This window comes from Candidatus Mycolicibacterium alkanivorans, from assembly GCF_022760805.1.
GTDB lineage: Bacteria > Actinomycetota > Actinomycetes > Mycobacteriales > Mycobacteriaceae > Mycobacterium > Mycobacterium alkanivorans.
The window spans coordinates 739,707-796,814 of the sequence record NZ_JAIVFL010000001.1 but is presented as its reverse complement, the minus strand read 5'-3'; the positions used below and the strand labels follow the sequence as shown (position 1 = coordinate 796,814).

Below are 57,108 nucleotides of genomic sequence, written 5' to 3'. Positions count from 1 at the left end.
CTTCACCGGTTGCCCGTTTGCGGTGTATCGGATCCGTCCCAGGTCGGTAATACCGGTGCTGGACCAACGCCCCACACGCGGACGAGCCTGTCGCATCGAGGACAACGCGAGATACGGTGGCATGCCTGGCCGCCGGTGCGACGCCTAACGCCTTATCCAACAGTGTGTTTCACGCCCCCCGTACGCGGGCAATGTCGGTCGCCCGGATGGCGCCGTCCGGGGGACTTGTGAAGCGATATCGACCGGCTCTGGCTGCCGTCGAGTTGGCCCTCGGCACGGCAGCGGATCGACAACGACTACTGGCCGTTGTGATGACTTTTGTCACTATTCGCGCTGCGCCAAAGACGAAACCATAAATCCATCACCAGCAAGGAAGTTGGCCCGTGAGAAGCGATCCATCGGCCGATCGGCGCCCGGGCGTCACATCCGCCGGCAATGGCGAGGCATCACGGCCGAACTTGCAGCTGCCGGGTTGGCGTCGTCGTCACCAACCGCCACACGCACCGCATTTCGTGATCCAACATCACGCAGCAACCAGCGATCACTACGATTTTCGGCTTGCCGTCGGTGATGTGCTGGTGTCTGGGGCAGTGCCCAAGGGGCCCTCGACGAATCCGAAGGACAAGCGCATGGCCCGCCGCACCGAGGATCATCCGCTCGACTACGAGTGGTTCGAGGGCACCATCCCCGAGGGCCAGTACGGTGCCGGGCGTGTCATCGTCTGGGACCGCGGCACGTACATCAATGAGAGCCGCTACGACATGTCGGAGGGCCTCCAGCGCGGGCACCTGTCGTTTTGGCTGGACGGCCAAAAGTTGCGCGGCGGTTATGCGCTCGCCCGCATCCGCGATGGTGCGGACGAGACGTGGCTGCTCGTCAAAAAGTCCGATGAATACGCCGACGCGCGCAGCAGCCCGGTGCGCAGCCAACCGGAATCCGTCCTGTCGGGACGCGCCCTGGCTGATCTATCGTGATCGAGCGTCTACCGGACGAGGTGCGCGCTCTGTTGCGCCCGGAGACCGTGCCCGCTTGGCGGCCTCCCATGTTGGCCACGCTGACCGGCAAACGGTTCTCCGACCCACGTTGGATCTTCGAACTCAAATTCGACGGACAGCGATGTCTGGCGTTGCGCGACGGCGACCCGGTACAGCTGTTGTCGCGCAACCGTCAGCCCCTCAACGGCACCTACCCCGAATCCCGGTGTCCTACTGTCTTTTCGATCTATTGCACCTCGACGGCTACAGCACCACCAGGTTGCCGCTGATCTGGCGTAAACGCCTGCTGCACGACACAGCCCCGGTGGGGCGATCTGTTGCGCTATACGACGCACCGCTGGACGGACGGCCAGGACGCCTACCGAGAGGCCTGCGAGCACGGCGACGAGGGCGTGATCGCCAAGCTGGCCGATTCCAGATACGAGAAGGGCCGTCGTTCACGGAACTGGCTGAAATTCAAATGCACGCTCGATGAGGAGTTCGTGATCGGTGGCTACACCGCCCCGAAGGGCAGCCGAATCGGGCTCGGTGCGCTGCTGGTCGGATACTACGAGGGGCGCGACCTGGTCTACGCCGGGAAGGTGGGCACCGGCTTCGATGACGCCACGCTACGTAGTCTTCACCAGCGTCTATCCGGCATCGAGCAAGACACCTCCCCCTTCACTCGCGGCCCGATACACGCGGCCGACACCCACTGGGCACGTCCACAATTCGTGGCCGAGGTCGGTTTTTCCGAATGGACACGCGACGGCAAACTGCGCCATCCCCGCTACATCGGCCTCCGCACCGACAAGGACCCCACCGACGTGGTGCAGGAGATGCCCTGATCCCCCTCGCGCCCGCTCGAGACCACCTCCCCGCACAGGCGGGACCCGCTTGCTACCTCATCGAGCACGCCAAACACCGACGCCAGGAGACCGTGCAACGCGCACACCAGGCACTGGCCGAACTCGCCGAGACCGGCCAGTCGGTAACCGTCGCTGAACTGGCCACCAGGGCCGGCGTTTCACGGTCATGGACTTACACCCAGCCCGAGCTGCTCGACCAGATTCAACAACAGCAGCGTTCGCGCCGTCGAACACGGCTGCTGGATCATCGAAGTGGAGCTCACCTGCTCCGACCAAGACGAACACAGACGTCGCGTCGAGGGCAGTTCATCCGACATGCCCGGCCTGGTGTTACCCACCTGGCAACAAGTGCGCGAGCGGCACTATGCGCCCTGGGACCGCGACCACCTCGTCATCGACACCGGCAGCACGAGCGTTGATGACGCTGTCCAGCGCATCCACGAACACGCCAGCAACACCAGGCACCCGAGATAGCAGTCCACCCATCGGAGCTCGCTCGCCCCCAACACGTCGAAGACAACCGTCTAGAGTGCCACCAGGGTGGCATCACGCGGTGTGCCGCGACGTTCCAGTGCCCGCAATAATACCGAGCATCAGGCTCCGGCTGTCATTTCGGCTTGTCCTCCGGAGCCGGAGGTTCCGGTTCATGCTTTTCGGTCTCCCTGCGTGAACGGAAATACGTCTCCGCGCTGAGCAGGCGCTTGAGGGCTTCGAGGTAGCGGTTGGTGGTCATGTCAGCCCGGCCTTCCCACTGTCGTCGTGCCCGGGATCGATTGAGTCCACCGCGCCAGCGCGGCATGGCCCATCTGGGCGTGATTCTCAGCAGTATACGTAACGATGACGATGGTGGATAACGAGCGCTGAGCGAGCGGGCAAGGTGACGCTGTGCCATCGGCGCTTCGAGGCGAACCGACTGATCCGGTGTCGCGAACGATGCAGCGCGAACGATCCGAATGTGGCCATTAGCGACGGCGAAAACGCTAGGCCGCAGTCGTCACGTCGACGCTCAGGTCCTCGCCAATGGCATGTGCGGCGGGCCAGTCGCCGGTGCGCACGGCCCGTTCAACATCGGCGACCAGTGGGCTGTGGGCGCCTAACCTCGATTTTGCGTGCGAATTGGTCGGAGTGCGGTTCGGGGTCGGCTGGGGCTGTTCGGGCGCGGTTTCGGTGGGTGGGTGTGACGGTTTGGCCGGTGTCGCTCGGTGTGGCGGGCTTTCCAGGGCCGGTGGGTCTTTCGGGTCGTGGTGGACGTGTGGTGCGGTGGTCAACCGAAGGCGGTGCGCAGACGCTGCCATGCGGTGGCGATGGCGTGGGCCCAGCGCCATGTGGCGTCGATGCGCAGGTGGGTGCGTCGGGCGGCGCGGGTGATGCGGGCGGCGACGTGCAGGACGCGGTAGCGGAAGGTGTCGATCTCGCAGCCGGCGATGTCGGGCTGGTCGGCGAAGCCGATGAGTTTGGTCCAGGCCACGAGATCGGTTGCGGTGAGGATGATTTCGAGCCAGGCAGCGTTGGCATCGAAGCCGTGGCAGGGCAGGTTGCGCAGCCCGGTGGTTTTGGCCTCGCGGATGCGGTCCTCGACGCGGGCGTGTTGGCGATGCCGCAGCTCCAGGCCGGCGAGTTGCCCGTCGACGACGCCGTTGGGTGTGTCGGTGATGAAGGCGGTGACCCGCATCCCGTCGGCGTCGGTGAACCGCAGCTGCGCGCCGGGGTGGGGGCGTTCCCTGCGCAGGATCAGCCGGGTGCCCTCGGGCCAGCTGCTCATCTCGACCAGGCCGGTGGCCTCGGCGACCCAGGCGCCGTCGCGGATCGCGCCGCTGGAGTCGATCGCCGGATACCAGGCCTCGGCGAGGTTGAGGGTGTCGACCGCGTCGCGCACGCGGGCGTCGACGGCGAACCCGAACGAGAACCCCACCCCTTGCCTGCGGCATTCGGCGGCGAACTTGTGCGTGGCACCGGCGGAATCCGACCGCACCAGGATCTTGTGGGCGGTGGGATCGTGCGGGTCGGGTCGGTAGGCGGCCGGCAGCGATTCCAGCGCCCAGCCCAACACGGTGATGTGATCGGCGGCGGTGTTGCTGCCGGCGTTGCCCGCTCGCAGCAGCCCGGCCAGCGCTTCGCCGCCGGCGACCTCGGGGCGGTCCAGGAACGCCAGCAGCGGGTGGTGACCGTAGGTCTTCTTCCAGGTCGCGGCCGCGTTCTCCTTGTTGTCGGAATGGTCGATGGTGATGGTGGCGTCGAGGTCGATGTGCAGCCACCTGCCAGCGGCCGGCGCAGCCCCGGCAGCCCACGCCGCCGCCCGCGCATCGCAGCGCGCCGCCCGGATCGCCGGCAGGTGCGCGGCGTCGATCCGCTCGTCGACCAGCCGCCACATCGTGGTCGTCGAGGCGGCCGGACCGAACACGTGCTCACGGTCCCCGCACAACTGCCCGACCCCGTCGATGCAGGTCGCGCCGTCAGCGACCGCCGCGGCGAGATCGGCGAACACCGCCCCCGGCGGGTAGATCCACGGGCCCCGATAGGTGTCGGCCAACGCCGCGGTGACCCCCGCCGACAGCCCGGACAGATCCGCCAGTTCCCGCAGCATCCCCACCCCGGCGTGAGACACGACGCCATGACCATCCGCGGACACTTTCACTCGGGAAACCGCTGCGCTACTCTCCACCTGCGAAGTGCCTTCCAGCCAGGCTAATGGAACCGTTAAGAAGTCCTATTATTCCTTGCAGGACAGGCACTTTCGCGTATCAACACACTCCACCCGGGGCATTGCGCGAAAAATCGAGGCTAACTCCGCCAACCATGCGGAGACGGTGAGACCGATGCCATTGGCCGGCACGCGGACTGTGCGTGCTGAGTGCAACCGGTCGGATATCTGATACAGGGTCGCCGATGTCACTGCTGCACAGGTTCGGGGGTTCTAAGGACGCCACAGCGACCAGAGGTGCACGTCGGCTTCGGTATGACGAACCCACTGTGGCCACCTCCTTGAGCACAACCCTGTCGATTCGATTCGACTCGTCCCGGGCTTCGGCGAGCAGGGTTCAAAGGCACTGGCCTGGCGGGACCTGGGCGGTATATGAATCCTGGCCGAAGTCCCAAGGCGCCCGAGACCTTCGTCCCTGCCGTGACTGGCCAACGTCCCCAGGGTCCCTGGGGCAAACCATTGCGCACCATGAGCGGAACTCGCCCTCGCCCACGCACGTTCATCGCCGATTCGGTCCTCCCGACAGGTGGCGCGCCATGGTTGCAGCAGCAAGGGGGTTGTCGCGAATATGAGCACTTCACATGGCCGGGCCGCACCCAACCATGCCGACCAGTGCAACGGCCAGCTGGCATCAAGGATTCCGTGTACGGCCTTGGTGCCCATAGACTTTGACGGTGACACGCAAGATTGCCGATAACCAGAACGTGGCCCACGCGACACCATGCGTTCTCTTGATCGATCTCCTGACCGCGGTCGGGTCATGGTACCCGCTGCTGTCATCGGCGGCGGTGGCGATGCGTGCCTGTCAGCTTTCAACACGGCGGCGCTGTGGCGAGTTCCGATGGTCCCTGCGCTGTTGGGTCTTTGGTCCCTATGTATCTCGCCTCGGTGGGTTGATTCTTGGGGTGTCTGGACACCGAGATGGGAGGGAGCAGCAGACATGTATGCGTTCGGGATGATCGCCTTGCTTGGGCTGGCGGTTCTGGTTGTGTGTGGGATCGTGGCCCGGTATCTGGGGATGGCACGGGAGTTGACGGCGGCGGCACTGGTGGTGCTCGGTATCGCCGCGGTCTGGATCGCTGACTTCGATCTATTCGGGGCGTGGGGACTCAATGTCCGCAACCACGCGCTCGGATTGGTATTCACCGGCCTAGTGGTGGCGGGCGCGGCATACTTCTGGCAGCCGCTACTGGCGTCGTTTGAGGCATACGCCCGCAGGCAGAGCGACGAGGCCCAGACGCTGGAGAAGACGCAGAACCTGCGTCGGGTCGCGTAGCCGTCTTTCGTGCCGGGCCGGTCGGGAGCTCGCCTCCTGACTGGCCGAGTGCATTCGTGTCGTTCTGCGTTGTCACGCTTGGTCATTGACGGCGTTCGATGCTCGCACAGACGGCCGGACCATGGGTCAAAGGGTCACGCGATGAAGGGACTTTCGCCACTCGCGCGGTGGGTCGTGACGGCCATAGCCTCGGCGAGGTCATCATCGGTTGTGCGGGTTTGCTTGTGCGAGCGCCAACCAACACCTCGACAGAATGGGGAGTTCGATCATGCCTGAGACAGCACAGAAGAGCGCGCCGGCATGGGACGAATTGTCCGACGACGTACTCGAATCGGTCGAAACGGGACGCAAGGGCGCCATCGAGGCCGTGCGCAAGTTCGCCGATGAAGTGACTCCCGTGCTCGCCGATCAGTCGCGGCGCAGGACCGTCATCGACGCCGCCTTGGACATGGCCGAGGAGCTCCTTACGGCACGGATCGAGTTCCCGCGCAGCGTCGTACGAAGTGCAGGCCAGACGCTGAGCAAAGAGTGAGCGTTGCCAGCGAAGAACGCGCCAACCTCATCCTCGAACTGGTACGGGCGCTAACCGCCGAGGTCCACCCGCACGCATCGCGGCGCCCGGTAACCCTCGACAGCCCGTTCGACGAACTGGGCATCGGCAGCCTCGAGCTGGCCGAGCTGCTGCTTCGAGTCCAACATGCGTTTGGGGTGGCGTTGCCCTCGCACCTGCTGGCCGACGCGGAGACGCCGCGTGATCTCCTGCAGGCTGTCATGCGCCACCATGGGCCGGCCGGCGAAGACGTCGGCCTCGCGCTTCAGGCCGCGAGGGCGGGCGGCACGGCACGGGTGTCGCTGCCCGGGGTGCGGCGCCTGTCCCCTCCGATAGCCGCGTCGACGTTGATCGACGCCCTCGACTGGCACGTCGGCGCGGCCCCGCATCGGATGCACATCCGCATCCTCGACGAGTCGGGCAGCCCGATAGAGGTGAGCTATGAGGCGCTGCGCCGGGACGCCACCGCCGTGGCTGCGGGGTTGCTGGCCCACGATGTCACGCCCGGCGACACGGTCGCCATCATGTTGCCGACCACCCGCGCGTACTTCGTCACGTTCACCGGCGTGCTCCTCGCTGGTGCCGTGCCGGTACCCATCTACCCGCCGGCCCGGCCGTCGCAGCTGGCCGATCACCTGCGCCGTCACACCGGCATCCTCGCCAATGCCCGAGCCGCGCTGCTCGTCACCGTGCCCGACGCCCTCTCCCTGGGCCAGCTGCTGCGTTCCAACGTCGAGGGCCTGCGCCATGTCGTCGTCCCCGAATCCCTCACGGGTGTGACCGACGTTGCGCTTCCTCGGCCCCGGGCAAGCGACCTCGCGCTGGTGCAATACACCTCGGGCAGCACCGGCCAGCCCAAAGGCGTTGCGCTCACCCACGACAACCTATTGGCCAACATCCGGGCGATGGGCCAGGCCGCGGCGGTATCGGGTGCGGACACCTTCGTCAGCTGGCTGCCGCTCTATCACGATATGGGTCTGATCGGCGCGTGGCTGTCATGCCTGTATTTCGGCATCCCGCTGGTGGTGATGGCACCGCAGGCGTTCTTGACCCGCCCGTCGCGCTGGCTGTGGGCGATCCACGCCAACCACGGCACGATCTCGGCCGGCCCGAACTTCGCCTACGAGCTGTGCCTGGCCAAGATCGACGACACCGAAATCGACGGACTCGACCTGAGCTCGTGGCGGTTGGCCTTCAATGGCGCCGAGCCGGTCAGCCCGTCGACGATCGAGCGGTTCATCGAGCGCTTCGCCCGCTACGGGTTGCGGCCGGAGGTGATCACGCCGGTGTACGGGCTGGCTGAATCTGCGGTCGGGCTGGCGTTCCCACCGCTGGGCCGCGGGCCGCTCATCGACCGCATCGACCGCGACAGGTTCGGGCGTTCGGGGCGCGCCGATCCGGCCAAGCCCGACGAGGCCGACCCGCTTCGGTTCGTCGCCTGCGGCCAGCCCCTGCCCGGGCACGAGATCCGGGTCGTCGACGCCACCGGCAACGAGCTGGGCGATCGCCGGCAGGGCCGCATCGAGTTCCGCGGCCCCTCGGCCACCGCCGGCTACTTTCGCAACGCCGCCGCAACGCGGCGGCTGTTTCACGACGACTGGCTCGACACCGGCGATCTGGGCTACCTGGCTGACGCGGACCTCTACGTCACCGGCCGCATCAAGGATGTGATCATCCGGGCAGGCCGCAACCTGCACCCCACCGAACTCGAGGAAGCCGTCGGCAACGTGGCCGGGGTCCGCAAGGGGTGTGTGGCCGTATTCGCCTGCCCCGATCGGACCGGGGGCGCAGAACGGCTCGTGGTGATGGCCGAGACCCGGGCGACCGACGACGAGACGACCGCCGCGTTGCGCTCCGAGATCATCACGACGGCGGTAGATCTGCTCGGCGCGGCCCCCGACGACGTGGTGCTGGCGCCCCCGCGCACCGTCCCGAAGACCTCCAGCGGCAAGATCCGCCGCGCCGCGGCCCGTGAGCTCTACCAAAGCGGAAGGGTCGGTGCCCGACCGCGGCCGCTGTGGTGGGAGCTGGCCCGTTTCCGTCTGCGCGGAGCTGTGCCATCGGTGCGCCGCGCACGTCAGACGGCGGCCGCCCTCGCGTTCGCCGCCTACGCGTGGGCGCTCTTCATCGTCCTCGGGGCGTCGGTAATCGCTGTGCTACCGCTGCTACCCCGGATCCGGTGGCGTCGGCGGTTGGCTGTTGGCGCCGTCCGAGTGTTGGCGCGGCTCACCGCGACGCCGGTCACCGTGCACGGCCTGGCCGGTCTGCCTCGCGGGCCCTCGATCGTCGTGGCCAACCATCCGAGCTGGCTGGACGGGCCGGGACTCGCCATGGTGCTACCCCATGCTTTCCGGTTCGTTGCCGGCGAAGTACTAGAGCACGAGGCGCTGACCGGATTCGTGCTCAGTCGGCTGGGCACCGAGTTCGTCGAACGCTACGAGCGTGAGCATGGCGTGGCCGACACCGACCGGGTTGTCACCCTCGTCCGGGGTGGGCAGTCAATTGTGGTCTTTCCCGAGGGGCATCTGGCCCGCGCCCCTGGGTTGCGGCCCTTCCACATGGGCGCGTTCGTCGCCGCCGCCCAGGCCGGAGTGCCGGTCGTGCCCGTCGCCATCCGCGGGACCCGGGAAGTGCTTCGGCCCGAGCACCGCTTCCCGCGGCGCGGGGCAGTCGACATCATGATCGGTGCGCCGATCCAGCCTCTAGGCACCGACTGGTCAGCGGCGGTCGCATTGCAGCGCGCCGCGCGAGATGCTGTCCTTCGTCTCTCGGGTGAGCCCGACGTCGAATAATCCAGGGAGGGAAGACGAGATGACCATCGGAGTTCTTCGCATTGTCGCCGGCAGCGCCAATCCGGGCCTCGCCAGCGCGGTCGCCAACCATCTGGGCGTCGAATCTGACGGCGCCAACCTGGCACGGTTTCCCGATGGCGAACTTCGCCCGACGATCGAAAACGTCTGCGGCGCTGATGTTTATGTCATTCAGCCAACGGCGCCACCGGTCAACGAGCACATCATCGAATTGTTGTTGCTGCTGGATGCCTGCCGCCGGTCGCGCGCCGCGCGGGTGACCGCGGTCGTGCCGTACTTCGGCTACGCCCGCCAGGACCGCCGCACCGCCGCAGGGCAGGCCCTTGGCTCGGCGGTGGTCACCGACGCGATCGCCGCCGCAGGCGCGGACCGGCTCGTGGTTGTCGACCCGCACACGCCCTCCCTGGAGGCGCAGTGCCGAATCCCGGTCGAAACGCTCACCGCCGTGCCCACCCTGGCAGGTGAGCTCGTTGCCGAGGTGTCGGTGGGCGCCGTGGTGGTCGCCCCCGACCTGGGTGCGGTCAAACTGGCCGAGCGGTATGCCGAAGTCCTGCGTGGACCGGTGGCGGTCGTGCGCAAGCACCGCGAGAGCGGGGCCGCGGTCAGCGCATTGGACATCGCCGGCGATGTGGGAGGCCGTCCCGCCGTGGTCATCGACGACATGATCACCACGGGCGCGACGATCGAAGCCGCGGTCGAGTTACTGCGTGCGCATGGCGCGGCGCCCGACGTCGTTGTGGCCGCGACCCACGGGCTTTTCGTCCACGCCGCCGTCAACCGTCTGCGTGACCTCGATTTGGGGCGCGTGCTCGTCACCGACACCGTGACCCCCAAAGACGCAGGCCCAGCGATCGAGGTGTGCTCGATCGCACCGACGTTGGCGATGGCCATTGCCTGCCTGCACAACGACGAGGCGCTGCACCAAACACGCACGCCCGCGCGATAATCGGCCATGACATTGCGCCAGCACCTCTCCGCGCTGTTCACCGACCTCTACGAAGTCACGATGGCGCAGGCCTATTGGGCCCAACGGATGTCGGGCACCGCGGTCTTCGAAACCTTCTTTCGCAAACTTCCACGTGGCCGGTCGTATGTGATGGCGGCCGGCTTGGCCGATGTGCTCGACTTCCTCGAGGGGCTCCGATTCGACGAGGCGGACCTGCACTACCTGCGCGGGTTGGGTCTGTTCTCCGATGAATTCGTCCAATGGCTCGCCGGGGTGCGTTTCACCGGAGATGTCTGGGCCGTTCCGGAGGGCACCGTCGTCTTTCCGAACGAGCCGATCGTGCAGGTCATCGCGCCGATCGTCGAAGCCCAGCTCGTCGAGACGTTGGTCCTGAACCAGATTCACTGTCAGAGCGTGCTCGCGAGTAAGGCGGCACGCGTGGTCGACGCCGCGCGCGGTCGGGTGGTGGTGGACTTCGGGGCGCGGCGAGCGCACGGCATTGACGCGGCGCTGACAGTCGCGCGGACAAGCTATCTCGCGGGCGCCACCGGCACGTCAAACGTGCTCGCGGCGCGCGAGTACGGGATTCCGGCGTTCGGCACGATGGCGCACAGCTTCATCCAAGCCTTCGGCACCGAAATCGATGCCTTCGAGGCGTTCGCTCGGCTCTATCCGGGCACGACTTTGCTCGTCGATACCTACGACACGCTGCGCGGGGTCGATCGCGTCATCGAGTTGGCCAAGCGCCTGGGGCAGCGCTTCGATGTGCGCGCGATCCGCCTCGATTCCGGCGATCTCGGTGCGCTATCGAAGGCGGCGCGGGCACGGCTGGATACCGCGGGTTTGCACCGGGTCGGGATCTTCGCTTCGTCGGGTCTTGACGAGTACCGGGTTGCGGCGCTTCTGGACGACGGCGCTCCCATCGACGGGTTCGGTGTGGGCACGCGGCTGTGCGTCGCAGAGGATGCGCCCGCACTGGACATGGCGTACAAGCTGGTCGAGTACGCCGGAGTCGGGCGCACGAAATTCTCCAGCGACAAGGTGATTTACCCGGGCCGCAAACAAGTGTTCCGCAGGATCGAGGACGGAACTTTCGCGGGCGATACGATCGGCGAGCCCGGCGAAGGCCTGGCCGATGAGCAGTTGTTGGTGCCCGTCATGAAGGACGGTCGACGCATCACCGGGTATGACGCCGGCCTCGAGGCGGCGCGCGCCCACGCACGGCAGCAAGTCGACGCGCTTCCCCCACAGCTACATTCGCTTGAGGATGCTCGTTGGTCCTACCCCATAGCCGTCAGCGCCGGGGTTGCGACTGAGCTCGAAACGTTACGCCACCAACAGCGATTGGTCGCCGAGGAGAAGAGGTGAGCAGCGCTCACCAGTAGCTACAGCAGGCCCTCGACGTCGGCGGTCGCCAGGAGCGGGCGCTTCGTCCGACTAGGACCTTGTGTGACCCCAGCAGGACATGTGCCCCAGCGGCGCGTTATCACAGTGCAGCATACCATTTCTGCCGCTACAGGCTCGAAAACCCTTCTCCCGCACGATCCTTGGTTTGTTCGAAGTTGGCAAGTGGCACGATCAGTTTCAGTGCCCGACCCGCGGGTGTGGAGACGCGAGCCGGTACACGTCGATCAGTCGGCTCAGATCGCTTGCGGTGACAATGCCGGCCAGCTGGCCGCCGCTGACGACGAGGGCGCGGTTACCGCAACCCGGCCCCAGACGCTGCAGCAGCGCAGTGAGCGGTTCGTGCGGTGCCGCCGTGGGCACCTGGGGTAGGGGGATCGCGACCTCACGCACCAAGGTGGCAGCGCGCTGGCTCGGTGCGACGCCGCGCAGTTGCGCCAGGGTAATCAGCCCGATGATCGATCCGTCGCGGTCGGCGACCGGGTACGCCGAGTGGCGGTCGCCCAGCAGGTAGCGCTGGATGAAATCCTCGATGGTGATGTCGGCGGGGGCAGTGTGGGGCTGGGCGGTCATGACGTCGGCGACCCGGACACCGGCGATGGCTTGCTGGGTGGTCACCTGCGCCTCCTCTTCACGGGAAGCGGCGAAGATGAACCACCCGAGAAACGCCAACCACACGCCACCGACCAGGACCCCCGCCAGAAACTCCACCAGCCCGAGCGCGATCAGAATGAACGCGAGGACGCGCCCGGCGCGCGCCGCGCCGACGGCGGCGCGCACGGGATCGCCGTAGCGGCGCCACAAGTAAGCCTTCAGGACCCGCCCGCCGTCCAACGGAGCGCCGGGTAGCAGGTTGAACAGGCCAAGCAGCAGGTTGATCCCGGCCAGCCACCACGCGACGCCGAGGACGATGTGTGCGACCCCCAGCGCGCCGAGTCCATAAGCCGCACCGGCGAAGACCACCGCGAGCGCCAGGCTCATCAGCGGACCCGACACCGCGATCCGAAACGCCCCCTGAGGTGTCTTGGCTTCGCCGCCGAGCCGGGTGACGCCCCCGAACAGCCACAGCGTCACGTCGAACACCTCCACGCCGGCGCGGCGCGCGAGGATCGCGTGCGTCAGTTCGTGGGCCAGCAGCGACCCCAGCAATATCAGCGCACCGCACACCCCCGCCAGCCAGTACGCCCACGTCGAGTAGCCCGGCACTGTGCCGGGCAACGTGGAGGCCAGACTCCAGGTGAACAACCAGAGGATCACCAGCACGCTCCAGTTGACGCTGACCGGAAATCCGGCGATCCGTCCTATCGGGATGCTGCCCATGTTAATTAACCTCCAAAGATGGTGCCGGACAACGCATTAGTGGCGGGCGACGATCACCGGGTCGCGGGCTGCATGCACCACGGCGGTGCTGACCGAGCCGAGCAGGGCCCGCTGTACCGCGTCCTGCCCGCGGCAGCCGGTGGAGCTCAGCAGGGATCGGCACGGCGGGCCAGACGGCCAGCGGGCTCAAGCCGTGCACGACGGTCAGTCCGGCGTTGCGCATCGTTGCCTCGCGTGCGGCCCACCGCACGGCCATTATCGAGGACGGAGACCCATCGACACCGACCACGACTGCCGGCTGTGTGCTGCGATCAGACATTTCACCGTCTTTCGTGTTTGGACACGGGTGCGCCAGGGTGCGATGTCGCAGACGGTAGATGGTCGCCGATCAGCGGTCAGGAGGCCTTGGTCCCGATGGAAGTGGCCATACGGCCCTTCGACGCATCGACCCATCGCGCCACACTCGAGGGATGAAGCCCTTCGATGCCGGTCGTCAGCGGGCTGAACGGCTGAAATCGCCTGCGCGTACCGGAAAGTGAGTACAATGGATCTCAGGTATCATGCCCGTCGTGCGCAGCGGTTATGAAGCACGCCTGCGCCGTATGGCAGGACGGGTGGACCTGCGTCTCAAGAAGTCCAGAGCTAGACACCCCGAGTCGCCGACGAGGGGCACCTATCGGCTGGTCGAGGGGCTGCCGTCAGACAGCGCTAGCGGGCGCAGCCGTGTGCTCGTGGCCGGTGAACGACCACGGGGTACGGCCTGACACTCGATGACGTCCACTCGTTCCTCATCGAGCGCGGCAAACACGACAACTAAACTAAATTCCTCGCGGACGCGAAAGCCCGGCTCCATCGAGCCATTCCTAGGGATCGCCGCAACACGGCTTGATTTGGGGCGGGTGTTCTACGGCACCCACCTCTGAGTCAACCCGCCTTGGGCCCGGTCAGGAACACCAAACGGAACTTGTCGATCTGGATCTCGTCGCCGTTGCCTAACGCCGCGGATTGCACCGGTTTGCGGTTGAGATAGGTTCCGTTGAGGCTGATGCAGCTGGAACCGGGAACCCGCGTTGGGCCCGCGCTTGACGACGAGAGCGGCCGAGCCGCTCGGCAACCCTTCGACTCCCCACACCCCCGCCTCGGCAGCGGCGCTAGAGCCGCGGCGTCGAGTTCGCCCAAAGGATCAGCGCGGATCGCGGCGGTCGTGTCCCCGGCGGGTTGATCAGGTGATTGCTCGTTGTTTTCTCTTGGCTCACTGGCTGTTCCTTGTCGGCCGTTCTGGCGGGTATGGCAGGCCCGTCAGCTCGCCGGTGTGCTTTCAGACGTTACCGCGGGGTCCCGCTGATGGTGGTGGCCGTGCTGGCTCGACCTTGCCTTGATGGTTTCGGCCGTCAGGTTCGCACCCGCAGTGTGCATCTGCCCGTTATCGACAACCACCGGTTGGTGGGCGCTTGTCAGGGAAGCCGACATCGTACGGCGTCTTGCCCAATACGCCATCGCCGGATTCGTCAAGGCCATCTGTTCACAGCAGGCCACTACCAGCCGTCGATTCATGCACACTGCCGACCTCGTGCACGCAATGGCCGAAGGCGATGACAATGGTTCCGATCAGTCGTGGGTGGCTCGATGCGCCAGCAATTCGTCCTCCCACACCGCCACTTGCGACGCCGATTCCTTGTCGGCGATGGTGTCATCTAACCAGCGGGAAAAGTCCGCGCGTTCGAGGTGGTACTGCAGCGCTCGTGGATCGAGATGTCTTATCGCGGTGCGGAAATCGCCCATGGTGCCTGCTGCGGCGATGACTTGGCCGTCGGCTGGCCGGAAGTAGAACCGCCGTTCCCTGGGCAAGGAGACGTCGGCATATTTGTGGCGATGCCGCACGTGGGTAGCCCCGCGCTCTGCGATGGTGAACGAACGCGGCGGCCCGGCGCCAAAACGCACACAGGCCCGCCGCCTCGTTCGGGAGACGACATCTTCTGCGGTGTTGGCGTCGTCGAGTGTGAGCAGGACGTCGGTGTCGTCGACCTCGTTGGCGGGCAGTGACGCCGGCGCGAATGATGACAACACGCAGCCGCCACGATGTGTCCAGTGGGCTTCCGGGTGATGGCCGAGCAGGTGGGCCCCGTCGTAGATCGTCCAGTGTGGGAATCCGCGCGCTTCGCGGTGCACGCTGGCCGCCGACCGCAATCGATGCAGGTAGTCGACCTTGTGTGGGCTGGTGAGCCCGGACAGATCCACCACGATGCTGATGTGCGGATGCAGCGTGTCGACCAACTCGTGCGGCTCGGGCAGGTGGTGGCGGGCATCAACAACCTGCACCCGGGCGAGCTCCCCAAATTCCACGTGGTCGCCCTCGGGGTCAAGGACAAGCACACAGTAGCCACTCTCGATCCATCGCTCCGCCAGCAGGCCGACCAGGTAACTCTTGCCTGACCCGGCGGGTCCGGTGACCAACATCCGCGCCTGGCTGCCCGGTATCTTCACCGGTGTTCCGTCGTCGAAGGTGCCGATCTCGACCCACCAGCGTGGCGGACACCAGCGTCGGACTCCGCTGAGGTACGCGCCGGTGAGCAGCTCGGCGACCCCGGCTCCGTTGTCTTTGTCGAGGACGAGGTCGGCATGGTCACGCACAGAGGGGGACGGCGTTGGCCACGGCGGCTCCGATCTCAGCCATCCCGAACAGCGACTGATGGCGCACGCCCACAAGGGTGACGGCCCGCGCCGAGGCGACCTGCTCAGCTACCTGTACTTCGATCCCGAATTCATCAATGCCTCTGTCGAACTGGGCCAGCGCGACGCGAACGCATTATTCGACGGCGCGCCCGACACCGAAGTGCCCTGGCGGACCAACTGATTCGGGCGATCCCTAGTAGATCGCGGCCTGGCGCTACTGAGCGGCGCCGATCATTGCCAATTGAGATCTTCGTCCAGCTGCTGAACGTGACCGTCACGTTGGTCTGCGGAACGGGTATCAACCGTGATCTGTTGCCAATACGCCGGACTGTAAAGGTGAATATCCTTGCCGCAGTTGACCCTTAGCACACCGCTTGCGAGCACTTGATAGGTCGCGCCGCCGGAGAATTCGACATCCTCATCGCGGTCGCTGACTTGTATCCACATTTTCATAACGGAAGGTATCCTGCACATCGTCCGATCGGGATTCTTGACGCTACCGGCGGCACGGCTGGCTGCACGGAGCCGGAAGTCCCGTCAATGTGTGGTCGGAAGTCCCCAAAGCGAGGTCTTTGGGCTGCTGGCAGACAGGCATGATCGGACCATTCTGTCCCTTGTGCGTTCGAATGACACTGCAGCCGAGGCGCTGCAGGAGCTGGCCGATCTGATCGCAATCTCGGGCGGCGATCCGTACCGGGTGCGTTCATACGAGAAGGCGGCCCGTGCGGTCGCCGGTTGGCCTGCTGATCTCGACAGTCTCGACCGCAACGGCTTGATAGCCATCCCGGCCGTCGGTGCGCACACCGCCGACAAGCTGCTTGAGCTCCGGAAAACCGGCCACATCGCCGCTCTCGAGGAGCTCCACGCACAGGTGCCAGCAGGCCTGCGCGCACTACTGGGCATCCCCGGGCTCGGACCGAAACGGGCCCACCAGGTCTATGTCGAGTTGGGCATTTCGTCGATGCCGCAGCTGCTGGCCGCGCTGCACGACGAACAGCTGCGCCACCTCAAAGGATGGGGCCAGATCAGCGAGCGCAACCTGGCCCGCGCGATTCGCCAGATGCAGGAAGTCGGGGGGCGCATGCCGCTGGCGGTCGCCCTCGACATCGCCGAGGATCTGGTCGCCCAGCTCGCAGCACTGCCGCAGGTGACTCGCATCGACTACGCGGGATCGCTGCGGCGCATGCGTGACACCATCGGCGACATCGACCTGCTGGCGGCCGCAGACGAGGACCCGGGATCGGTCATGGAGCACTTCTGCACCATGCCGTTGGTGGATCGCGTATTGGCCCACGGCCCGACCAAGTCCTCCGTGGTGACAACCAAGGGTGTCCAGGTGGACCTGCGGGTCGTGCCCGCGGCGGTGTGGGGCGCGGCCCTGCAATACTTCACCGGCTCGAAGGCACACAACATCCGCATCCGCGAATTGGCCGTGCATGCCGGGTTGAAGTTGTCCGAGTACGGGCTGTTCCGCGTCGACGACGGCCAATTGCTGGCGTCGGCAGACGAAGCCGATATCTACGCCAGACTCGGGCTGCCCTGGATCCCCCCGACATTGCGCGAAGACCGCGGCGAAGTCGAAGCCGCACTGGATGACCAGCTTCCCGATCTGGTCGAGGTCACCGACATCGCCGGCGACCTTCATATGCATACCGATCTCACCGACGGCCTCGCCGGCCTGGATGACATGGTCGCCGCCGCGGCCCGCCATGGATACCGCTACTGCGCCATCACCGACCACGCCCCGATGATGGCCATGCAGCGGATGACCCGCGACAAGGCCCTCCACCAGCGAAGCAAGCTACCCGAACTGACGCGCCGACACGGCATCACGGTGTTGCACGGCTCCGAACTCAACATCGGCGCCGACGGCTCCCTGGACTGGGATGACCAATTCCTCGCGAGTTTCGATGTCCTCGTCGCTTCGGTGCACTCCGATTTCGATCAGAGCCGCGAGGAGATGACCAAGCGCCTGCTCGCCGCCATCGAGCACCCCTACGTCAACATCATCGGCCATCCGACCACCCGACTTCTCGGCCGTCGTCCCCCCATCGATTTCGATGTTGATGCCGTGTTCAAAGCGGCCGCGCGCACCCATACCGCCCTGGAAATCAACGCCTTCCCCGACCGGCTGGATATCAACGACGATCTCGTGCGTCGTGCCCGCGATCATGGCGTCGTCTTCGCGATCGACACCGATTCCCACGCCGTCGGCCACCTCGACTACATCCGCTACGGCGTCGCCGTCGCCCAGCGAGGCTGGGTAGCAGCCGACGAGGTGATCAACACCTGGCCACTGAAGCGGCTGCGCCGGTTCCTCGCAAAACGACGCCACTGCCCTCCCACACACTGACGATCTACCCTCGGCGGCGGTCATCATCGATGTCGCGGGTCGGCATCTGGGTCCCGTTGGGCTGCTGGTGAATTCGCCACCGAAATGGTCACGCGGTTATTTCGTGTTGTCGTCGACGATGCGAACGCCGGTGACGATCTCGGGGTTGATGGCGATCACGGTGTCCATGGCCATGTTCACCCACGGCTGCAGCAGTTGTTGGTAGCGGTGGCGCCGGCGGGCACTATGTCGCGTGCAGTGGTCATGACTTCCTGGCGGGTCGGTGATCAGCCCTGCCCGCGGTCCCGCCGTGACCACGCCGGTTTCGACTTTGACGGTCTTTCCCGTTGCGGCCACCGCCGCCTGGGCGGCGCGCAACATCGGTTCGGCGTGGGTGAGGTGTCGCCCGAAACACTCGCCCGGCCCGGACGGAACTGCCGCGACGTCGGCGGCGTGGATCAGCCGCAGCGGCACATCCCGGGCAACAGCCTCCTCGGCGGCCCACCGCGCCGCGGCGACGGCGGCGTCAGACCCATCGATGCCCACGACGATCGGCGACGGCGCATGCGGACGGGTCATATCGGCTCTCCATGGCGGCGGATCTCGGCCATCGCAACCCTTCGTGGTTGATCTTCGGTGGCGCCACCGGGACGCGTTCCACCCACTTCGGCTCCCTCCATCGCGCTGTGATGTCATCGTCATGGCTGCGCCATGTCCCGACACCGTTATCCGCTCACCGATAGACCGCACGAGGCTGTTGGCTCGAGTTCAGCCCTGCCCAACTCTGGTCACCGGCCGGCTGACCAAGCGAGGGGCCGAAAGTCCTCGATCACACCTGGGCCGCCGCCAACTGTTGCAGTGTGCCGATCGGCAGCCCGACGTGCAGCGGCAGCGCCATCCACGCCGTCAGCAGGCTGTCGCGGCCAAACAGGGTCATGAACCACGGCGCGCCAGCCGCGACGAACGCCCGGCCGCGACCGCCGAGGTTGGAAAGCGTTACGGTCTCCCGCCGGCCATCAGCCACCAACCGCTCGCGCACCACCAACAGCGTGCTGTCGACCAACCCGGCGTGCGGCGCCCGGCGCAGAATGCATTGTGCGGCAAAGGCTTCCGACGACTCGACCGACACTGATTCCGCGACCTGGCCGTCGACGCGCAGTTCCCATCGCGACAGCACCCGTGCATGGCGGAAGAACAGCCCCTGCGAGCCGCCCGCCACCGTGTCGCCGTGGCGGTCTGACAGACAAGACGTCGCGCCTTCGACCAGCGTGACCGTGTCGCTGCCCGCCCCGATGCGAGCCGGTTCGCCGCTGTTCAGCGCGGCCGGTACCGTCATGCGCTGGCCCGCCGATTGATCCGGTCAACGCATCATGGTTTCCGACCGGCTCCTCCCACGGCACCCGCAATAGCAGACAACGTGCATCTGCTACCAGTTTGCGCTTGCTAGGCCTCTGCGCGCCCGCACAGAGAAGGGCGTTTAGCCGTCGCTCGCGCCGACCTCAAGACTGCGGTGTCGGTAGTGCACCGCACTGATAGCAGCGGAGAAGAAACGTCGGACGTGTGTTCGCAAGTGCCGCGGTCGCCGGTGTTGCTGACGTCGCCTCCAAGGGAGGTCATGCGGCGCCCAGGTGCTCGATTGCGCCGGTCGTCTTCGGTCGGATTCTGCGGGTTTGCTTGGCGGAGCGGGTAATTCGCTTCTGCAGTGTGTCGGCTGCCAGAACCGCGGGGGCGGCGAGCGCGGCGGCGAGAACGCCGGCGCCGCTGGGGGGCGACTGGCCGAGCAGATGTGCGAGGGGCGCGATGTAGAGGAACGCGGCGAGCATGGCCAGCTCTGCTGCGACGGCCCCGATCAGCAGCCGGTTGCTACGCAACGGGATCTGCCAGGCGAATCGGACGGTGCTGCGGCAGGCGAACGCATTGCTCACCTGGCCGAAGACGATGGCGGTGAAAGTGGCGCCCGAGGCCGCGAGCAGCGCTGCCCCGGTCGGGAAGGGTTCGCCCAACCACCAGCCCGCGGCGAGGAAGGAGACGACGAATGCGCCAAGCCCGATGATGGCTTCGACCGAGCCGAGGATGGCGAATGCACGGGCGAACAGGCTGCGGTCGATCAGATGTCCGCGCGTCGGCGGACGGTCGAGCACGTGCCGGGCGGGTGGTTCGGCACCGAGTGCCAGCGCGGGCAGCACGTCGGTTCCGATGTCGAGGGCGAGCACCTGCAATACACCGATGGCCAGCGGGAAAGCCCCGCCCGAGAGCGCCCACATGATAAACGGGGCGAGTTCGGCGACGTTGTCGGTGAGGTGGTAGGTCAGGAACCGGCGGATGTTGGCGAACGTCGACCGGCCCTGCTCCACAGCCGCGACGATGGTGGAAAAGTCGTCGTCGAGCAGGACAAGGTCGGCCGCCTCGCGTGCGACGTCGGTGCCGGAGCGGCCCATGGCGACGCCGATCGCGGCCTCCTGCAGGGCGGGGGCGTCGTTGACCCCGTCACCGGTCATCGCGACGACGTGCCCACGGGCCCCCAGGGCTTCGGCGATACGCAGTTTGTCCTCCGGGGTCACCCTGGCCACGACGGTGCCGTCGCGATCCAACAGCTCCCCCAACTGGGCCCGGTCGGCGGGCAGCTCATGCCCGACGAGGACCCGGTCGCTGCTGCCGGCGAGCCCGACCTCGCGTGCGATCGCGCCCGCTGTGTCGGGGTGGTCGCCGGTGATCATGGCGACCCTGATGCCCGCGCGCCGGCACGCGGCAAGCGCGGCCGCGGCTTTCGGGCGGGGCGGGTCTTCCAGCGCGACCAGCCCCAGCAGGGTCAGGTCGGTTTCCGCCTCGTCGGCCGATGTGGGCAGAGCGCCGGTGAATGCCCTGGTGGCCACCGCGATGACGCGCAGGCCGCGCCCGGCTAGCCGCGCCAGCGCCTCGGTGGCCGCCGGTGCTGGCCTGCACCGGGAAACGATGGCATCGGGCGCGCCCTTGACGAGCACGCGGTTGCCGACCACGACGGACATCCGGCGCCGGCGGGCGTCGAACGGGAATCGCGCTCGTTCGGGCGCCGCCTGAATTTCGGCGGCGATGTCGACGCCGGCGCGGCGGGCGAACGCGTCGAGGGCAGCTTCCATCGGGTCGCCTTGGGCGATCCATTGCCCGTCCTTCATCACGGCATGGCCCGTTGAGCAGCGCCGCGCGGCCAGCGCAATGTCGGTCAGCGCGCCGCGGCAGGCCGGCGGTGTGCAGGTGAGCGCGCCGGTGGGTTCATAGCCGTTGCCAGCCACGGTGGCCGTGCCGTCGGGCATCCAGATCTCGACGACCGACATTTCGTTTTGGGTCAGCGTTCCGGTCTTGTCGGTGCAGATGAACGTGGTCGAGCCGAGGGTTTCCACGGCTTCGAGGTGCCGCACCAGTGCGCGATGCTCGGCCATCCGCTGCGCGCCCATGGCCAGCGAGAGGGTAACGGTGGGCAGCAGGCCCTCGGGGACGACGGCCACGGTGACGCCGACCGCGAATAGGAATCCGTCGGCGGCGGGGGTGCCGAGGAGCAGGGCGATGGAGAAGAACCCAACGCCGACCGCGATCGCGACGGCCGCGATGATGCGCGACACCCGGTCCAACTCGCGTCGCAGCGGGGTCGGCGGGGGTCGCTGCGTCTGGGTGAGTTTGGCGATGCCGGCGAGCCTGGTTCGCGCCCCGGTTGCCACGACCGTTGCGTGGGCTTCCCCTTCGACGATGAAGCATCCCGCGTAGACGTGATCGGCTGGCGCGGGGTGTTCAGGAACGCTTTCCCCGCTCAGTGCCGAGGTGTCTACCGCCAGCGCGTGGACCGTGTCCAGGCGCAGATCCGCGCAGATGCGGTCGCCTTCGGCCAGCAGCACGGCGTCGTGGGTGACGAGGTCTTCGGCGGGGACCTGCATCGTGGTCGCGTCGCGCACGACGGTGACCTGGCGCGGCAGCAGGCCGCGCAGCCGTTCGGCGGCGTGTTCGGCCTTCTGTTCCTGCGCGAAAGCGAACACCCCGTTGAGCACGATGACCGCGAACACCGCAATGCCCAGCTGCGGCATGCCGGCCAGGAAGGCCAGCCCGCCGGCCACCCAGAACAGTAAGGCGAAGAAGTGCACCATCTCGGATACGAGCAGTCGCCACGCCGGCATCTTGCGTCGCACCGGCAGCGTATTGGGACCTTCGGCGGCCAGGCGTCTGGCCGCTTCGGCCGATGTCAACCCTCGTGGCCCGGTCACACGATCACCGCGCTCATTAACAGCACCTGGGGCGGTGTCATGGGCGCTCGCGCCTGCCCGCCACGTGGGAGATTGACCGTTGGGCATGCGGGGGATGGCGTCGGGTCCACCAGAGGGCGACCGCCACCGCAAGCGCACACACGATCGCGGCAAGCGCGACCGCCAACATAGACAACGCGATGAGTTCGACGACCGTCATCCCGGCTCCTCAACATTGGCGATCCAGTGTCAATTGCGCTCGATTCTGCAGGGTCGCAGGCCACCTGGCGCGGGGCGGAAGTCCGGGACTGTCGAGGACTTTCGGTCCTTTCGCGCGGTATCCGCCTAACATCGTCGGGCATCGTTCGCGAAGGAGCAGACGCGGCTTAGCCTTTCACCACTCCTAGCGGGATGAGTCGGGCGACCTTGCGGGCGAGCCCGGCTTGGTGGCTGGTCTCGATGACGGCGTCGATGTCCTTGTAGGCTTCGGGTTTTTCCTCGGCGAGTCCGCGCCGCGAGCTGCCCCGCACGAGGATGCCGTGCTCTTCGAGACCTCTGCACAGGACATCCGCATTGGTGCCGCGGGCGGCTTGGTGGCGGCTTTGCACCCGGCCGGCGCCGTGCGCGGTGGAAAAGAACGCAGGATTATCGGCGACGCCCACCAGCACGTAGGAGGCGGTGCCCATGGTGCCCGGTATCAGCACCGGCTGGCCGACCTGCGCCAGTTCGGCGGGCAGATCGCTGTGATGGGGCGGTAGGGAGCGGGTGGCGCCCTTTCGATGCACACACAGGGTGCGCAGGTTTCCGTCGACGGGATGGGTCTCGATCTTGGCCAGGTTGTGGGAGACGTCGTAGAGCACCTGAAGCGAGGTCGCGGTGTGCGCCTCGAACACCCGGCGGGTGGCCTCGGTGAGCAGCTGGCGGTTGGCGCGTCCGTAGTTGGCCGCCGCGGCCATCGCCGCCAGATACGCCTGGCCCTCGGGGGAACGCACGGGCACACACGCCAGCTGCCGATCGGGCACGGCAATTCCGTAGCGGGCCATCGCTTTTTCCATCTGCCGGACGTGGTCGGTGCAGATCTGATGGCCCAGCCCGCGTGAGCCGGTGTGGATCATCACGCAGACCGCGCCCTCGGCCAGCCCCATCGTGGCGGCCACGGCCGCGTCGTAGACGCGGTCCACGGTTTGCACTTCCAGGAAGTGGTTGCCCGAGCCGAGGCTGCCGATCTGCCCGAGCCCGCGTTCCACAGCCCGCTCGCTGACCGCGGACGCGTCGGCTCCGGCGAGCACGCCGCCGTCCTCGCAGCGCTGCAGGTCTTCTGCCACACCGTGGCCCTGTTCCACCGCATACTCGGCGCCACCGGTGAGCACACGCTCCAAGGCTGCGCGGTCCGGCAGCCGCCACACGCCTTTGGTGCCCACCCCGCGCGGTATCGCCCGGTCGAGGTGATCCATCACCGCGCGGATCCGTGGCGCCAGCCGCTCCCGGTCCAGCTCGCGGCTGATCAGCAGCCGCACCCCACAGGAAATGTCGAAGCCAACCCCACCGGGAGAGACCACCCCGCCGTCGTCGATGTCGGTGGCCGCCACGCCGCCGATCGGAAACCCGTATCCCCAGTGAATATCGGGCATCGCATACGACGCGCGCACAATTCCCGGCAGCGTGGCGACATTGACGACCTGTGCCAGCGCCATGTCGCCGTGTTCGTCGGGCAGCAGCGATCTCGACGCGAAGACGATGCCAGGCACCCGCATCGCGCCTTCTTGCTCGATCCGGAACCGGTACGGGGTCTCCTCGATGATCTTCACGCGCTTGGCCTCACTCACACGTCAAGGGTGACCAGGCACCGCCAGCCAGCACTGCCGTGCGACAGCCGAATATCGTTGAGGGACACCGCCTTTGGTACGGCCCCCAGCTGGGGCAGCATGGTCGCGTCGACCATCGCAAACCTGACCTCCACGCCGCCTTCGACGTCGCGCAGGGTGAGGTCGACCGGCGCCTCTGCTTCGGTGTCCAGCAGGTAGATGACCTCCTCGAGCACCGCGACCAGCAGATCGTCGTCACGCTCCGCGGCGAGCCGGCACCGGTGAGTGCGTTTCGGGTGCGCCGACGTGGTGTCCAGGAAGCTCTCGACGGTGCCGAGCACCGCCTGCTTGATGCAGCCGTCACGGGTGGGTGCCCACGCCTCAATCCGCAGGTCCGCGGTGTGCGGCACGCTGCGATGCCCTGATGGGCTGTGCGCCATGGCTTTTCGTGGTCCACTATGGGTTTGCGGTCGCGGTCACCCGGCTCAGGTGATCGATGAACCAGTCGCGGGCCAGCACCGCCACCTCTTCAAGGGTGCCGGGCTCTTCGAACAGGTGGGTGGCTCGGGGAACCACCACGATCTCGCACGTACCCGGGATCACCGACCCCGCCCGCCGACTCAGATCGAGGACGATGTCGTCATATCCGCCCACAATCAGCAGCGTGGGCGCGTGCACCCTAATCAGCGACTCACCCGCCAGATCGGGCCGGCCGCCGCGGGACACCACCGCTGCGACGTTCACCTGGGGATCGGTCGCCGCGACCAGCGCCGCGCCCGCCGCGGTGCTGGCCCCGAAGTAGCCGACCGGCAGCGCCGCGGTGTCGGGCTGGCCGGCCAGCCAGTGCGTGACGTCGACCAGCCGCCCCGCCAGCAGGCCGATGTCAAAGACGTTGGCGCGGTGACGTTCCTCGGTGAGAGTGAGCAGATCAACCAGCAGCGTCGCCAACCCGGCCCGGTTCAACACCTCGGCCACATACCGGTTACGGGGGCTGTGGCGGCTGCTGCCGCTGCCGTGCGCGAACACCACCATCCCGACCGAGTGCTGCGGGATCGTCAGATGCCCGGCTACCGTCACCGGCCCGGCAGGTACCCGGATTTCCTCATCGCGCAGCGGCGCGTCGGCGGCGACGTCGACCGCGGCCGCGTCGGCGAAGTCGTTGCGGGCTCGGTCGAGCAGTGCGATCACCTCGTCGTCGGGGGTGTGGGTGAAGTTGCGGTAACCCTGCCCGACGGCGAAGAAGGCCGCGGGGGTCTGCAGGCAGACCACCTCGTCGGCGTATCCGGTGAACCGCGCGCCGATGTCCTCGGGGCCGATCGGTACCGCCAGCACCACTCGGTGTGCTCCGCGCGCACGGACGACCAGGCAGGCCGCCTTGGCTGTCGCGCCGGTCGCGATGCCGTCATCGACAATCACCGCGATGCGCCCCCTCACCGAGATGCGGTGATGCCCGCAGCGGAACCGTTGCGCGCGGCGGCGCAGTTCGATCCGCTGTTTGCCTTCGATCGTGTCCATGGTGTCGCCGTCGAGATGCGCTTGGCACACGACGAGATCGTTGAGCACCCGCACGTCGTCCTCGCCGATGGCCGCGAAGGCCAGATCGGGCTGAAACGGCACCCCGAGCTTGCGCACCATGAGGACATCCAGTGGTGCCTGTAGCGCTTTGGCGACTTCGAAGGCCACCGGGATCCCGCCGCGCGGCAGGCCCAGCACGACAATGTTCTGGCCGCACAGTGATTCCAACCGCTGCGCCAGCCGGCGCCCGGCATCGACACGATCGTCGAACGGCCTCATCTCATCGCGCAACGAAGCCAGCCGGTGGGCCAGTTGAGGCTCGGCATCCTCGCGATCGTCGGACTGCGTCATCGCCTGATTGTGTCGCGCTGTGTCGGCGCGCCGAAGGGCCATATGGCCCATTTTCCATCACGACCAAGGCCTCCCGATGACCGCAAGTGAGGCGACCACTTGCAGCGTCCGACTGACCCTCATGTTCGTCTCAAGGCCGCTAGCGGCGGGACCGTGATCGTCGCCCACGAACACTCATGCGTTGTCCGACACCGTCTTTGCGCTGTTCGACTCAGGCGACGCCATCGCGACCGGAAAGGTGACAGGATCCCGCTGGGAACGCGTCACCTGATCTTGTGCGGACAAACCCGGTCGGCAACTGAGTCGGCGGGAAATGTGACCTTTGGGCGCGGTCTCAAGGACTTTCGACCCCTCGCCACATGGTTGGCTAGGGTGCGATGGTTTCGGTGCCAGGGAAACTCGGTGGTCTGTCCCGAACAGCGGCGTGGTCGAGTAAGGCCAATAGGCTTGATCTTGACCTCAGCGTGGCAAAACGCGCATGCCGCCTTCGGGTAGATCTATTTGTAGCGCGGCGATTGACGGTGAGTGGCGGGGGTCCGGCGTGGTCGGCAATTCCGATGTAGTGACCGTGCTGCTGAGCGGGGATGTCATGCTCGGCCGTGGCGTCGATCAGATCCTGCCCCATCCCGGCGAACCGGTACTACACGAGCCGCATATGCGTGATGCGCGGGGGTACGTGCGGCTGGCCGAGCACACCAACGGGCCGATACCGCGGCCGGTCGATTGGACCTGGCCGTGGGGCGAGGTGCTGGCGGTCCTCGACGACGCAGCGCCCGATGTTCGTTTGATCAATCTGGAGACAACGATCACCGATGACGGCCACTTCGCCGACCGCAAGCCGGTGTGCTACCGGATGCACCCGGATAACCTGCCCGCGCTGACGGCGTTGCGGCCCGACGTGTGCGCGCTGGCCAACAACCACATTCTCGACTTCGGCTACCAGGGGCTGACCGACACCGTCGCGGCTCTAGACCGGGCTGGAATCCAGGGCACCGGAGCGGGGGCCGATCTGCCCACCGCGCGCCGCCCGGCAGTGGTGACCGTTCACGATGGGCACCGGGTGCTGATCGGCTCGGTGGCGATGACATCGGCCGGCGTACCCGAATCCTGGGCCGCGAGCTGGCAGCGCCCCGGGGTGTGGCTGATCCGGGATCCCTCACAGCGAGACGCCGCCGACGACGTGGTGGCACAGCTGCGGGCGCGCACCCGCGACGGCGACGTCACCATCGCCTCGGTGCATTGGGGATCCAACTGGGGGTACGCCATAGCACCAAGTGAAATCGCGTTCGCACACCGGCTGATCGACGCCGGCGTCGACATCGTTCACGGACACTCCTCGCACCACCCCCGCCCGATCGAGATATACCGCGGCAAACCCATCCTGTACGGGTGCGGTGACGTCGTCGACGACTACGAGGGCATCGGTGGGCACGAGCCGTTCCGCCCAGAACTTCGGCTCCTCTATATGGCGTGCACCGATCCCGCCACTGGGAAACTCGTTTCGCTGCAGTTGATTCCGCTGCGCGTGCGGCGGATGCGACTCGAGCGCGCCACGCAGGCCGACGCCGAATGGCTGCGCACCACCATGGAGCACACCAGCCGCCGGTTCGGCACACATGTCACTTCTCGCTCCGATGGTCTACTGGAGGTCGTGTCGACGCGCAGCGACACGAATACTCCGATGACTCCGGCTAGTGCCGGCGGCTGACGACGATCGGCGCCGCACCGGCGGCATGTGAATCCTGATAGTGACCGCGAGCGGCCACAGAGTAATGACACGTACAGTTGCCGGTGCTGAGCTGTTGGCTGCGCACACTTGCCGCATTGATGCCGCGTCCTGGCCAACTGTCGTGACACAACACGTCTGTCCGGCGTGGTGGCAGGACCTGGATGATCTTGGCTGCATCGGGCTCCCTCTGTTCCCCTTCGCCGCGGCGGCGTGGCGCAACCGCTTGGCGCTCTCGCAAATCCAGTGCAACGAGCATGTCGAACCTGATTCTCGCCCGAAACCCCAAGAGCGCCAATGGCCCATCCCGGTATGACGTATGGCCGGCCGCGCCGCACCTGATCGATGTACGGCGTGGCCGGTTGTCTTGCGCGTGAAGCCCGACCGGCTGGCGTTTACTTCTGTTCGCCGTCGGACTTGCTCAGCGCCCGGTCGGCACTGCGGATCAGGTTGCGGTTGAACTGGTACTGCGCGGCGACGAGCTTGTCGGCCAGTTCGATCGCGGCGTCGACGAGCTTCGTGCGCAGCGGTTGGACTGCCTCCGGAATGGCCTCATCGATGTGGCGCTGCTCCAATTGGGGTTACGACGTGCCGTCCAGCCACGTTCGCTTCGCGCGCCGACTGATCGACGCCGGAGTCGACCTCGTGCACGGGCACTCATCGCATCACCCACGACCGATTGAGGTGTACCGCGGCGAGCTCATCCGGTACGGCTGCGGGGACGCCGTCAACGATTACGAAGGCATCAAGGGCTTCGAGGCCTACCGAAATGAACTGCGGCTGCTCTACTTTGCCACGATTGAGCCCGGCAGCGGCGCGCTGGCCACACTGCATATGACGCCGCTGTGGGCCCGCAGAATGCGGCTTGAGCACGCCTCGCATCAGGATGCCGAATGGCTGCGCTCCACCCTGCAGCCGGCGCTTCGAGACGCGCGGCGAGCTCGACAGCGACGCCAACCTCACCGTCCGCGCGTCGTGATCAATCGCGATCCTCGCCGTGCCGATGTCCCGTTCTTGCAGGGCCTTCCATCATTTCGCTGCACCCTGCAACATCCCACACCGGGGGGAGCTGGACAATGATCGGCCGTTAGCGACGGCTCACATGCGCGGATTTGTTGCCCGCGCATGGCTTTCAGCGGTTTACATGTCGGCGGGTGTTCGACTCAGGTGCTCGATGAACCAGTTGCGGGCCAGCTCCGCGACCTGTTCGAGCGTGCCGGGTTCCTCGAAGAGGTGGGTGGCGCCGGGGACTACGGTGAGCTCGCACGGCCCGGGTATGGCGGCCTGGGCCCGTTGATTCAGGTCGAGTACCAGTTCGTCGCGGCCGCCGACGATCAGCAGCGTCGGTGTGACGACGTCGCGCAGGTGTCCGCCCGCGAGGTCGGGCCGGCCTCCGCGGGAGACGACCGCTGCCACCGTCACTCGGGGATCGGTGGCCGCGACCAGCGCCGCGGCGGCGCCTGTGCTGGCGCCGAAGTAGCCGATCGGCAGTGACGCGGTATCGGACTGGGTGGCCAGCCAGCCGGTGACGTCGACCAGCCGTGCGGCCAGCAGCTCGATGTCGAAGACGTTGGCGCGGTTATGTTCCTCGGCCGGGGTCAGCAGATCGAACAGCAGGGTGGCCAGTCCGGCCTGGTTGAGCACCTCGGCGACATAGCGGTTGCGGGGACTGTGGCGGCTGCTTCCACTGCCGTGTGCGAACACCACGATGCCGCGCGGGTTTTCGGCGACCGTGAGATGCCCAGCCACCTCGACCAGACCCGTTGGTACCCGGACTTCTTCATCGCGCACCGGCGGATCGTCCAACGCGCTCACCACTAATTGCCGGTAACCCGTGTGGGCGCGGTCGAGCAGCGCGACCACCTCATCGTCAGAGGTTCTGCGGAACCTGCGGTAGCCCTGCCCGACAGTGACATACCCGTAGAAGGTGGGCGTTTCCAGGCACACCACCTCGTCGGCGTCTGAGCTCAGCATGGCAACGACATCTGCCGAGCCCACAGGCGCGGCGAGCACAATCCGCGCGACGCCCTGCTCGCGAGCCGCCCGGCACGCAGCCTTGGCGGTGGCCCCGCTAGCGAACCCGTCGTCGATGATCAGCACCACTCGCCCGGCCAGCGGGATCCGGTCGCGGCCGCGGCGATACAGGTCAATCTGCCGCCGCAGCTCGCTCTGTTGGGCGCTTTCTACGTAACCAATCTCTTCAGCGCTCAGCGCGGTCTGCTCCACTATGGGGTCGTTGATCACCCGCACCCCGCCCTCGGCGATGGCGCCGAAGGCTAACTCGGGCTGAAACGGCACGCCGAGCTTGCGCACCACCAGCACGTCGAGCGGGGCCCGCAGTGCCTTGGCGACCTCGAACGCCACCGGCACCCCGCCCCGCGGAACGCCCAATACGATCACATCCTGGCCGCGGAACGACTCCAAACGCTGGGCCAAACGACGTCCGGCATCCGCACGATCATGGAACAACAACTGCATGTCGTCGAGTGTGTCGCGATGTGCTGGCACATCGAAGGGTCCTATGGCCACTCCCGGCGGGGACCAATGCCTCCTGAGCGCGTACTGCCGGACGGCTAGCGTCGGCCGAATAGCCGGCGGCTGCACCCGATATTCCGAGGAGAACGGACGGCGAAATGACTAGTCACATCACACATCGGGGAGTCGTCGTCGGTGCTGACGGCTCCCCGTTCGCCACGAACGCCATCCGATGGGCCGCACACGAAGCGGCGATGCGCAACGTCGCGCTGACCATCGTCCACGTCGTCTCCACTCAAGGCCTCGTCTGGTCCGCCACCGCGATCCCTGCCGAGTTCTATGAGCGCCAGGAAGAAGACGCCCGACGCATCATCGCCAAGGCGATCAAGATCGCCGAGGACAGCATCCCGGCCAGCGGCCGCGTGCAGATCAACAATGAGCTGCTTTCCGGGCCGGCCGTGCCAACCCTGGTCGACCTGTCCAAGGAAGCTCAGATGATGGTAGTGGGCTGCCGCGGGCAGGGCGCTTTGGAGCGGGCCCTGCTCGGCTCGGTCAGCACCGGCGTGATCCACCACGCCCATTGCCCCGTCGCGGTGATCCACGACGAAGTTCCGTCATCACCACAACGGGCGCAGCTGCCGGTGTTGGTTGGCATCGACGGGTCGCCGGCATCAGAGTTGGCCACCGCGATCGCCTTCGATGAAGCCTCTTGGCGCGGTGTTGAATTGGTGGCCCTGCACGCCTGGAGCGACGCCGATATGGCGGCGGTGCCCAGCATGGATCCCGCGGGCATACGATCGGCGGCCGAGAAGACGCTCGCCGAAGGCGTCGCCGGCTTCGGCGAGCGCTACCCTGACGTGGCTGTGCGGCGCCTGACCTATTACGACCACCCAGCCCGCCATCTTCTCGACGAATCCGAGTCGGCCCAACTTGTCGTGGTCGGCAGCCACGGCCGCGGCGGATTCACCGGAATGCTGCTCGGCTCGGTCAGCACCCTCGTGGTCCACACCGCGCGCATCCCTGTGATCGTCGCTCGCCAGCACTAACGCATCGTCTGGCACGACAGGGTTTCCGCTCGGCGTCGGCTGGAGCCTACTGACCGGCGGCAGGTGGGCTGAAGTGAAGCGGTGACACTTCAGCGGAGGTGAAACCCGCGTGTTCGCAACGGACTTCACGCTCCACGACACGCACATCACCGAACAGCGCGCCGTCTCGCTCCACGTGGCGAGCAGTTCACGCCTGGGGCTGTAAGAGGCTGCGGATGTCTACCGGGAGGTGATCGAGGGCCTTGTGCACCTGGGCGGCCGGGAGGTGGCGCGACACCGCGGCTGTGGTCGCTGCGGCCGCCTTGCCGACATCGTTGACCGCGATGCATGCCTCTTTGGCGAACCGCAGCGCGTACACCTCGGCGTCGTACTTGTCGGGGACCGCGTTGGGATTCCAGCCCGCATAGAAGACACCCCTGATCAGGTCGGGCAACTGCGCCGCAAACTGGGCACTCGCTTCCACGGTGAGCCGATCGCGCAGGGTGTGCAGCCATGCCCGCAACACCCCGTAGGCGAATTCCCGATCGTCGGTGTCGAACTCCTTGGCCACCTCGTTGACCCAGATATGTGCTGCCTGCAGCGCGTGGTCAAGGGCTGACACCCTCGTGTTTTCGGACATGGCTGCCTCCCACAATCGGTGTTGTACTGCGCGCAGTCGGTGCAAATCAGCTGACTGCCCGTCGCGCTTGCCAGTCGGCTGATGTGCTGTATCAGAAGCCGTTCGAGCAGGTAAATTCCTCGGCTTTTTTCGGGATGACCGCCACGGTGATGTCTTCGCCGACGAGATCGGCGCCGGCCAGCTCAAACGGTTCTGCCCCGGCGGATCCTTGGGCATCGTCGATTTCGACCCAGCCCGACCATCTTGGCCGGGCAGAATGTCCTCCAGCGTCTGCTCATTGCGCAGTTGGTTGTCGTCGTATTCCCTGCTCATCGGCCGCGAAGCCGTCGTATCGGAGGGCAACGACCGAGGCCGTCGCCGGGCGTGCAGCATACTCATTATCTCCCCCACTCCCTAAATCTCATGGCATGGCTTCCGATCAGACCACGACACATCGGTCCACAAATAGGGTCCGAAGTCCCAGGCGCCGTGGCGAGGGGCGGTCACTCCTGGCGATCACCGAGGCTGGAGGCATTGGTCCCGAACGACGATGGCCGAACGGCCCTTAACCCCGACACGACGTAACGCGGACAAGCCCGTCGCCTCCGGCTCCGAGGGACCCTAGTCAGTCGGCCACGGGACTTAGTTCCATATCCGCGGGTCATCACATCGCGACATACTCGGAGGATGACGATGTTTGACGATCGCGGAGACGCCGGACGCCAGTTGGCCCAGCGTCTGGACTATCTGTGCGGCCAGGACGTTGTCGTCCTCGGCCTGCCCCGTGGCGGCGTGCCCGTGGCCTTCGAGGTTGCCAGGGCGCTGCAGGCCGCCCTCGACGTACTCGTGGTGCGCAAACTCGGCGTGCCGTTTCAGCCCGAACTGGCCTTCGGCGCCATCGGCGAGGACGGCGTGCGGGTGCTCAACGATGACGTCGTGCGCGAGGCACACCTCGACGGTGACGACATGGACGCCGTCGAACGCAAGCAGCGCATCGAACTGCAACGCCGCGCGGAACGCTTCCGCCGCGGGCGTGACCGGATCCCATTGACCGGGCGGGTCGCCGTGATCGTCGACGACGGCATCGCGACCGGAGCGACCGCCAAGGCGGCATGCCAAGTCGCCCGCGCGCACGGGGCGAGCCGTGTGGTGCTGGCGGTTCCGATCGGCCCTGACGACATCGTCGCGAGGTTCGCCGGTTACGCCGACGAGGTGGTGTGCTTGGCGACGCCGGCGTACTTTTTCGCGGTCGGGCAGGGTTACCGCAACTTCACCCAGACCACCGACGACGAGGTGATCGCGCTGCTCGATCGCGCCCAGCACGACTTCGCAGAAGCTGCCGCGATCGACGCCGCCGCCGACCCACCGCTGCGCGACGAGGAAATCCAGGTAACCGCCGGATCGGTCTCGTTGGCTGGGCATCTGACGATCCCGCAGAACCCGGTCGGGATAGTGGTGTTCGCGCACGGCAGCGGCAGCAGCCGCCACAGCCCCCGCAACCGTTACGTGGCCGAGGTCCTCAACCAGGCCGGGCTGGCCACGCTGCTGTTCGACCTGCTCACCCCTACCGAGGAACGTAACCGCGCCAACGTCTTTGACATCGACCTGCTGGCTGGGCGACTCGTCGATGTCACCGGCTGGCTGGCCGGCCAACCCGACACCGCGGCGCTGCCCGTCGGCTACTTCGGGGCGAGCACCGGGGCGGGCGCGGCGCTGGCCGCGGCGGCCGATCCCCGGGTCGACGTGGTTGCGGTCGTTTCCCGCGGGGGGCGGCCCGATCTCGCGGGCGACTCGCTGGCCAGGGTCGGTGCACCGACACTGCTGATCGTCGGCGGTCGTGATGACGTGGTGCTGGAATTGAATCGACGAGCCCAGGCCGCAATGCCCGGTGAGTGCGATCTCGCTGTGGTTCCCGGCGCCACACACCTTTTCGAGGAGCCGGGCACGCTCGAGCAGGCCGCGGTGCTGGCCCGCGATTGGTTCATCAACCAGCTGAGCCCCGCTATCGCACACCACTAGATGCGCCAAACCCCATGGCGGACACTGCATCAGGACATCGTAGCGTTGCGCACACAGCCGTCTCGCGGATCGAGGCGTGGGCCCTGCGCGAAAACACCTGCGCGCCGCGCTCAAAGCCAACGGAAAGGGGCGGAGGTCACTGTCGCTAAGGACCAGGTGCCCTAGGTCTGTGCGGGGTGCCGAGCACACGATCGCACCATGACAACAGCTGGTACCGATTTCCTGCTCATCGAATCGGCCATGCCGACGTTCGACGCCATGATCGCGCAGCACGTGGTGGTCGCCGCCGACCCGTCGACCACATTCCGCGCTGCACGGTCCCTGGACCTGCTCACCGTTCGAACACCGTTGTTGACGGCTTCGATGTGGATTCGTGGTCTGCCCGCCCGGATGTCGGGTAAGGCCGCACCGCCGCTGCCCCGTCTTGTGGTCGGCGAAGGTCTGCGGTTGCAAGGCTGGCTGGAGCTGGGAATTTTACCGGATCGCGAGATCGCATTCGGCGCCGTAGGAAAGTTCTGGCTGCCGGTCATTGAATGGCGAGAAGTCATGCCGGAGGATTTCAGTGCCTTCGCCGAGCCCGGTTGGGGCAAGATCGCGGCCAATTTCTCCGTCATGCGATACGGGGAGCACTCTACGCTGCTGAGCTACCAATGCCGCACCGTCACAACCGATCCCGAGTCCCGGCGGCAGTTCCTTCACTACTGGTGGCTGATCCGGCCATTCGTCACCCACATCATGCGGGCAACCGTGAACAAGATCAAAGGCAATGCGGAAAGCGCGGCCCGGCAACAGGGGTAGATGATGGGTGTTCTCGTCGTATTCGGTTCCAAGCGGGGCGGCACGGCTGGGCTGGCAGACATGATCGGCGACGCCCTCACGGAGACCGGATGCGACGCTTTCGTGTGTCCCGCCGACGGTGTAGCTGATTTCGTTAGGGTGGACGCGGTGATCGTCGTCGGGGCGCTGTACGCCAACCGGTGGCACCGTGACGCTCGGCGATTCGTCCGGCGCAACGCCGAGGCGCTTCGCGGCCTGCCAGTGTGGCTGGTCAGCAGCGGTCCCCTGGACGATTCGGCTGAGCGCCAAGACATTCCGCCAACCAAACAGGTGCTGAAGTTGGTCGACGCGGTGGGTGCGCGCGGTCACGTCACGTTCGGCGGCCGCCTGGCACCGGACGCGAAGGGCTTTCCCGCAAGCGCGATGGCCAAGACCAAAGCCGGCGATTGGCGCAACCAGGCCCACGTCCAGCGCTGGGTCGAAACCGTGGTGAACCAGCTTCAATCGCTCAAGCCCGGACGCGCCCAGTCTTGACGGCGAGCGCTTAGCTAAGCGCCCTCGCTGCTGGTGACACGGCTCAAGCACGTCCGAGGGATTGAGCGAGGACATCTAGTGGTGGCGCCCGCACCGAACGCACATCATTTCGGAAGACCTCGCGTCACAACTACGCGTGCTCGGGAGACCTATGGACGTTGTCGTCGATCCACTTTGGGGCCCATACCCCCACACACTGCTCGCGTGCCTTGCGCCATCAGGGCATTACCTGAGCGTGGGATCGGCTGCCGGCGCAACGAGTGACATCACTGCGAGCCGGCTGCGCGGTAACCACCTCTCAATCACCGGCTTCACTGGGACGACGTCAGCCATCGAGCAGGTAGCGCACACGTACGAAATCATCGCCAAGTTCGCCGCCAACGGCCAGTTCGATCTCCCACTCAAGACCCACGGCCTCGCATCGGTGCAGGAGGCGTGGATCGGCCAGCGCCGACCAAACGGCCACAAGATCGTGGTCGAGATCGACCAATGATGACCGCCTCCGCTTCTGGGTCATGGCTGTCCTGCAAGGCAATTCATCAAGAAGGGCCAACTGATCAGGCCGCGGCCGCGTTCCTGAAAGCGGTGGCCTCCACACGCTTCAGACCGCCGTTGCGAACTCCAGGGTGGCCTGTGCGAGCTCGGGGATCAGGCGCCCCGATGCCATTCGGAAATGGCCTCGGCGACTAAGGCTGGATTGTCCGATTGTGGGAAGTGGAGGCCCCACGGCACGGTCAGGTCGGTCATGGTTGGGCGAATGCGACGCCAGCCGCGGCGGAAGGAGAAGTAGTCGCCGAACTGCCCGAAGACCGTCATCGTGGGCCGTTCGGCCAGCGCCGTGATTCCGCGTTCCGCGGCCTGCGATGTGGCGCGGTCTTTGGCGGCGTCGGTGAACATGTGATGCAGGAACCGACGTCTGGCGTGCGGGCGCAGACAGCGTCGCCAGGCTCGCTTGGTGGCCCGGTCGAAGTGTCGGCCGACTCCGAACCGGGTGGCGCTGGCCCAGGCCAGGAACCCTGTCCGCACCGTGAACTCACGTATCGCGGCCGAGCCCATGAACAACAGGGCCAGCCGCAACACGCCGCGCGGTCGCCAGCCGAAAGTGTTGACGGCGACCACCCGTGACACGCGGTCGGCGCGTGACTGCTTAGCGCCGACCGCGGCCATGGTCGCCCAGCCGCCGGTATCATGCACCACCAGGCACACGTCGTGGAGATCGAGATGATCGGTGAAGCGTCCGATCGCGTCCGACGCTGCGGCCAGCGTGGCCGGTGCGGTGTCGGACAGACCGGAACCGGGCACGTCGAGCGTGATGCAACGGAACCGAGGCGCCAGCTCTGTGATAAGTCCCTTCCAGAGCAGCGACCACAATCCCACGTGCACCATCAACACGACAGGGCCGCCGCCGCCGGTGTCGGTGTACACCAAGCGCCGGCCGTCCACGTCGAGTTCGTGCAGGGGAAATGGCCAGACGGTTTCGGGAAGCCAGTCCGGACGTGCCGGGGTGTGGAGGGCTGCGTTGCGAGGATCGTTGATGTGAATGTTCATGCTCTCAAGGACGTTCGGCGCGGCCGCGATGTGACGGTCACACTTTCCGGTCCCGGCCCGTCCTGGATGACATGACCGATTCGACCGTGGAAGCCCTCTGGCACGAGCACCGCAAACGCGTCCTGGATGTCAGCTACCGCATGCTGGGTACGCTGACCGACGCCGAAGACGCGATGCAGGAGACGTTCGTGCGGCTGACGCGTGCCGGCGTCGAAGGAATCGAGGACGTCGAGGGTTGGCTGGTCACCGTCGCCGGACGGGTCTGCCTCGACATGCTTCGGGCGAGCGCGACCCGCCGCAGATACGTAGGTCCCTGGTTGCCCGAGCCGCTGATCGAGCAGTTCGCCTCCGCACCCGACCCTGCCGACCAGGTCACCCTCGACGACACCGTCAGGATCGCGTTGCTGGCCGTGCTGCACACTCTGAGTCCCGCCGAGCGGGTCGCCTTCGTACTGCACGACGTGTTCGGGCTGACTTTCGAGGCGATCGCCGAGATAGTCGGGCGCTCGCCGGCGGCAACACGCAAGCTTGCCAGCCGTGCCCGCGCGGCAATCCGCGACGATCCCGAGCCGCGCTTCGACGTCACGGCCGCACAGGCCCAGTCGGTGGCCGAACGGTTCGCGGCGGCCTGCGCCGGCGGCGATATCGCCGACCTCGCCGCGGTGCTGGCCCCCGATGTCGTCGGCGAGTTCGACTCCGGCGGCCGCATCGCGGGTGCACCGCAAAGCGCCCGGGTCGGCGCCGGACTCGTGTCGATCGTGCTGGCCAATTCGCTCTTTGGGGCGGGTGCGGACTTCCGCGTCGCCGACGTCAACGGCCAGCCCGGCGTCGTCGTGTCACTGCGCGGTCAGGTGATGGCGGTCATCGACCTGGAAACCGACGGCCACCTCGTCCGCGCCATCCGCACGATCGGCAATCCGGAAAAGCTTGCTCATCTCAACCGCTGAGCGGGCATGAGGTCCAGACGTCCCACTACCTGACTCAGCGCCTCAGTGACCTCAGCATAGAACTCCACACGAACGCCGCACGTTGGTGGCTACGTCCCACCGAGAAGTACCGAGATGCCCACGAACGAGGTTGTCCCGGGTCTCGTAGAACTTGAGGTGGCGGTCCCCCGCTCGAAACCTGCCGTGTGGTAGGTGTCGGGCGTTCCGCCAAGAACACCAACAGCAAGGGGACCACCATGAAGAAGAGTAGCCAGATTCAGTCCGCGGACGCGATCGTGTCGGCGATGCCGGAGCAGGTCAGCGTGGCGATGGGCGAGATCGCCGGGAACATGCAGGAGGGTCTGCTGGCGTTGGCCGTGGGCGCCGGCCTGCAGGTGATGGCCGCGTTGATGGAGGCCGACGTGGCCGAGCTGGCCGGGCCGAAGGGCAAGCACGACATGACGCGGACCGCGGTGCGGCACGGTCGCGAGCGCGGGTCGGTGACCCTGGGCGGGCGCCGGGTGCCGGTGACCCGCCCACGGGTGCGCGCCGCGGACGGGTCCGGGGAGTTGCCGGTCGCGTCCTATGAGCTGTTTAGCTCGACGGAGATCCTGGGCAAGATGGCGATGGAGAAGATGCTGGCCGGGCTCTCGACGCGGCGGTACCCGGTCGGGCTGGAGCCGGTGGGCGAGCGGGTCACCGAAACGTCTTCGGCCACAAGCAAATCGGCGGTTTCTCGCAAGTTCGTGGCGATGACTGAAACCGCGCTGGCCGAGCTGCTGTCGCGGGATCTGTCCGGGCTGGATCTGGTGGCGTTGATGATCGACGGGGTGCACTTCGCCGAGTCCTGCTGTGTCGTGGCGTTGGGCATTGACATCGAGGGCACCAAGCATCCGCTGGCGCTGGTGGAGGGCTCCACGGAGAACGCGACCTTGGTCACCGAGCTGCTGGTGGACCTGCGGGAGCGGGGCCTGGACGTGACCCGCCCGATGCTGGTCGGCCTGGACGGGTCCAAGGCCCTGCGCAAGGCCGTGGTCGACGTGCTCGATCACCCGGTCATCCAACGCTGCCAACTGCATAAGATTCGGAACGTGAAAGACCATCTGCCGCAACGACTTCGGTCCAGTGTCGGCCGGAAGATGACCGACGCCTACCACGCCGGATCGGCGTTGGAGGCCGAGGCCGCGCTGCTGGCCCTGGCCAAGGAACTCGACCGCACCCACCCCGGGGCGGCAGCGAGTCTGCGTGAGGGCCTAGATGAGACCCTCACGGTCCTGCGCCTGGGTGTACCGCCGACGCTGGCGCGGACGTTGCGCTCGACGAACTGCATCGAGTCGATGATCTCGGTCTGCCGTGAACACGCGAGCAATGTCAAGCGCTGGCGCGACGGGCAGATGGCGCTGCGCTGGTGCGCCGCCGGGATGGTCGAGGCCGGCAAGCAGTTCCGCCGCGTCAACGGTCATCAGCACCTACCGACACTGCGAGCAGCCCTCGAGCGTGAGTGCGCCGAATCTGTCGGACCCGTCGTGCACAATGACCAAGTGAGCGCAGCCTGATGCTCACCGGACCGCCACCGAAGTTCCACGGAACTCGGGACAACCTCCCACGAACGGCTGCGCGACACTACGGCCGGCATGACCGCGCCGCGGCATGCGCCACCCCGGCCGAGTGCAGGACCGTCGAGTGGCCGCTTACAACGGGCCGGTCAGTGTCTCGACGACGGAGTCTGCCGTAACCGTAGGGTCTACGGTTCCCCGTTGCTGGGCGCGGCGTACGTTCTCGGCGGTGTGATGGACCAGCGATGACCAGAACCGTCCGGCAGCGTCTTTGAGCACTGGGTTCGGTGCCTGCGGCGACTTGGCGGACGAGCGCCTCGGTCGCCGGGTTGGCGAGGGGAGTCGCTGTGCAACTGTGCGCAGATCCTTCTCGAGGTCGCCACTGTCTGGCAAGGGCGTGCCGGCGGCGGTGATCTCACTAAGGAGGTCGGCGAGCGCGCCTTCGCTCGACATCCAGCGCCGATAGATGGTGGTCTTGTGCACGCCGGACTGCTGCGAGATCCGATCGACGCTCAGCGCACAGGGATCACCGGATTCGAGCCCTTCGCGCAATGCCGCAGCGAGCCCGGACGTCTGCGCTGCGGCCACCGCGGCGCGTCTCGACGCGGTCGATCGGCACTCCACCTCCTTAAAGCTACTTTTGTAGTGCCAACATCCTATGGTCAGAGAGACATGTCGTGCGCAACCTCTACGAGCAATGGCTGCCCCAAGGGATATCGACAGCCTCCTCACGCATGTCGCGGTCGACTTCCACAATCACGCCTCGGTGGCGACCGCCCAGGGCCGAGATGGTTTTGGCACCCTGTTGCGTGGGACCGCCGAAGCGTTTAGCCCGCAGCGCTTCACGGTTCACCACATCCTTGGCGAGGGCGATATCGCCGCGATCAACCTGACCTGGTACGCCACCCACTCGGGTGAATTCCAGGGCGATCCCCCGACGGGAAAGGAGGAGTTTTCCTCAGCGCAGGCGCACTTTTTGCCTTCCGCGGCCCCTTGCTGAGTGAGCATTGGGGTCGCCGTGACGACCTCGCCATGCTGAGGGCGATGAATGCCGCCCGCTGAGGCAGCACGCACCACTCATCAGTCCGACTGTGGCGCGGCACGTCGGCTCGTCTCACCACCATTACAAATTCGAAGTCCGTTGGAAGTCATCCGTGAGATTTTGAAGAGCGGCGTGAGAACCTACAACACAATTGTAGGTTCGCACGGCCGATGACATTCCAGCGGTCGCAGACCTGGGATGTTCCGAGGTGTCTCACGATGCTCGCGACGCAGTTTGTCTCACGGATGGCCTCATTTCCCAAGATGCCCCGTCCAGCAGCACGGCGCTGATCCCCGCCGCAGGCCGCGTAATGCCAATGCTGCAGTGCTGTTCGGCGGTCGCCGCGGCCGCTGCGTGCCCATAACACAGACGGGCTCGTGGACGACGCGATAACTTACGACCGTGCCAACGGATGCGCTCGGATCTGATCTGCGCCGCCTGATCGGATCAGATGTAGTTCTGACTGACGAGGCGGCTCGTGTCTTGGCCGGGACGGATTTCATCACACGCCGCGGCACCCCCGCAGCGGTAGCTCGACCGACATCGACCGATCAGGTCGTGGCACTGCTTCGCTATGCATCCGAGCACGGCGTTGCTATCGTCCCGCGGGGCGCCGCGACGAATCTTTCCGCGGCGATCGCACCCGGCGACGATTCACTGGTTCTCGATCTCGCGAGCATGAATCGGATCGTGGAGATCGACGCCGCGGGGCGGCGTGCGGTCGTCGAGCCGGGCGTCATCAACGCGGACCTCAAGGCCGCAGCCGCGCCAGCAGGTCTGGTCTATGCGCCGGATCCGGCGTCCACTCCGATCTCGACGATCGGCGGCAACATAGCGGAGAACGCCGGTGGTCCTGGGTGCATCAAGCACGGTGTCACGTTTCACCACGTGCTCGGGCTCGACGTCGCGCTCGCCGACGGCCGCCTGGTCACCTTCAGCGAGCATGACGACGTCGACCTGCTGGGGGTGACGATCGGGTCCGAGGGGATCCTCGGGGTGGTGACGCGTGCCGTGCTCAACTTGATGCCGATCCCGGCGGCACGTTGGACGGCGCTGGCGTCATTCGACCGCGTCGAGGACGCTGCAGTGACCGTCTCCGAGATTATTGCCGCGGGGATCTTGCCGGCGGCGCTGGAATTCGCCGACAAGAGGTTCGTAGAGGTCATGGAGGCGCACCTTCCATCTGGCTATCCGACAGACAAGGAGGCGATCCTGATCGTCGAGCTCGACGGCGAGCCCGACGACTTGGCTCGCGAGACGCCTGCACTCGAGAAGATCTTGCGGCGTTGGGATCCCGCGCTGCGCACTGCTGCTGACGAGCAGCAACGCGCCGCGCTGTGGGCCGGCCGCCTCGCTGCGGCGTTTGCCCTGCGAGCGACCGGCAAGGCCTACTACGTCTGCGACGCAACGGTGCCGCGCCAGCGGGTCCCCGAGATGATGGCGCGCAGCCGGCAGATTGCCGCTAGCTATGGACTTGACGTCCCAATACTGGGGCACGCCGGCGACGGCAACTTGCACCCGGTCGTTCTCTACGAACCTGGCCAGCTGGCCACGGTCGACGCAGTCGCAGAAGAAATTGCCGACGCGGCGCTTGACCTCGGTGGCACGCTGACGGGCGAGCACGGCATCGGCACCGCGAAGCGGGAGCACATGCGCCGCGCCTTCGGCCCAGTCGAACTGGCTGCGTTCCGCGCGATCAAACGGGCCTTCGACCCAGACGGGCTCCTAAACCCAGGTGTGATGTTGCCGCCACCCACCGGCGAGGAGCCAGACCTCACAGACTTCGGCGAAGCGGTCAGGATGGCACTTGCCGGCGGGCCAAGGGGTGTTCCGACACCAGCGGCTGATACTCCCCGCGACACGACGGTCGACGTCGACGCCGAGAACATGAGCCTCACCGCCGGCGGAGCTGCCTTCTGTCGTGTCGCCGCCGCCGCGGCCAGGGCCGCGGGACTCTCTTGCCCTGCGATGGAGAGCGACGGTGTGGTAGCCGACGCCATCGAGGGCGCCGGACATCGCCAGCCAGCGCGAAGAGCTCTCCTGGGCGTTGAAGCCACGCTGCGCGGAGGATACCGCGCGAAATTCGGTAGCGCGGCGATGAAGGACGTCGCGGGACTCGACGCCAAGCGACTCATTGCCGGTTGCCGTGGAGCCTTCGGCCGAGTGGAACGCGCGACCCTAAGAGCGATACCCCACCAAGACTGATCACTGCGGCACACCCCCCGGCCGGCAGCGTTCAGTCGAGGAACTCGGCACGCTGCTCACCAAAGCTGACTTGCGGCCGACCGGGAGGGTATTCAGCGCGGGTGCCCACCACTTGGTGGAAGCGATGAAGCGCTAGCTACCGCGAAGGCACCGCCGTTTGTCTCACGAGCCGCTGCATTTCCTAGGACCTCGGTCCGGCAGAACCATCAACGGCCACCATCGCCACACGGCCCGCGACTGGAAGCCGGTCCCGTGCGTTTGCATCACGAAGTGCTGGATTTCCTCGGGCTCAACACTGCCGGGCCAGAACGCCGGCATCGGCCGCGAAAGCGGGCCGAAGGGCGTCGAACACCATTCTGCCAGCCGACGAGCGTGCTGCTGCCGATGGGCTACTCGTCTCGACAGCTAACCGCCGGCGCAGCTAACCGCCGGCGCGGGTAGCGACGACCTCGAGGTACTCCGCGTGGACCTCGGTCGTGTTGTCGGTCGCGCGGTTGTGCTGTGACCACAGCTGCGCGAGGTCGCTGCGCAGCGCGGCCTGCCCGTCGGTGTCGAGCCGCTCGAACGCACGCTGCGTCGGACCGTAATAGGTGCGGTAGAACTCGACGACGTCGCCGGGCGGAAAAGGATACTTCAACTGGTTGATCCGCCGCGTCAAGCGCAGGTCGGCGATTCCATCACGAAATCGGTGACGCACGGTCTGCTCGTCGCCCCATAGCACGGGTGGTGGGACCACGGTGGGCGGCGGTGCGTGTTTGGCGGAGGCCTTGAACATCTCGCCGACGAATCCCTGCGGCGTCCAGTTCGCCATCGCGATCCGCCCACCCGGCCGGCACACCCGCACGAGTTCGGCCGCGACCCGTTCGGGCCGCGGCGCGAACATTGCCCCGAACATCGTCACCACCACGTCGAAAGCCGCATCGCGGTAGGGCAGATTCTCGGCGTCGCCTTCTTCGAACTGAATTGTCAGGCCTTCCGATTCGACCCGCGACCGCGCCTGCTCGAGCAAGTTTGTCGCGATGTCGACACCGGTGACAAGCGCGCCCGCCCGCGCCGCCGGTATCGACAGGTTACCGGTTCCACAGGCCACATCGAGCACTCGAACACCTGGCTGCAGCGCAAGTCGGGCGATGAACTCTTCGGCGCCCGGCTCGCTGTGCTTGGCGATCCGGCCAAAATCGCCGGTCGTCCACATGGCCTTGAGTGCGGGTTTCAGCGATTCGATCTCGGGATCGGTTGCGCTCACAGTCCATACCTCACAGTCCATACCTCACAGTCCAAACATTGTCGTCGGTGACACCAGCCGCCGCACGAGAATCCGCTCATCACCGACTTCGGGGGTACTCATTTGGACGCGAGACGCTGCTGTTGTCACCGAAGACATCCCCAAACAACTAGGAGGAAATCCATGCAACGTTTCGCGAAGGTTCTTGCCATCGGTGCCGCTCTCACCGGGCTCGGCCTCGTGGTCGCCGGCACCGCGCTCGCCAACAGCGCCGGCCCCAGGTTCCGGCCCACGGTCGCGGCGCCGGTACCCGTCGACTGGCCGTTCGACGACGCGCTGGACGATCTCGATGATTACGTCCAGGGCCGCTGCACATTCCCCACGGCTTCGTCGCGCTCGACGACGACTGGGACGACGACGACCGGGGCGGCGACTGAGTCGCTGCGGCCCCCGCTACCTGGAAGATTCTGGTCGTAAGGCGCGGCCCTCACCAGCCTCGGGTCGTGGGCGCGGCCAGGGCAGTCGCCGACACCGGCAGCGCGCTGCCGGCGGCTCCACCCGCCACCACCACAATGGCACCGGCCCAAACGCTCCTCATTCCACTCGACCCGCCGTTGCGGAATGACGACATGGTCGACTGAATCGACAAAGTTGTTCGGCCGATTCCTGTCCCCATGTTGTCTGGCCTGGCCTGGCCTGGCCCGGGCTGGGCCGACGACTGTACTCGTCGAGCGGCTTTGACAGGCCGGCACGCGCAGTGCGTTGCGCAACCAAAATCGCCGCCGAGACGGCGCAACTCGGGATCGACATTCGCGCCGGATTGACGGGTGAGTGCGAACGGCGCGGCGCCGACGTGGCCGGGCTCGCCGTGCACATCGGTGCGCGCATTGGCGCACTCGCGGGTCCTCGGGAAGTGCTCGTCCCACTGATCGGGGTAGCCGCTGGCCGGCAGCGCCGAACCGAGCGCCCCGCGCAGGTCGGCCCAGGTGACGTTGCAGCGGTGCGCGGTAGCCTCCAGCCACGAGTCAGGGCTCCGGCGTTGTTGATTTACGGGTCCGTGACCTGGGCTGATGGTTATTCGGTGACACGCCGTCGAGGCTGGTGAGCAGGCACGGGCGGTCCGAGGACGATGGAGTTGCTCAGACCTCATCGATCACTCGGAGTTGCCCGTGCCTGCCCTGTCAGTATCACCCGTGGACTCGATCACCGAGGCGTTGGCTCGCTGGCAATCCGGCGAACGCGTCCGTGTGCTGCGCACCGAGCTGTTGGACGTGCTGGCGCAGGTTCCTGATCCACGTGATGCACGTGGCGTGAGGTACTCATTGATGGCGCTGTTGGCGGTGGCGATCCTGGCTACGGCGGCCGGCATGCGCTCCTACGCGGGGTTCGCCACGTGGGCAGCGAGTGCACCGCAGGATGTTCTCGCGCAGTTGGGTATTCGGTATCGACGCCCGAGCGAGAAGACGTTTCGGACCGTACTGTCGCGTCTGGATGCCGCCGACCTGGACCGCCGCCTCGGTGCATACTTCACCGCGCTGGCTGTCGCGCAGTCCGCCGCCGGCGACGCGCTGTTGGTGGTGGCGCTGGATGGCAAGACGTTGCGAGGAGCACGCCGCGCCGGAGCGGCGGCGGTCCATGTGGTGTCGGTGTTCGCCCATCACGCCCGGCTGGTGCTCGGGCAGCTCGCCGTCGCGGACAAGAGCAACGAAATACCCTGCGTCCGTGCGCTACTCAGACTGTTTGGGCACGTCCGGCTCCTGGTGACCATCGACGCAATGCATACCCAGACCAAGACCGCCAAGCTGATCTGCAGCACCCTGAAATCCCACTACCTGATGACGGTGAAGTCGAATCAGCCCAGCCTGCTGGCCCGCATCAAGGCCATGCCGTGGGCGCAGGTGCCAGTTACCTTCGCCGAGCCGTCCGAACGCGGTCACGGCCGCATTGAAACACGAACACTCAAGACACTGACCGCATCCCGCGGAATCGGGTTTCCCTACGCCAAGCAGATCGCCGAGGTCACCCGTGAACGGGTCGTGACTGCCACCGGTGTTCGCTCGATCGAGACTGTCTATGCCATCTGCAGTGTTGCGTTCGAACAGGCCCCAGGGCTCCGGCGTTGTTGATTTACGGGTCCGTGACCTGGGCTGATGGTTATTCGGTGACACGCCGTCGAGGCTGGTGAGCAGGCACGGGCGGTCCGAGGACGATGGAGTTGCTCAGACCTCATCGATCACTCGGAGTTGCCCGTGCCTGCCCTGTCAGTATCACCCGTGGACTCGATCACCGAGGCGTTGGCTCGCTGGCAATCCGGCGAACGCGTCCGTGTGCTGCGCACCGAGCTGTTGGACGTGCTGGCGCAGGTTCCTGATCCACGTGATGCACGTGGCGTGAGGTACTCATTGATGGCGCTGTTGGCGGTGGCGATCCTGGCTACGGCGGCCGGCATGCGCTCCTACGCGGGGTTCGCCACGTGGGCAGCGAGTGCACCGCAGGATGTTCTCGCGCAGTTGGGTATTCGGTATCGACGCCCGAGCGAGAAGACGTTTCGGACCGTACTGTCGCGTCTGGATGCCGCCGACCTGGACCGCCGCCTCGGTGCATACTTCACCGCGCTGGCTGTCGCGCAGTCCGCCGCCGGCGACGCGCTGTTGGTGGTGGCGCTGGATGGCAAGACGTTGCGAGGAGCACGCCGCGCCGGAGCGGCGGCGGTCCATGTGGTGTCGGTGTTCGCCCATCACGCCCGGCTGGTGCTCGGGCAGCTCGCCGTCGCGGACAAGAGCAACGAAATACCCTGCGTCCGTGCGCTACTCAGACTGTTTGGGCACGTCCGGCTCCTGGTGACCATCGACGCAATGCATACCCAGACCAAGACCGCCAAGCTGATCTGCAGCACCCTGAAATCCCACTACCTGATGACGGTGAAGTCGAATCAGCCCAGCCTGCTGGCCCGCATCAAGGCCATGCCGTGGGCGCAGGTGCCAGTTACCTTCGCCGAGCCGTCCGAACGCGGTCACGGCCGCATTGAAACACGAACACTCAAGACACTGACCGCATCCCGCGGAATCGGGTTTCCCTACGCCAAGCAGATCGCCGAGGTCACCCGTGAACGGGTCGTGACTGCCACCGGTGTTCGCTCGATCGAGACTGTCTATGCCATCTGCAGTGTTGCGTTCGAACAGGCCCCACCCAAGCTGATCGCCTCCTGGCTGCGCCGGCACCAGGACTCCTGACATAGGGCCTGTGTTCCGGTCGGTAATTTAGTGCTCTGATCTGCGGATTTCTCGGTGTGTCGGCGCACGACTTTGGCTTCTATGATTAATAATAGAAATAGCTATTTCGCGCGATTACGGGGGGTGGTGGACGATGACCGTGATGACCGTGCAGCCGCCCCTGCCGCTGGTGCCCGAGGATGCGCGCCCGGTCGGCACGGCCGCGGCGATCGTCGAGGACGATGACGGTGGCCGGGTGTTCGTGCACGGCAATCTGGTCTACGCGTGGGACGCCGGTGACGCCGCGGGGCGCCGGTTCGCGGCGGTGTCGCTGATGCGGATCAAGGCGGCCACCCAGCTGCAGGTCGCCGAGGCGTTCGCGGTGACACCGGCCACGGTGCGGCGCTGGGAGGCCCGGCTCACCGACGGCGGTATGGCCGGGCTGCTCGGCGAACGCAAGGGCCCCAAACGCAAGTCGAAACTGACCGCCGACACCGTCGCCGCGATCCGCCGGTTACGCGACGGTGGGGCGTCCTACCGCGCCATCGCCGCGGCGACCGGGGTGTCGGCGGGTAGCGTCCGCAACGCGCTCACCGACACCGACACCGACACCGACACCGACACCGACACCGACACCGACACCGACACCGACACCGAAGAGCCTGGCGCCTCAACGGGTTCGGATGCTCACCTGCTGTCGGAACCGCAGATCGCGGTCGAACCCGAGGTCGAGATCGAGGTGGAAGCCGAGGTCGAGATCGAGGTGGAAGCCGAGCAGGATTGCCCGGCAATGATGTCCGATGTGCCGGTCACCGACACTGGCGCTGCTGCTGCCAACACCGAGGTGCCGGTGTTGGCTGATCCGGTCGACCGCTGCGGGGAGCGCGCGTTGGCGCGGTTCGGGTTGATCCCGTACGCGCCACCGGTGTTCACGCCGTGCGGGCGGGCCCCGCTGGCCGGGGTGTTACTCGCGCTGCCCGCGCTGGCCGCGACGGGGCTGCTCGAGTGCGCGCACACCGTCTACGGCGGGTTGCCCAACGGGTTCTATTCGCTGGATGCGATGTTGTGCGAGGGGGTGTTCCGCGCCCTGTTGGGCGAGGCTCGCGCCGAGGGCGCCGCCCGGATCGACCCGCCCGCGTTGGGGCGGGTGTTGGGTTTGGACCGGGCCCCGGAGGTCAAGACGATCCGCCGCAAGATCGGGCTGCTCGCCGAAGCGGGTCGGGCCGGCGACTGGATCGCCGCGATGGCCGCCCGTCATGTCGAGGACCGGCCCGAGCAGGCGGCGGTGCTGTATGTCGACGGGCATGTCCGCGCCTATCAGGGCACCCGCAAGATCGCCAAAACCCATGTGCCGCGGTTGAAGTTCCCCGCCCCGGCGACGGTGGAAACCTGGGTGGCCGACGCCGCGGGGGATCCGCTGCTGGTGGTGATGGCCGAACCGGGCGCCTCGCTGGCCGCCGAGCTGCGCCGGTTGATCCCCGAGTTGCGCGCCATGGTCGGCGATGAGCGCCGGGTGCTGGTCGGGTTCGACCGCGGCGGCTGGTCACCGGCGTTGTTCGCCGACCTGCACGCGGCCGGGTTCGACACCTTGACCTGGCGCAAAGGCCCGATCGCCGACCTCGACGAGCACCAGTTCGCCGAGCACTCCCATATCGACGAACTCGGCCGCACCCACACCTGGGCGCTGGCCGACACCCCCGTCGAGTTGCCCATCACCGACGGGTCCCGCGCCGGTGAGGTGTTCGCGATGCGCCAGATCAGCCTGCACGATCGCGCCCGAACCCGCCAGATGCACATCCTGACCACCCGGCGCGACCTGCCGGCCGCGCAGATCCGCTACCGGATGGGATCGCGCTGGCGTCAGGAGAACCACTACCGCTACGCCCGCATGCATTTCGACCTCGACTCCCACGACAGCTACCGCGCCGGCCAGGACGACCCGGGCCGGATGGTGCCCAACCCGGCCAAGAAGCTCGCCTACCAGCAGGTCGAAAAGGCTAGGCGGGCATTGCATTTGGCCGAAACCACCCGGGATCGTGAACTGTTGACCGCGTCGACGCCGCCGCCGGGAACCACTACCGTGCTCACCAACGCGATGATCAACACCATCAACACCGACGCCCACACCGCCCACACCGCGCTCCAGGCGGCACAGGCCGCCCACCAGGCGATCCCCGCCCGGTTGCCGCTCGCCTACATCCACCCCGGCCAGCAGGTCCTCGACACCGAAACCAAGCTGATCCACCATGCCATCCGCATCGCCGCGTTCAACACCGCACAATCGCTGGCCCGGGCGATCCTCACCGACACCGGCTACACCCGCGGTGACGACGAAGCGCACACCCTGATCCGCACCGCACTGGCCGGCTCCGGCGACATCATCCCCGACCACGACACCAACACCCTGCACATCCGCCTCGACCCGCTACCCGCGCCCCGCCACACCGCCGCCATCGACGAACTCTGCCAAGCCCTCAACGACACCAACACCGTCTACCCCGGCACCGACCTGACCCTGCGCTACAGCATCAAATCCCACCGACGACCGCACACCAATTCTTGAGCCATGTCCGGAGTCCTGGGCACTGGGGCATCGAGAATTCGGTGCACTGGGTACGTGATGTCAGTTACGACGAGGACCGCTCGACCGTGCGCACCGGCACCGCGCCCCAAACCATGGCCGCTCTACGTAACACCGCCATGAATCTGCACCGCCTCGCCGGAGCCACCAACATTGCCGAAGCCTGCCGCACAACGGCATTCAGCAGCAACAACGCCCTGCAACTCTTCACGAATCCACATATCCCCAGCTCACAGGCATGCTAATCAACAACGCCGGAGCCCTGGAACAGGCCCCACCCAAGCTGATCGCCTCCTGGCTGCGCCGGCACTGGGGCATCGAGAATTCGGTGCACTGGGTACGTGATGTCAGTTACGACGAGGACCGCTCGACCGTGCGCACCGGCACCGCGCCCCAAACCATGGCCGCTCTACGTAACACCGCCATGAATCTGCACCGCCTCGCCGGAGCCACCAACATTGCCGAAGCCTGCCGCACAACGGCATTCAGCAGCAACAACGCCCTGCAACTCTTCACGAATCCACATATCCCCAGCTCACAGGCATGCTAATCAACAACGCCGGAGCCCTGAGCCACGAGTCGATCGATTCACCGGGAGAAACGGCTCGAGAGAAACGCTTAGAACGACTAATCAGAATCTCAAGTTCCTGTCATTTATGCCATCGAGATGACACGACGATGAGATTTATGTCATCAGAAATGAGAACCGACAACAATTGTAGGTTCTCACGTTCGGCTCAGGGTGCCGGAATTGTCGGGTTTCATGAGGTCAGGACCAGTGTGAGGGCGTGGTCTGGGTGTCTGGCGTGGTGGCGTAGGCCGGCGGCGATGTTGTCCCACCCGGCGATGCGCAGCATGCTGATCGCGAGGTTGCGGCAGGTGGCCATCACCCGTGGCGCCTGCCCGGTACGTACCTGTGAGGCGTCCTCGTCGAAGGTTACGTCTCGAACCCAGTGGAGGCGGTTTTCTATGCCCCAGTGGCCTTGCACCCAGGTGGCGAGTCGCTGCGGCGGCGCGGCGGTGTGACGTGCGGAGGTGATCAGGTAGACGACCTCGACGGTTTTGGTTCCTTTGTCGGTGACGGTGCGGCGAAGTTGGGCGACCTGGGCTGCGCCGGGAAAGTCGATCCAGTCGGGAACATCGGCGACCTTGATTGTGCGGGTGACCCGCCGGCCACGGTCGGTGGCCCTGGCCGTGTGGGCGGGGATGTCCTTCCACGGCAGCTTCTTGAGCTTGTGGTGCAGGGTGGGCATGTTCGCCTTCACCGTGAACACGTAGTCGCCGCCGGCTGCGGTGATGGCTGTAGCGGTATCGGTCTGGGTGTGCATCGCATCGAGAGTCACCACCACGCCGTCAAGTTCGAGAGATCCCAATAGTGTTCGGGCGGCGGGGATTTCGTTGCTTTTCACATCGACAGCGACCTGTCCGAGGACGACGCCGGCATCATGGTCGAATGCGGCGAGGAGGTGCGGCGCCTTACCGTCAGGGCGGGTACGCGCGCCTCGGACCGTCTTGCCGTCCAAGGCAATCACCCGGCGCCGATCAACGGTGAAGGTCCGCGTCCACATCCACAGGCCCAGCGCCCGGTCGAGGGCGTCGGCATCGAGGCGGGCGAACAGTTTCCTCAATGTCGACTCGTCGGGAGCGCTACCGCTGGGGAGTCCGAAGGAGGCCAGCTTGTCGGCTGCGGTCTCTGCGGCCCACTGACCGATCGCCGCGAACGAGCGGCACCCGGCCATGGTGGCGGTGACTGCGAGCGCAAGCACCCCGGCCAACGGGTAACGCACCCCACGCCGGTCGCGTGGGTCGGGCACTGTCTGCAGGGCTGCCAACAGTCGTTGGTGGCGCGTCGTGTTCGTATCGGCGGGCAGTGTCGGGGAAGATGGCACGCGGGTGTGACCTCGAGTTCGGATGGATGGCTTCGCAACCTGCATCCAAACCCGTTGGTCACACCCGCCACAGCAGCCACGCCGATCACACGGCGATAAATCCCAAGGTCAAAGAGCCGCGCATCAACCTTTCCGGCACCCTGACGTTCGGCTGCATCTGCCCGCAACGCTGACCTGGAGATTTTCAATTTGTCTCACGACGGAGGCGGCGCGGTTTGTCTCACGAAGCGCTTCATTTCCTAGGAGAGTGCAGCAACTGCGAACTTAGGCCCGGTCAGCGTGCTTCATTGAGGTCGTACCGCCACGCGCGCAGCGACCTGGTCACGGACTTGGCTGTAGACGTCGACGTTGATAGTCGGGGCTACCCACAGTGAGACTGCTACGGCAAAGTCCACAGTGCGTCCACCAAGTCCGCCAGCTTGTTCATAACACTTCACCCGAATGTTCATATCGCTTCCTTGACCTGAAGCGAATGTCTTTTCGAGTTCCCATGTTTGGTGCTGTACGGTTGCTGCGCCGCGAGTGGTCACGGCCGATGGATGGCCAGCTGGCGTACCAAGCGTTGGGATAGCACCACCCGGTGTGACGAAAGATAAACTTGCGCAACGGTACTGGCGGCTGCGCCAGTTGACTGGCGTAAGCCAAGCAAGGGTCGCATCGATCCGTTTAGTCTCGCGAACATTAAGCCCGTCAGGCAACGAAACAACAGCGCTTGCTCTTCTGCTGCCCCAATTGAGCCGAGGTAGAGGATCACTGAGGTTTTCTCACTTGGGGCGCGTAAGGCTGGTGTGACTGGAGTTTCCGGCGTGTCGTGAGAGCAAGACGTGGGGTCCCTGCTCAAGGATCGGTTTCGACCAAGAAAGCCGTTCCGCTGCAAGAGGACCCCACGTGTTCACCTACTCTGCCATCTGCGACGTCCCCGAGGAAACCCTGCTTCATGTGACTACGTTGCTGCACGCGCACCGGCGCGAGATCGGCACCCGCGCCGGGCGACGCGCGGGCACGGTGCGCACGCAGGCCAAGCTGGTGCTGCGCTGGTTCGGCGACGACGCCCCGATCCGACTGCTGGCCTTCGAGGCCGGGCTGCCGATCTCCACCTGCTACCGGTATCTGCACGAGGCGATCGACGTGATTGCCGAGCAGGCACCCGACCTGCACGACGTGCTCGACCGGGCGAAGGGGCAGGGTCGGTCGCGTCTGACGCTGGACGGGACGCTGATCGAGATCGACCGGGTGAACGAGCGCGCCGAGGCCGGTCATCACCTGTGGTACTCGGGTAAGCACAAGACCCAGGGCGGCAACGTGCAGATCCTCGCCGACCCGCGCGGGTTCCCGGTGTGGTCCAGCGAGGTCGAACCGGGCAGCGTGCATGACATCACCGCTGCCCGCGCGCACTGTCTGGGCGCGCTGTACAAGGCCGCCGCCGACGGTCTGCCGACCTTGACCGACAAGGGCTACCAAGGGGCCGGGATCGGGGTGCACAGCCCGATCAAGGGCCGCGACCTCGCCGTTGACAATCGCAGCTACAACACGCTGCTCACCGCGATTCGGGCAATCGGGGAACGCGCCAATGCCGAACTCAAGCAACGCTGGCGGTGTCTTCGGCGAATCAGACTGTGCCCAACCAGAATTGGCCAGATTGTTGCCGCCGCAATCGTCCTATCAACTCTCCAGAGGGGAAACTACTGAGAAAACCTCACTGCCTCGTTACTGGCACATCCGTCGGCGTAGTCCCGTGATACGACGCCATTTCCGATGGCGATCTCCGGGGATAGGGGATCGTAGGCTAGATCGGGCGGCCACGCAGTGCCATGCACCAGCAATGCCTTTATCGCCGCCGCTCGCTGGCGGCGAGTTAGGGAGGTTCCCGCCGCGACTTCCTCGACGACATCGTGAAGGCGTGCAGCCTGTCGCGATACGAATGCTGCAGCGAAACTTGTTCCTGCTACATGAGTTTCATTGAGCCCCGGCGGAGTCGCCACCTTGAGTCCGGGGCCGAGAGGCGAGAGGCCACGTAGCGTGATCACTTCTTGGGCTGTTGCACCGTCAACATAGAACGCTCGACCACCCTGGGCCATTACGTCCGGCTTGATGCTGCGGCGATATCCACTTCCCGTCGCGGTCACGGGGCTGATACTCGGGTATCCGTCCGCCGGGTCGACGAGGTAACCCTGCGCGACTGCGTTCGAACCATCTTCGTGAGTGGCACCCACGGTGATTGCGTTGACAGATTCCGCCGGAGCAAGCAGCCTCCGCTCACTCTGTCGACGATCGATCGCTTCCAGTAGTACCTGGCGCCGGTTAGTTCCCACCGCTCCCGTGAGATCGGTTGACACCATTGGACTTAGTGGTCTCGCTCGTAAGTTCGTCGGGGGTCAGGTTTAGGCGGTCGGGTCGTCGAGGTAGAGGCCGCAGGCTGTGTCGAGTGCGTCTTCGGGGGCGCCGGCGGTGAACCCGGTCGGCAGAATCGAGTCTTCGTAGCCGTCCTTGCTGGCGAGGTAGATCGCGAAGCCCCAGCGGGCGGCTGATCCGCCGTAGCGCAGCCGCATGAGCGGTAGGCGGTCGCCGTCGGGCAGGCGTGCGCTGACGTAGGCGAAGACACCGCGAAAGCGCACGTCGACGCCGTCGAGCTGGGGCCACCGTTCGTGGGCGTGCGCAGTCAGCCGTTGCTGCAGCGACGTTTTCGTTGATGCGGGCGGTGCGGCCATAGTCAGCGATCGTGCCCGATCGCGTGTCGCTGAGCAATGAAACGCACGTGATGAATGAGGCTCAAGTGGCAATTGTGAATCTTCGCCTCGTGGAGCAGACGACATGCCACCCGCCGACCGCATCAACTTGACCGGCTCGCAGCGACGGGAACTCAAACGCCTGATCCGGGCCGGCCGCACCGAGCAGCGCATGGTGATCCGGGCCAAGATCGTGCTCGCCGCCGCCGACGGGCACTCCAACGCGGCGATCGCGCGGTTACTGGCAGTAGGCGAGGACACCGTGCGCAAGTGGCGTGGCCGCTGGCGCGCCGCACCCGGGGTGGCGTCGCTGGGCGACGCGAAACGGTCCGGCCGCCCGCCGAAGTTCACCGCAGTGCAGGTCGCGCGGGTGAAGGCGATCGCCTGCACCCCGCCCCGGGAGGCGGGGCTGCCGCTGGCGCGGTGGTCGTGCCCGGAGTTGGCCCGCCACGCCGTCAGCGACGGGGTGTGCGCGTCGATCTCGCCGACAACGGTGCGCCGGTGGCTGTCCGAGGACGCGATCAAACCCTGGCAGTACCGGTCGTGGATCTTCATCACCGACCCCGACTTCGAGGCCAAGGCATCCCAGGTGCTCGACCTGTACGCCCGAACCTGGGACGGGAAACCGTTGGGGCCCAACGACTACGTGATTTCCGCCGACGAGAAGACCTCCATCCAGGCCCGCTGCCGCTGCCACCCCACCCTGGCCCCCGGCGCGGCGCGGGCGATGCGGGTCAACCACGACTATGACCGCGGCGGCGCGGTCGCCTACCTGGCCGCCTACGACGTGCACCGTGCCCGGGTGTTCGGCCGCTGCGAGGACACCACCGGCATCGAACCGTTCAGCCGCCTCGTCGAGCAGGTCATGACCTGCGAGCCCTACGCCTCCGCCGAGCGGGTGTTCTGGATCGTGGACAACGGCTCCTCCCACCGCGGGCAGAAAGCCGTCGACCGACTCGCCGCCCAACACCCGAACGCCATCATGGCGCACACCCCCGTGCACGCGTCCTGGCTCAACCAGATCGAGATCTACTTCTCCATCGTGCAACGGAAAGTGGTCTCGCCCAACGACTTCACCGAACTCGACGAGGTCATCTACCGCCTCGCCCGATTCGAAGAGCGCTACAACCACACCGCCCGCCCGTTCATATGGAAGTTCACAACCATCGACCTCGACGACCTTCTCAACAGGCTCGACAACCACACACCCAAGCACGACCCCGCCCAGCCCCGCGCAGCCTGACCCCCGAGGAACTTACGGGCGCGACCACTTAGTGTCAGCTTGCCATGATTTCCTGCGGAAATTACGACGAGAACACCATATTCGTAGCTCAACCAGTCGAGCATGCGTGCCCAAGAAGACAGGACGGTCTCGAAGGGCACCGCGGGGTCACCTACTGAGATGTTGACGATAGCAACGGAGGGTGCCGCGGCGGGCCCGCTCGGGCCGTCCTCGAACAATTCGCGGAATATCCGCCACATCAGATCTGGTACCAGCTCGTTGGATGGCAATTCCTCCGTCCGATCGGCTGTCTCGTCCGATGGAACCAGCACGGGGCGAACTAACACAGGCCGAGCCGCTGACGATCGTTCCCATGAACGCCAGATCGGTGCATTCGGCCAATTCGGCGTCCGCAGGCACCGGTTGGGAAGACTTCTCCGAGCCCATCGATTCCCCGGTCAGGATGCTTTCGTTGCATTCCAGGCCGGTGGCCTCGATCAATCGCAGGTCCGCCGGTACGACCTCGCCGAGTGACAGCCGGATCACATCACCGGGGACGAGTTCGGTGACATCGACGGCGACGAAGGCTCCGTCGCGGCGCGCGACCGCGGTGTGGCGCACCCCGGAGTGCAGGGCAGCGGCAGCCCGTTCGGCCCGGTACTCGTTGATGAAACCCAGACCGATGCTTGCCGCCAGGATCACCCCGATGATGATCGCTTGGATGCTGTCGCCCAGGAAGTACGAAACGACGGCCGTTGCCGCCAACAGGATGAGCACGGCGCTGCGCAGCTGACGCCCCAGCACCGCGAACGCGTTGACAGAATGGGTCCGAACGGCATTCGGGCCGTAGCGCCCCCGTCGGGCGGACACTTCCGCACTGGACAATCCCTGCGCGGAAGCGTCGAGCAAGCCCAAGACCTCATCAACCGGGGCCGCCGCGACCCGCACCGCGGTCAGCCGATCGGGCAGCGCCGGAGCCGGCGCCTTCGGCGTCATAGACATAGCAGGGCTCCCGAGGAATCGGTTGACGAAATGCGTGGCGTCGCACAACGAGTTGTCCTCCTCGCCGAGCGAACTGTATCCCCGTCGAACAACTCCCGCCACGAGCACCTGGTGTTCACGCCAGTGACACGTGCGGGCAAACTGATTCTGGGCGAGGAACTCTCGACTATCCATCGACGGGTTCCACGTTCCCGTGGCGTGATCACGCGACAGGGTCTTTTGGCCCTGATGCGCTCCGGGCTCGCGTCGTTAACCTCGGGCTGAGGTTTCGACCGCCCTAGGTCGATTCCCACACCAGGGAGGGCAGACACTATGAGCACTGAGGATAAGGCGAAAAACAAGCTCGACGAGCTTGGCGGCAAGGTCAAGGAAGCGGTCGGCAAGGTCACCGGCGACCAGAGCACTGAAAATGAGGGCAAGCGCGACCAGACGAAGTCCAACCTCAAAGACGCCGGCGAGAAAATTAAGGACGCCTTCAAAAAGAAGTAAATGCCGCGTCGGCAGGTAAGTCGGGTGACGCGGGATCTCACCCGTGGATCGTTTGCAGCACCCCACCGGATGCTAACTAATGACACCATTCAGCGCATTGCAAAGGACCGGAACCCATGATCGTCGTTGGAATCATCTTGCTGCTCGTCGGCTACCTCGCACCCCTACCCGCATCAATCGACCAAATCGCCATCGTCATCGGCTGGATCCTCGTCGTTGTCGGGGCCATCCTGCTGATCCTCGGCGCAACAGGGCGGAATGTCGGCGGCAGACGCTACTGGTACTAGTCCGCTGTGGCGGGCGTTGGTGGGGTCAATGCCGCAGCCGTCGTCGGTGACGTCGATCCGTAGCTCGTCGGCGACGTGGATTTCTACGGTGAGGTGCTGCGCCCCGGAATGGCGCACCGCATTGCTCACGGCCTCGATGATGACGGGGAGCGCCTGTTCGGCGAGGTGCTCGTTGATGGCGCTCAGCGGTCCAGACATGCGCACTGTCGTTTGGATGTCGCGGTCGTCGGTGAGTTCGGTGATGGCGGTGTGCACCTGTTGACGAAGGTCGCTCGTGGTTCCGGTGGCG

At 66.2% G+C, this 57,108-nt stretch carries 49 protein-coding genes and 13 pseudogenes (1 of these 62 cut by a window edge); 32 read left to right on the top strand and 30 right to left on the bottom strand.

The window, feature by feature from the left end; genetic code table 11:
* The first annotated feature begins 383 nt into the window (after positions 1-383).
* From K9U37_RS03980 to K9U37_RS20325, 3 genes and pseudogenes are all read left to right on the top strand, one after another.
* Positions 384-974, top strand: coding sequence for a DNA polymerase ligase N-terminal domain-containing protein (locus tag K9U37_RS03980; RefSeq protein ID WP_243070611.1), 591 nt, complete (start codon positions 384-386; stop codon positions 972-974).
* Positions 968-1,822, top strand: a pseudogene (locus tag K9U37_RS20145) (ATP-dependent DNA ligase). Before K9U37_RS03980 ends, K9U37_RS20145 begins: the two are co-directional and overlap by 7 nt.
* Positions 1,732-2,262 (top strand): DUF6262 family protein, encoded by a 531-nt coding sequence (locus tag K9U37_RS20325; RefSeq protein ID WP_372489381.1) that lies wholly within the window; start codon positions 1,732-1,734, stop codon positions 2,260-2,262. The pseudogene K9U37_RS20145 and the gene K9U37_RS20325 overlap by 91 nt, the downstream one beginning before the upstream one ends.
* Positions 2,263-2,450: 188 nt before the next feature.
* Here K9U37_RS20325 and K9U37_RS19955 read toward each other — a convergent pair whose 3' ends face one another.
* The 4 genes from K9U37_RS19955 to K9U37_RS20710 all read right to left on the bottom strand — a co-directional run bounded on the left by K9U37_RS19955 (position 2,451) and on the right by K9U37_RS20710 (position 4,736).
* A complete protein-coding gene (locus K9U37_RS19955; protein ID WP_272888012.1) occupies positions 2,451-2,576 on the bottom strand; it encodes a hypothetical protein in 126 nt (41 codons plus the stop codon).
* Positions 2,577-2,823: 247 nt separating this feature from the next.
* The gene (locus tag K9U37_RS20715; protein ID WP_504871048.1) at positions 2,824-3,138 is read right to left on the bottom strand and encodes an Rv2628 protein family; all 315 of its coding nucleotides are present in this window, start codon (positions 3,136-3,138) and stop codon (positions 2,824-2,826) included.
* Positions 3,108-4,505: an IS1380 family transposase gene (locus K9U37_RS03965; protein WP_243070543.1), complete on the bottom strand. Its 1,398-nt coding sequence runs from the start codon at positions 4,503-4,505 to the stop codon at positions 3,108-3,110. The genes K9U37_RS20715 and K9U37_RS03965 overlap by 31 nt, the downstream gene beginning before the upstream one ends.
* Positions 4,506-4,553: 48 nt before the next feature.
* A complete protein-coding gene (locus K9U37_RS20710) occupies positions 4,554-4,736 on the bottom strand; it encodes an Rv2628 protein family (protein ID WP_504871047.1) in 183 nt (60 codons plus the stop codon).
* A 748-nt stretch (positions 4,737-5,484) separates the two neighbouring features.
* On the opposite strand from K9U37_RS20710, the gene K9U37_RS03960 reads away from it, so the two are divergent.
* The 5 genes from K9U37_RS03960 (at position 5,485) to K9U37_RS03940 (ending at position 11,494) form a co-directional block, all read left to right on the top strand.
* Complete coding sequence (locus tag K9U37_RS03960) at positions 5,485-5,820, top strand: hypothetical protein (protein ID WP_243070609.1); 336 nt, start codon at positions 5,485-5,487, stop codon at positions 5,818-5,820.
* A gap of 268 nt (positions 5,821-6,088) precedes the next feature.
* The gene (locus K9U37_RS03955) at positions 6,089-6,352 is read left to right on the top strand and encodes a hypothetical protein (protein WP_243070608.1); all 264 of its coding nucleotides are present in this window, start codon (positions 6,089-6,091) and stop codon (positions 6,350-6,352) included.
* Positions 6,349-9,162 (top strand): AMP-binding protein, encoded by a 2,814-nt coding sequence (locus K9U37_RS03950; RefSeq protein ID WP_243070607.1) that lies wholly within the window; start codon positions 6,349-6,351, stop codon positions 9,160-9,162. The genes K9U37_RS03955 and K9U37_RS03950 overlap by 4 nt, the downstream gene beginning before the upstream one ends.
* A 19-nt stretch (positions 9,163-9,181) precedes the next feature.
* Positions 9,182-10,126 carry a ribose-phosphate diphosphokinase gene (locus K9U37_RS03945; protein WP_243070606.1) on the top strand — a complete coding sequence of 315 codons (945 nt, stop codon included), beginning with the start codon at positions 9,182-9,184 and terminating at the stop codon, positions 10,124-10,126.
* 6 nt (positions 10,127-10,132) lie between these two features.
* Positions 10,133-11,494 (top strand): nicotinate phosphoribosyltransferase, encoded by a 1,362-nt coding sequence (locus K9U37_RS03940; RefSeq protein ID WP_243070605.1) that lies wholly within the window; start codon positions 10,133-10,135, stop codon positions 11,492-11,494.
* A 216-nt stretch (positions 11,495-11,710) separates the two neighbouring features.
* Here the strand turns inward: K9U37_RS03940 and K9U37_RS03935 are convergent, their stop codons facing one another.
* The 5 genes and pseudogenes from K9U37_RS03935 to K9U37_RS03920 all read right to left on the bottom strand — a co-directional run bounded on the left by K9U37_RS03935 (position 11,711) and on the right by K9U37_RS03920 (position 15,481).
* The gene (locus K9U37_RS03935; protein WP_243070604.1) at positions 11,711-12,850 is read right to left on the bottom strand and encodes a site-2 protease family protein; all 1,140 of its coding nucleotides are present in this window, start codon (positions 12,848-12,850) and stop codon (positions 11,711-11,713) included.
* A gap of 36 nt (positions 12,851-12,886) precedes the next feature.
* Positions 12,887-12,955 carry a hypothetical protein gene (locus K9U37_RS20320; RefSeq protein WP_372489556.1) on the bottom strand — a complete coding sequence of 23 codons (69 nt, stop codon included), beginning with the start codon at positions 12,953-12,955 and terminating at the stop codon, positions 12,887-12,889.
* 82 nt (positions 12,956-13,037) lie between these two features.
* Positions 13,038-13,169 (bottom strand): annotated as a pseudogene (locus K9U37_RS20315) (universal stress protein); the annotation flags it as partial.
* Between the two features lie 605 nt (positions 13,170-13,774).
* Positions 13,775-14,044 (bottom strand): annotated as a pseudogene (locus tag K9U37_RS03925) (FHA domain-containing protein).
* A 414-nt stretch (positions 14,045-14,458) separates the two neighbouring features.
* Complete coding sequence (locus K9U37_RS03920; RefSeq protein WP_243070603.1) at positions 14,459-15,481, bottom strand: helicase HerA domain-containing protein; 1,023 nt, start codon at positions 15,479-15,481, stop codon at positions 14,459-14,461.
* A gap of 58 nt (positions 15,482-15,539) precedes the next feature.
* Here K9U37_RS03920 and K9U37_RS03915 point away from each other — a divergent pair, with 58 nt between their 5' ends.
* Positions 15,540-15,704, top strand: a complete 165-nt coding sequence (locus tag K9U37_RS03915) for a hypothetical protein (protein ID WP_243070602.1) — start codon at positions 15,540-15,542, stop codon at positions 15,702-15,704.
* 50 nt (positions 15,705-15,754) lie between these two features.
* Here K9U37_RS03915 and K9U37_RS03910 read toward each other — a convergent pair whose 3' ends face one another.
* Positions 15,755-15,970, bottom strand: a complete 216-nt coding sequence (locus K9U37_RS03910; protein ID WP_243070601.1) for a hypothetical protein — start codon at positions 15,968-15,970, stop codon at positions 15,755-15,757.
* A gap of 169 nt (positions 15,971-16,139) precedes the next feature.
* Between K9U37_RS03910 and polX the strand changes: the two genes are divergently transcribed.
* Positions 16,140-17,876: a DNA polymerase/3'-5' exonuclease PolX gene (polX, locus tag K9U37_RS03905; RefSeq protein WP_243070600.1), complete on the top strand. Its 1,737-nt coding sequence runs from the start codon at positions 16,140-16,142 to the stop codon at positions 17,874-17,876.
* A gap of 96 nt (positions 17,877-17,972) precedes the next feature.
* Here polX and K9U37_RS03900 read toward each other — a convergent pair.
* The 8 genes and pseudogenes from K9U37_RS03900 to K9U37_RS03865 all read right to left on the bottom strand — a co-directional run.
* Positions 17,973-18,083: pseudogene (locus K9U37_RS03900) on the bottom strand (pyridoxamine 5'-phosphate oxidase family protein); the annotation flags it as partial.
* Positions 18,084-18,164: 81 nt separating this feature from the next.
* Positions 18,165-18,434, bottom strand: a pseudogene (locus K9U37_RS03895) (universal stress protein); the annotation flags it as partial.
* 256 nt (positions 18,435-18,690) lie between these two features.
* Positions 18,691-19,191: pseudogene (locus tag K9U37_RS03890) on the bottom strand (glycogen debranching N-terminal domain-containing protein); the annotation flags it as partial.
* A 277-nt stretch (positions 19,192-19,468) separates the two neighbouring features.
* Complete coding sequence (locus K9U37_RS03885) at positions 19,469-22,084, bottom strand: cation-translocating P-type ATPase (protein ID WP_243070599.1); 2,616 nt, start codon at positions 22,082-22,084, stop codon at positions 19,469-19,471.
* 37 nt (positions 22,085-22,121) lie between these two features.
* The gene (locus K9U37_RS03880; protein WP_243070598.1) at positions 22,122-22,283 is read right to left on the bottom strand and encodes a hypothetical protein; all 162 of its coding nucleotides are present in this window, start codon (positions 22,281-22,283) and stop codon (positions 22,122-22,124) included.
* Positions 22,284-22,449: 166 nt separating this feature from the next.
* Positions 22,450-23,889, bottom strand: a complete 1,440-nt coding sequence (gene rtcB / locus K9U37_RS03875) for an RNA-splicing ligase RtcB (protein WP_308197330.1) — start codon at positions 23,887-23,889, stop codon at positions 22,450-22,452.
* Complete coding sequence (locus tag K9U37_RS03870; RefSeq protein ID WP_252393930.1) at positions 23,886-24,308, bottom strand: archease; 423 nt, start codon at positions 24,306-24,308, stop codon at positions 23,886-23,888. The genes rtcB and K9U37_RS03870 overlap by 4 nt, the downstream gene beginning before the upstream one ends.
* Positions 24,309-24,324: 16 nt before the next feature.
* The gene (locus tag K9U37_RS03865) at positions 24,325-25,662 is read right to left on the bottom strand and encodes a phosphoribosyltransferase (RefSeq protein WP_243073209.1); all 1,338 of its coding nucleotides are present in this window, start codon (positions 25,660-25,662) and stop codon (positions 24,325-24,327) included.
* A gap of 613 nt (positions 25,663-26,275) precedes the next feature.
* Here K9U37_RS03865 and K9U37_RS03860 point away from each other — a divergent pair.
* On the top strand, positions 26,276-27,442 hold the full coding sequence (locus K9U37_RS03860) for a CapA family protein (RefSeq protein WP_243070596.1): 1,167 nt from the start codon (positions 26,276-26,278) through the stop codon (positions 27,440-27,442).
* Between the two features lie 413 nt (positions 27,443-27,855).
* Here K9U37_RS03860 and K9U37_RS03855 read toward each other — a convergent pair whose 3' ends face one another.
* Positions 27,856-28,035, bottom strand: a complete 180-nt coding sequence (locus K9U37_RS03855) for a hypothetical protein (protein ID WP_243070595.1) — start codon at positions 28,033-28,035, stop codon at positions 27,856-27,858.
* On the opposite strand from K9U37_RS03855, the pseudogene K9U37_RS03850 reads away from it, so the two are divergent.
* Positions 28,016-28,375: pseudogene (locus K9U37_RS03850) on the top strand (CapA family protein); the annotation flags it as partial. The gene K9U37_RS03855 and the pseudogene K9U37_RS03850 sit on opposite strands and share 20 nt — an antisense overlap.
* 225 nt (positions 28,376-28,600) lie before the next feature.
* Here K9U37_RS03850 and K9U37_RS03845 read toward each other — a convergent pair.
* Complete coding sequence (locus tag K9U37_RS03845) at positions 28,601-29,938, bottom strand: alpha/beta family hydrolase (protein WP_243070594.1); 1,338 nt, start codon at positions 29,936-29,938, stop codon at positions 28,601-28,603.
* Between the two features lie 155 nt (positions 29,939-30,093).
* Between K9U37_RS03845 and K9U37_RS03840 the strand changes: the two genes are divergently transcribed.
* Positions 30,094-30,981, top strand: a complete 888-nt coding sequence (locus K9U37_RS03840) for a universal stress protein (RefSeq protein WP_243070593.1) — start codon at positions 30,094-30,096, stop codon at positions 30,979-30,981.
* Positions 30,982-31,168: 187 nt separating this feature from the next.
* Here K9U37_RS03840 and K9U37_RS03835 read toward each other — a convergent pair whose 3' ends face one another.
* Together K9U37_RS03835 and K9U37_RS20310 are read right to left on the bottom strand one after the other, a co-directional pair.
* Positions 31,169-31,600: a DUF2267 domain-containing protein gene (locus tag K9U37_RS03835; protein ID WP_243070592.1), complete on the bottom strand. Its 432-nt coding sequence runs from the start codon at positions 31,598-31,600 to the stop codon at positions 31,169-31,171.
* Between the two features lie 91 nt (positions 31,601-31,691).
* Positions 31,692-31,781, bottom strand: a complete 90-nt coding sequence (locus K9U37_RS20310) for a DUF4193 family protein (protein ID WP_243073208.1) — start codon at positions 31,779-31,781, stop codon at positions 31,692-31,694.
* Between the two features lie 485 nt (positions 31,782-32,266).
* Between K9U37_RS20310 and K9U37_RS03825 the strand changes: the two genes are divergently transcribed.
* The 4 genes from K9U37_RS03825 (at position 32,267) to K9U37_RS03810 (ending at position 35,402) form a co-directional block, all read left to right on the top strand.
* Entirely contained in the window at positions 32,267-33,598 is a 1,332-nt protein-coding gene (locus tag K9U37_RS03825; protein WP_243070591.1) for a phosphoribosyltransferase, read from the top strand.
* 240 nt (positions 33,599-33,838) lie between these two features.
* The gene (locus K9U37_RS03820; RefSeq protein WP_243070590.1) at positions 33,839-34,396 is read left to right on the top strand and encodes a hypothetical protein; all 558 of its coding nucleotides are present in this window, start codon (positions 33,839-33,841) and stop codon (positions 34,394-34,396) included.
* Entirely contained in the window at positions 34,397-34,909 is a 513-nt protein-coding gene (locus K9U37_RS03815) for a flavodoxin domain-containing protein (protein WP_308197329.1), read from the top strand. It begins immediately after the preceding gene.
* 151 nt (positions 34,910-35,060) lie between these two features.
* On the top strand, positions 35,061-35,402 hold the full coding sequence (locus tag K9U37_RS03810) for an MDR/zinc-dependent alcohol dehydrogenase-like family protein (RefSeq protein WP_243070589.1): 342 nt from the start codon (positions 35,061-35,063) through the stop codon (positions 35,400-35,402).
* Positions 35,403-35,557: 155 nt separating this feature from the next.
* On the opposite strand, the gene K9U37_RS03805 is transcribed toward K9U37_RS03810, so the two are convergent.
* Positions 35,558-36,457: an alpha/beta fold hydrolase gene (locus tag K9U37_RS03805; protein WP_243070588.1), complete on the bottom strand. Its 900-nt coding sequence runs from the start codon at positions 36,455-36,457 to the stop codon at positions 35,558-35,560.
* A 71-nt stretch (positions 36,458-36,528) separates the two neighbouring features.
* Between K9U37_RS03805 and sigJ the strand changes: the two genes are divergently transcribed.
* On the top strand, positions 36,529-37,404 hold the full coding sequence (gene sigJ / locus K9U37_RS03800) for an RNA polymerase sigma factor SigJ (protein ID WP_243070587.1): 876 nt from the start codon (positions 36,529-36,531) through the stop codon (positions 37,402-37,404).
* Between the two features lie 236 nt (positions 37,405-37,640).
* A complete protein-coding gene (locus K9U37_RS03795; RefSeq protein ID WP_243070586.1) occupies positions 37,641-38,939 on the top strand; it encodes an IS256 family transposase in 1,299 nt (432 codons plus the stop codon).
* Positions 38,940-39,074: 135 nt separating this feature from the next.
* Here K9U37_RS03795 and K9U37_RS03790 read toward each other — a convergent pair whose 3' ends face one another.
* Positions 39,075-39,527, bottom strand: coding sequence for a TetR/AcrR family transcriptional regulator (locus tag K9U37_RS03790; RefSeq protein ID WP_243070585.1), 453 nt, complete (start codon positions 39,525-39,527; stop codon positions 39,075-39,077).
* Positions 39,528-39,636: 109 nt separating this feature from the next.
* Here K9U37_RS03790 and K9U37_RS03785 point away from each other — a divergent pair, with 109 nt between their 5' ends.
* Together K9U37_RS03785 and K9U37_RS03780 are read left to right on the top strand one after the other, a co-directional pair.
* The gene (locus tag K9U37_RS03785) at positions 39,637-39,939 is read left to right on the top strand and encodes an ester cyclase (protein WP_243070584.1); all 303 of its coding nucleotides are present in this window, start codon (positions 39,637-39,639) and stop codon (positions 39,937-39,939) included.
* Positions 39,940-40,383: 444 nt separating this feature from the next.
* Entirely contained in the window at positions 40,384-42,186 is a 1,803-nt protein-coding gene (locus tag K9U37_RS03780; RefSeq protein ID WP_308197328.1) for an FAD-binding oxidoreductase, read from the top strand.
* A 421-nt stretch (positions 42,187-42,607) separates the two neighbouring features.
* Here the strand turns inward: K9U37_RS03780 and K9U37_RS03775 are convergent, their stop codons facing one another.
* Positions 42,608-43,432, bottom strand: coding sequence for a class I SAM-dependent methyltransferase (locus tag K9U37_RS03775; protein ID WP_243070582.1), 825 nt, complete (start codon positions 43,430-43,432; stop codon positions 42,608-42,610).
* Between the two features lie 162 nt (positions 43,433-43,594).
* Here K9U37_RS03775 and K9U37_RS03770 point away from each other — a divergent pair, with 162 nt between their 5' ends.
* From K9U37_RS03770 to K9U37_RS03740, 6 genes and pseudogenes are all read left to right on the top strand, one after another.
* Entirely contained in the window at positions 43,595-43,888 is a 294-nt protein-coding gene (locus tag K9U37_RS03770) for a hypothetical protein (RefSeq protein ID WP_243070581.1), read from the top strand.
* A gap of 692 nt (positions 43,889-44,580) precedes the next feature.
* Positions 44,581-45,516, top strand: a pseudogene (locus tag K9U37_RS03760) (ISAs1 family transposase); the annotation flags it as partial.
* Between the two features lie 144 nt (positions 45,517-45,660).
* Positions 45,661-46,632: pseudogene (locus K9U37_RS03755) on the top strand (ISAs1 family transposase); the annotation flags it as partial.
* A 145-nt stretch (positions 46,633-46,777) separates the two neighbouring features.
* Positions 46,778-49,186: a putative transposase gene (locus K9U37_RS03750; protein ID WP_243070580.1), complete on the top strand. Its 2,409-nt coding sequence runs from the start codon at positions 46,778-46,780 to the stop codon at positions 49,184-49,186.
* 20 nt (positions 49,187-49,206) lie between these two features.
* Positions 49,207-49,449 (top strand): annotated as a pseudogene (locus tag K9U37_RS03745) (transposase); the annotation flags it as partial.
* Positions 49,450-49,469: 20 nt separating this feature from the next.
* Positions 49,470-49,754: pseudogene (locus K9U37_RS03740) on the top strand (transposase); the annotation flags it as partial.
* Between the two features lie 211 nt (positions 49,755-49,965).
* Here the strand turns inward: K9U37_RS03740 and K9U37_RS03735 are convergent.
* A complete protein-coding gene (locus K9U37_RS03735) occupies positions 49,966-51,036 on the bottom strand; it encodes an ISAs1 family transposase (protein WP_243070578.1) in 1,071 nt (356 codons plus the stop codon).
* A 945-nt stretch (positions 51,037-51,981) separates the two neighbouring features.
* On the opposite strand from K9U37_RS03735, the gene K9U37_RS03730 reads away from it, so the two are divergent.
* Positions 51,982-52,782, top strand: coding sequence for a transposase family protein (locus K9U37_RS03730; RefSeq protein WP_243070577.1), 801 nt, complete (start codon positions 51,982-51,984; stop codon positions 52,780-52,782).
* On the opposite strand, the gene K9U37_RS03725 is transcribed toward K9U37_RS03730, so the two are convergent.
* Together K9U37_RS03725 and K9U37_RS03720 are read right to left on the bottom strand one after the other, a co-directional pair.
* Positions 52,776-53,432: a S8 family serine peptidase gene (locus K9U37_RS03725; protein ID WP_243070576.1), complete on the bottom strand. Its 657-nt coding sequence runs from the start codon at positions 53,430-53,432 to the stop codon at positions 52,776-52,778. The genes K9U37_RS03730 and K9U37_RS03725 overlap by 7 nt on opposite strands.
* A gap of 42 nt (positions 53,433-53,474) precedes the next feature.
* Entirely contained in the window at positions 53,475-53,801 is a 327-nt protein-coding gene (locus K9U37_RS03720; protein WP_243070575.1) for a hypothetical protein, read from the bottom strand.
* 103 nt (positions 53,802-53,904) lie between these two features.
* On the opposite strand from K9U37_RS03720, the gene K9U37_RS03715 reads away from it, so the two are divergent.
* The gene (locus K9U37_RS03715) at positions 53,905-55,062 is read left to right on the top strand and encodes an IS630 family transposase (protein ID WP_243070574.1); all 1,158 of its coding nucleotides are present in this window, start codon (positions 53,905-53,907) and stop codon (positions 55,060-55,062) included.
* A gap of 336 nt (positions 55,063-55,398) precedes the next feature.
* Here K9U37_RS03715 and K9U37_RS03710 read toward each other — a convergent pair.
* A pseudogene (locus K9U37_RS03710) lies at positions 55,399-56,037 on the bottom strand (P-type ATPase actuator domain-containing protein); the annotation flags it as partial.
* A 318-nt stretch (positions 56,038-56,355) separates the two neighbouring features.
* Here K9U37_RS03710 and K9U37_RS03705 point away from each other — a divergent pair.
* A complete protein-coding gene (locus K9U37_RS03705) occupies positions 56,356-56,532 on the top strand; it encodes a CsbD family protein (protein ID WP_243070573.1) in 177 nt (58 codons plus the stop codon).
* 116 nt (positions 56,533-56,648) lie between these two features.
* A complete protein-coding gene (locus K9U37_RS03700) occupies positions 56,649-56,819 on the top strand; it encodes a DUF6131 family protein (protein WP_243070572.1) in 171 nt (56 codons plus the stop codon).
* A 69-nt stretch (positions 56,820-56,888) separates the two neighbouring features.
* Here K9U37_RS03700 and K9U37_RS03695 read toward each other — a convergent pair.
* Positions 56,889-57,017: pseudogene (locus K9U37_RS03695) on the bottom strand (hypothetical protein); the annotation flags it as partial.
* A gap of 12 nt (positions 57,018-57,029) precedes the next feature.
* Here K9U37_RS03695 and K9U37_RS03690 point away from each other — a divergent pair.
* Positions 57,030-57,108, top strand: partial view of a hypothetical protein gene (locus K9U37_RS03690; protein WP_243070571.1) — the start only. The gene runs 89 nt beyond the window's last position; 79 of the gene's 168 nt are visible here — the first part of the coding sequence; the start codon lies at positions 57,030-57,032; the stop codon falls past the right edge of the window.

What these genes read in the sequence shown, in the direction of transcription:
- K9U37_RS03795 (WP_243070586.1), top strand. Translation starts at nt 37,641, where the DNA reads ATGAAGAAGAGTAGCCAGATTCAGTCCGCGGACGCGATCGTGTCGGCG.
- K9U37_RS03810 (WP_243070589.1), top strand. Translation starts at nt 35,061, where the DNA reads ATGGACGTTGTCGTCGATCCACTTTGGGGCCCATACCCCCACACACTG.
- K9U37_RS03805 (WP_243070588.1), bottom strand. Translation starts at nt 36,457, where the DNA reads ATGAACATTCACATCAACGATCCTCGCAACGCAGCCCTCCACACCCCG.
- K9U37_RS03955 (WP_243070608.1), top strand. Translation starts at nt 6,089, where the DNA reads ATGCCTGAGACAGCACAGAAGAGCGCGCCGGCATGGGACGAATTGTCC.
- K9U37_RS03705 (WP_243070573.1), top strand. Translation starts at nt 56,356, where the DNA reads ATGAGCACTGAGGATAAGGCGAAAAACAAGCTCGACGAGCTTGGCGGC.
- K9U37_RS03945 (WP_243070606.1), top strand. Translation starts at nt 9,182, where the DNA reads ATGACCATCGGAGTTCTTCGCATTGTCGCCGGCAGCGCCAATCCGGGC.
- K9U37_RS03770 (WP_243070581.1), top strand. Translation starts at nt 43,595, where the DNA reads ATGCAACGTTTCGCGAAGGTTCTTGCCATCGGTGCCGCTCTCACCGGG.
- K9U37_RS03940 (WP_243070605.1), top strand. Translation starts at nt 10,133, where the DNA reads ATGACATTGCGCCAGCACCTCTCCGCGCTGTTCACCGACCTCTACGAA.
- K9U37_RS03720 (WP_243070575.1), bottom strand. Translation starts at nt 53,801, where the DNA reads ATGGCCGCACCGCCCGCATCAACGAAAACGTCGCTGCAGCAACGGCTG.
- K9U37_RS03815 (WP_308197329.1), top strand. Translation starts at nt 34,397, where the DNA reads ATGATGGGTGTTCTCGTCGTATTCGGTTCCAAGCGGGGCGGCACGGCT.
- K9U37_RS03715 (WP_243070574.1), top strand. Translation starts at nt 53,905, where the DNA reads ATGCCACCCGCCGACCGCATCAACTTGACCGGCTCGCAGCGACGGGAA.
- K9U37_RS03700 (WP_243070572.1), top strand. Translation starts at nt 56,649, where the DNA reads ATGATCGTCGTTGGAATCATCTTGCTGCTCGTCGGCTACCTCGCACCC.
- K9U37_RS03725 (WP_243070576.1), bottom strand. Translation starts at nt 53,432, where the DNA reads ATGGTGTCAACCGATCTCACGGGAGCGGTGGGAACTAACCGGCGCCAG.
- K9U37_RS03865 (WP_243073209.1), bottom strand. Translation starts at nt 25,662, where the DNA reads ATGAGGCCGTTCGACGATCGTGTCGATGCCGGGCGCCGGCTGGCGCAG.
- K9U37_RS03785 (WP_243070584.1), top strand. Translation starts at nt 39,637, where the DNA reads ATGGCTGCCCCAAGGGATATCGACAGCCTCCTCACGCATGTCGCGGTC.
- K9U37_RS03840 (WP_243070593.1), top strand. Translation starts at nt 30,094, where the DNA reads ATGACTAGTCACATCACACATCGGGGAGTCGTCGTCGGTGCTGACGGC.
- K9U37_RS03870 (WP_252393930.1), bottom strand. Translation starts at nt 24,308, where the DNA reads ATGGCGCACAGCCCATCAGGGCATCGCAGCGTGCCGCACACCGCGGAC.
- K9U37_RS03880 (WP_243070598.1), bottom strand. Translation starts at nt 22,283, where the DNA reads ATGACGGTCGTCGAACTCATCGCGTTGTCTATGTTGGCGGTCGCGCTT.
- K9U37_RS03820 (WP_243070590.1), top strand. Translation starts at nt 33,839, where the DNA reads ATGCCGACGTTCGACGCCATGATCGCGCAGCACGTGGTGGTCGCCGCC.
- K9U37_RS03935 (WP_243070604.1), bottom strand. Translation starts at nt 12,850, where the DNA reads ATGGGCAGCATCCCGATAGGACGGATCGCCGGATTTCCGGTCAGCGTC.
- K9U37_RS03960 (WP_243070609.1), top strand. Translation starts at nt 5,485, where the DNA reads ATGTATGCGTTCGGGATGATCGCCTTGCTTGGGCTGGCGGTTCTGGTT.
- K9U37_RS20325 (WP_372489381.1), top strand. Translation starts at nt 1,732, where the DNA reads ATGGACACGCGACGGCAAACTGCGCCATCCCCGCTACATCGGCCTCCG.
- K9U37_RS03915 (WP_243070602.1), top strand. Translation starts at nt 15,540, where the DNA reads ATGGCGCACGCCCACAAGGGTGACGGCCCGCGCCGAGGCGACCTGCTC.
- K9U37_RS19955 (WP_272888012.1), bottom strand. Translation starts at nt 2,576, where the DNA reads ATGACCACCAACCGCTACCTCGAAGCCCTCAAGCGCCTGCTCAGCGCG.
- K9U37_RS20715 (WP_504871048.1), bottom strand. Translation starts at nt 3,138, where the DNA reads ATGGCAGCGTCTGCGCACCGCCTTCGGTTGACCACCGCACCACACGTC.
- K9U37_RS03835 (WP_243070592.1), bottom strand. Translation starts at nt 31,600, where the DNA reads ATGTCCGAAAACACGAGGGTGTCAGCCCTTGACCACGCGCTGCAGGCA.
- K9U37_RS03910 (WP_243070601.1), bottom strand. Translation starts at nt 15,970, where the DNA reads ATGTGGATACAAGTCAGCGACCGCGATGAGGATGTCGAATTCTCCGGC.
- K9U37_RS03845 (WP_243070594.1), bottom strand. Translation starts at nt 29,938, where the DNA reads ATGCAGTTGTTGTTCCATGATCGTGCGGATGCCGGACGTCGTTTGGCC.
- K9U37_RS03750 (WP_243070580.1), top strand. Translation starts at nt 46,778, where the DNA reads ATGACCGTGATGACCGTGCAGCCGCCCCTGCCGCTGGTGCCCGAGGAT.
- K9U37_RS03825 (WP_243070591.1), top strand. Translation starts at nt 32,267, where the DNA reads ATGACGATGTTTGACGATCGCGGAGACGCCGGACGCCAGTTGGCCCAG.
- sigJ (WP_243070587.1), top strand. Translation starts at nt 36,529, where the DNA reads ATGACCGATTCGACCGTGGAAGCCCTCTGGCACGAGCACCGCAAACGC.